This is a genomic window from Dorea ammoniilytica (assembly GCF_025567415.1).
Classification (GTDB): Bacteria; Bacillota; Clostridia; order Lachnospirales; family Lachnospiraceae; genus Claveliimonas; species Claveliimonas ammoniilytica.
In genome coordinates this window covers 1-49,329 of sequence record NZ_JAOQJV010000019.1, presented here as the reverse complement: position 1 = coordinate 49,329, position 49,329 = coordinate 1, and the positions used below count along the sequence as shown (strand labels likewise).

Here is a 49,329-nt window from a genome sequence, read left to right as displayed (position 1 = left end):
ACGACAGCAATACTATGCTTCACTGCAGGGGGCTGCATAAGGTCGAACATTCTTGAGAATAAAGTGTAAACCAATATTGACAATATCAAAATCAAGATATCCGGCATCCGTTTGCCAATCTCATATCCGGAAATAGAGCTGCGGTCTAACCATAATTTCCCCGCCAGCTGACTCTGTGACATGTTATGACACTCCCGCATATACTTCAGATTCTTACCCAACTGTTCCTTCTTCATCATCGACACCTATGTTCTTTCTCAAATTGCGTTTCAGATCCATAACTGTCTGACTGATAATCATAAGTTCCGTTTGGCTACAATCTTCTAACGCTTCCACTATCTCGCCTTTGTATACATCATTGGTATATTTCAGGCTGTCACACAGAAGCTGGTCAGCAGATACATGTAAGGCATTCGACGCCTTAACTAAGAAGTCGACACTGAGAGTGGTTCTTGCATTTTCTACATGTGAAATATGCGGTACAGAATATCCGATTTCGCCCGCGAACTGTTCCTGCGAATAATGCAGTGCTTTGCGTGCCTGTCTGATCCTTTCTCCCAGTTTTTTATAATCCATCGTCCTACCTCCAGCATCTTACCATTATTGTAAAGAATAGCCTTTCATATGACCATTAATTATATGCATAGCATTGCCTTGGTAGTTTAATTTTTATAAAATTTTTCTCAGAGCGACAGATGTATCTCGTCAAGCAGAATCCTTTATATGTAATTTCGTATGCCTCCACAGCTCATAATCTGCTCTGCAATATCCTTAATTCCTTCAAAACCTTGCTCTTCTAACCATTCCCTCTTTTCTATTAACAAATTATAGTTTCACCTAATGTCTTCGTATTATTTATTTTCATTTTTCTTCTCCAACTATGCCATACGGCTAATTTTTTGTTTTTCTTATAATATGTGCCATACGGCTCTGTCAAGCCTAGATAAACCACAACTCCTGTCTCGTCGTGGATATGGCTGTCGCCCCTGCTTTAAGTGCTGTCATGATATCTTCTTTATCATCAATCAGTCCACCCGCAATTACCGGAATATGCTGATGCTGCACGATTCTTTTAATCACCTTCGGCATAATCCCAGGCAGGATCTCGATGCAGTCCGGCTTGCTTGCCGCACTCTGGCGTCTGATATTTTCCAGCGAACGGGAATCCAGCACAAAAAAGCGATGCACTGCATACAATCCCAGTTCCTTCGCACGATTGATCTGTGCGGTCTTGGTGGATATAATACCATCTGCTCTGGTGTTGTGCCTGATAAAATCGACTGCAATCTCCCGTCCGTCAAATCCACTGACCAGATCCAGATGCACCATAGCAATCCGTCCTTCTGTTTTGACGCGCTCTACAATCTCGGATATATTACAGATATCTCCGAATAATATAAATATAATCTGACTGTCCGTCTCAAAGCTCTTTTCCAGACTCTCCATGTCCTTCACAGTAGCGATCACAGGGCAGTCCTCTATAATTTCTCGAAATGCATGATTCATTTATCATTCTCCAATCCGGCGAAAAAGAGTTCATAGAAATCATCCTCACCTAGTAATTTGGGCGAATTTTCTCCTCCGCCATTGGTGCTTCTGCGCATCGATGCATAAAAGTTCTCTCCGGCACAGATCAGATCCATCTCATAGATCTCATATCCAAATTCTCTGCAAATCCTGCAAAATGCGGAAATCGGATCTGCTTCCTCTCTGGACGCAAGAAATCTTGCCTTCCATTCCGGATTATGCGCTGTCTTATGCTGTAATTCATCCAGCATTTCTGCAATATCTGCCATTTATATCACACTCCATTATCATCAGCTATCAACTTTATATTCGACCGCGTTACACTCCGACTTTCTTGCATATATCGGCAAGACAGCATCTGTCACAATGTGGTTTCGTTCTTGCCGTACAGACCTCCCGTCCATGATTTACAAGTCGGTGACAGAAATCACTGCCTTCCTCCGGCGGAATAATCTTCCATAATTCCATTTCCACCTTTTTCGGATCTTTAATACCATCTACCAGTCCCATTCGGTTCGTCAGACGGATGCAATGTGTATCCGTTACGATCGCCGGTTTTCCAAACACATCTCCCATGATCAGGTTCGCACTCTTTCTGCCGACTCCCGGGAGCTTCAATAATTTATCAAAATCGTCCGGCACATTACCGCCATATTCATCACGCAGGATCCGCATACAGGCACTGATGTCTCGCGCCTTGCTTTTCCCTAATCCACACGGCTTCACGATCGCCTCGATCTCTTCCGGCTCCGCTGCTGCCAGCGCATCCACCGTCGGATACTTAGCATATAGATCTTCTACCACAACATTCACTCTGGCATCGGTGCATTGTGCCGCCAGCCGGACACTGACCAGCAGCTTCCATGCCTGATCATAGTCCAGCGTGCAGTCTGCATCCGGATATTCTTCTTTTAAACGCTGTATGATTTCCAGCGCCCGTTCTTTCTTCCTCATTGTCATCCTCCGATTATAAGCTTTTCGCCCATTATAACATTCTTTTATTCATAAAGAAAGATGCGTGCCAACTGAATGACACGCATCGGATATACTCTATTTTTCTTATTAGTGATGGAACAGACGGATGCCTGTAAATGCCATTACCATGTCGTATTTGTTACAGGTCTCGATTACGTTGTCATCTCTGACAGATCCGCCCGGCTGAGCGATATATTTTACGCCACTCTTATGTGCACGCTCGATGTTATCGCCAAATGGAAAGAATGCATCAGATCCAAGTGCTACATCTGTCAGCTTGTCTAACCATGCGCGTTTCTCTTCTCTGGTAAATACTTCCGGCTTCTCTGAGAATGTGTTCGGCCATGCCTCATCGTTCAGCACATCCATGTATTCGTCGCCAATGTACAGATCGATCGCATTATCTCTGTCTGCACGACGGATACCTTCCTTAAATGGAAGATTCAGCACCTTCGGGCACTGTCTCAGCCACCAGTTATCAGCCTTCTGACCAGCCAGTCGTGTACAGTGGATACGTGACTGCTGTCCGGCACCGATACCGATTGCCTGTCCATCTTTCACATAGCATACAGAGTTGGACTGTGTATACTTCAGTGTGATCATCGAAATCGCAAGATCAATCTTAGCCTGCTCAGTCATCTCTTTATTCTCTGTTACGATCTCATCGAAGAAATGCTCGTCAATATTCAGCTCATTTCTTCCCTGTTCAAATGTAATACCAAATACATCCTTGTGTTCCAGTGCAGCCGGTACATAATCCGGATCGATCTGGATCACATTGTAATTGCCGTTCTTTTTCTGTTTCAGAATCTCAAGTGCCTCCGGCTCATATCCCGGTGCGATCACACCGTCCGAAACCTCTCTCTTGATCAGTCTGGCTGTATCTGCATCGCAGACGTCTGACAGAGAAATAAAATCACCGAACGAAGACATACGGTCGGCACCTCTGGCTCTTGCATATGCACTGGCAAGCGGTGACAGTTCACCAAGGTCATCTACCCAATAGATCTTCGCCAGTGTCTCAGAAAGCGGAAGTCCCACTGCAGCACCTGCCGGCGATACATGCTTGAAAGATGTAGCTGCCGGAAGTCCGGTTGCTTTCTTCAGCTCTTTTACAAGCTGCCATCCATTAAATGCATCCAGAAAATTGATATATCCAGGACGTCCACACAGCACCTTGATCGGGAGCTCACTTCCGTCTGCCATATAGATTCTTGATGGTTTCTGATTCGGGTTACATCCGTATTTCAGTTCTAACTCTTTCATCCTTATCCGCTCCTTATTTATTTTTATTTACAATCTTTGACTCATAGTTACCTGTTGCAATATCAATATAACGCACAAACAGAGATACTTTATTGTCCTCATTCAGACTGTTCCATAACAGATCTGTAAATGCATCCATATCATCCGGGATTGCCACAAGCTTCGGTTCTCCCTCAAAGCTTGGCAATGGATTGCCATCATGCATATAAGTATGGATAAAATGTCCTTCTCCTGCTTTTGCATTCTCATATGCAAATGTATAACGGTTACAGCTTGACGGATCACCGTTATTACTCTTGAGGATAGACATTGCGTAGTTATATCTTCCATTCTCAACATGCATAACTCCGGAAATACGAGGTGTGTAATTCGGTCCGTCCGGCTCAAATTCTCTGCTTCTCAGTGACTGTTCAAAAGTCAGCTGCTTGTCCATGCCCTCGTAGATCGTATCTGTCTGATCTCCATTTGTCACGATCGTCTTATTGCCAAGCACACGTACCGGCGCATAGATAATCAGGCTTGGATCTGTCAGCTTGGACTCGTCAAATGCCTGTGTGCGGATGCCTTCTCCGTCTTCTACAAAAATACGGTTACGGCTGTTCTCGCTTCTTCCCATAATAAAGTAAGCTGTTACCGCTTTTGTGCCATCAGCACTCTTTCCAATGATAATTCCTCTTCCAGGATATGCATTTTCCTTCAGTTCCTTCTCAATTGACAACATTTCCATGAATCCTTCTCCTTTTACTGAACAATTAGATACAGTATCATTATATAGAACTATGGCTGTCATTTCCAGTAGCTGACTGTTTATTTATCCTTGGAGCTATTTATAATCACTGCTTATAGAGCATCGCCATTTTCCTGTTCTTCTCCGTAATGTTTGCTCAATGAGAATCCTCGTCCGCGCACTTCTGTAACCCTGCTGACAATCATAAATGCCTCCGGATCAATCTGTCTGATCAGCTTCTCTACCTGCGGAAGTTCACGATTCGACACAATGCTCAGCACGATCTGTGTCTGCTCCTGACGATAACCACCCTCGCCATAAAGCATCGTTACGCCTCGGTCCACCTGCGCCAGAATCGCCTGACGGATCTCTTCCACCTGACTGCTGATGATCTTGACCTCCGTCTTCGTACTTCCCATCATCAGCACTTTATCCAGCACAGTCGTATACACAAGCACAAGAAGGATACCATATAATACTCTCTCCGGTGGATTATAGATTACCTGCATGATCAGTATCAGCATATCAAATGCATTCAGGCTCACAGATACCGGAATCCTGAAATACTTATGCAATACCAGCGGCGGAATGTCCATACCACCCGTAGATGCACCCGTACGGATAACTATGCCAAGTCCGATTCCAATACCAAGTCCGGCAAAAATTGTATTCAGCATGGCATTCTCCGTAATCACATAATTCCCGAAAATTCGGGTAGCTGCTTCCAATGCGATTGGATACGTAAAAGAACTTATCACCGTTGTCAGTGCAAACTTTTTACCAAGAAATGCTACTCCGACTAATAGCATTATAATATTGAACACCAGTACAAATCCGGAAATGGACAATCCTGTAAAATGGTTCACCACCAGACCGATACCAGTCGTGCCTCCTGTCATCAGATTGCCCGGCAGCAAAAAAAGCCTGACCACAAGTGCATAGAATACATTTCCAAAAATCACCGTTGCGACCGTACTTATCCGTTTTAAATATATGTTTTCCATAAAAACCTCCGAATATTTTTGTCAAGATACGTTATAGAACAAAGAATGTGCCTTGGCACATTCTCGCGCCTGCGGCGGTCGCTTGCGACATCTACCTTATCCGCCGCAGTGCGCATCCTCGCGGAGCGTTTTTTACTTTACAGGAAAGCAATTTCCTGTAAAGTAAAAAACACGCCTGTCAGAGAATTTTCCCTAACAGACGTGGATCAAGGCATCGCCTAATACAGTGCTATTATACTTGTATATGTTCAATAATTCAAGAGATCTCTCCTTATTCATCCAATTCTAACTCATGCGGATACAGAATATCTTTTTCTTTGATAATAATGGTTCCGACACCTGCTTTGCTGAAAAATTCCAGAATCAGTGCGTGTGGTATACGTCCATCTACCAGATGTACACGATTTACCCCCTGTTCAACTGCACGGAATCCGCGTTCTACTCTGCTTATCACACCTTCTGTCACTTTTCCCTCATCCAGCAGCTGATGGACTTCATCTACGGTAAGTCTCGGATACACCTTAGTGCGTTCCACATCCTTCCAGATACCTCTGTGGGATGACAGATAGACTAACTTGTCCGCCTTTAAGCCGACTGCTACTTCTAATGATGCATCTTTCGGATCAATCAATTCATATTCATTATCAATGTCATTCGGTACGATAACCGGGATAAAATCATTATCTAATGCCATATGCAGCGTATCCAGATCCATGCCGCAGATACCGATGGCTTTCACACCGCACAGCTCAATCAGCTTGGCAATCCTTTTATTCTCACGAAACTTGTCCGCTCCCATCGGCGTATCATGTACTACAACCGGCCGCATGCCAACCGTCTTGAGCAGTGCAATATCTTTCATCAGTGTCTGCTCATCAATCGGACTTAAATACTTACGGCAGCCATACTCGATTACCACAATTTTGTCACTGAAATCCCGGATATACGGTAATGCCTGTATCAGGAACTCTGCCTTTGGTTCTACCTGATCATATAATTTCTGATCCATAGTGTCTTATTTTCTCCTTTATTCTTTATATCCTAGAATTTACGAATCGTATCTTCTTCGCTTTCTCCTGTTTTATCTATCTTTTTGATCACTACATAATATCCGGCTCCCGGCTGTACTTCGATATACACCCTGTCACCTTCTTTGTGTCCAAGCAGTGCCTTCCCCATCGGTGATTCAATGCTGATGCGTCCATTCAGTGAACTTCCCCTGACCGAGGTTACCAGCTTATATACTTCCGTCTCATCATCATCCTCACAGTAAAGAGTTACCGTATTGTTGATACCCACTTCATTATCCGCAGATGAATCATCGATTACTTCCGCAGTCTTCAGCATACGCTCCAGATAACGGATACGGCTCTCATTCTGATTCTTATCTTTTTTTGCCGCATGGTATTCAAAATTCTCGCTCAGATCACCGTGCGCTCTGGCTTCTTTGACCGCCTCCAGTGCATCCTTTCTGACTACCAGCTTACGGTATTCTATCTCTTCTTCTATCTTCTGTACATCACTTTTGGTCAATTGTTCCCGCATGATAACGCCCTCTCCTTCCATACACTATCCTAATGTTAGCATAGTTTCCGATTGATTAAAAGCTTGAATCCCTTCTGAAATTGCAAAAAGAGCACCTCTTTCGAAGTACTCTTTCGCCTTACAGCTTCTTATTCTACATTTTTCAATGCATCTGTCATCGGAATCCGTTCCACCTTCCGTATCTGGAAAAACGCTACCAGTGCATAGGCTATCACTCCTGCCGCAAACATTTTCACAAAGGTAATCTCTGGTACATAATATGGCAGCCATCCGGAAAACTGAGCAAATGCAGCTTTACATATCTCCTCAATCGTAATATTTGCCAACGGAATTGTAAGGATCAACGACAATACTACTACAATGGTCGTTGCTGTGATATACAAACGGTTAATTTCATGATTCGTGTATCCCAGGATCTTTGCCATGGATATGGACTGGGCATTCTTTTCAATAATGATCTTAGACAACAGGTAAATGATAAGTACAAACATGATCACACCAAATCCCTGAAATAATACCATCATATTTCCCATAGATACTTCCAGCTGTCTGCATGTCTTATCCAGATCGTCTTTGGTAATAACCGTCGATATCATTTCGTCACTGATATCCGTAATCCTCTTATCAGAGAAATATCCGTTAAAGTATCCTTCCTGTTTATTGAATACTTTATTATACTGATCCTGTTCCATAAAGACTGCAATCGATGCCGGATATGTATAAATTCCCGCTATCTTAAATGTATAATCGTTATCATCATACGGCTCATCCAGTGTAACACTGTCACCCACATGTATATTGTGTTTTTCCGCAAATGCATTGGATATATAAATATCATCCGGATTCCGGAATTCAATGTCCACATACACACTGTCCGGACTGACTCCATATACCATAACATCTTCGCTTTTCAGCTTGCCTTCCTGTGTCTTTAATGTAGTTATGCTGTATTTTTCTGCCCCTTTTGTGGACGTAGACAACAGTGAATCTGTATAAAACTTATATAACACATTGGTCATCGTGCCATCCGGTGCATCTGAGAATTCTTCGCTGTCCATATCCTGAAGCACATACTGGTATTTACATAGCATGCTATGTGTTATATCCTGTTCAAAGTGAGCTAAGAGCGGACTGAACATCAAGCCGAATAACAGGATCAGATTGGCAAAGAATACACCGACAACTATCGTAATATAATTCGGTACATTCTGAAAAATGATTCTGAATCGAAATCTTGTAACAAAATAAATCCGACTGCTCAGATGTACAATCTTTTTCTTCTTCCTCCTACTGAGATCTCTTCGCATAAATTTGAGCGGTGACATCGACAGCTTGCTGCGCAATGTCACGTAATTAATCACCATCAGGATCAGGATTGGAACCAATGTTGTTTTGATAAACGCATCTGCACTCCATATCGTCACATAGGTCGGCAGACTGTAGCTGCCGTAATACATGGCAGCCATATAACCTTTCAGCACGGTATAGCCCAGTATATTTCCGACTACTGCCGCAGCTAACATCACGATCACCGGCATCGTCATATAATGACGGATCAGTTCTCTTTTTGTATATCCGGATGCCCGAAGTGTACCGATAACAGTTGCTTCTTTGGATATCGTATTACTGGTAGTAATCGCAAATACGAATGCAATAATTGCTACTACGATATACAAAAAAACAGTAAACATCGCACTGTCTCCTCCCATATCGTCACCCGTAAATATGATTGCCTGATTGACGAATTCCGGAATATAATTCACAATCGTTCCTCTTTTTGCCAGTTTTTTTAGAAAATCTTCTCCCATTGTCTTAGCTTCTGTATCATTTTTCGGCGGATTATTATATTTCCAGGCATAACTATAGTGAATATGTGTGTCGTCTAATGTAGCAAAGCCGTCTTCTGTCATAATTGCTACTCCGAATTTGGTTGCATCAAACATCATATCCGATGTATTGGAAAACAATGCGCTGTAGTCAGACAATGCTACAAGTCCGGTAATTTTTAATGTCTGCTTACCGACTTTCAGGTCATCTCCAACCTTCAATTCGTTATTATCTGCATACATACGGTCAATTGCAATCTCATCTGCCTTCTCCGGCATCTTGCCTTGCATCAGACAAACCTTATCAACATCTGTACGAGGTTTGAAGATTCGAAGCGTACTGTCTACCTCTTTCGTCTCTTCTTCAATATAGTAATTCGGATATACGGTTACGCCATCCTGTTCGATCTTCTGCAGCGTACCATCTGACACTTCTTCATCCAGTTCAAAATTACCATCTTCGATATTATACTTTTCAAAGCTCTGTTCATATGCCTTAAGCATACTTCCATCGGCCACCAGAAATCCAGACACCAACGCGATCATCCCTGCCAAAAAAATAAATAATACAAGGTGTTTACCAAATTCGCTTTTCAATTCTCGCGGAAGTCTTTTATTCAGTGGATTCTTCATCGCTCACCACCTACCATTCCAGATCCATTGCAGGTATCTTATGCTCATTCATATAATTCTTGCGGATCACTCCATCACGAAGTTTTACAACCCGGTCAGCCATATGCTCAATTTCCCCATTATGTGTAACTATCACGACCGTATTACCGTATTTTTTATTCACATCTTCGATCAGCTGTAATATTTCCTTGGATGTATGGTAATCCAGCGCACCCGTAGGCTCATCACACAACAAAATATCCGGATTTTTCACAATTGCTCTTCCAATTGCGGTACGCTGCTGCTGTCCTCCTGATAGCTGATTCGGTAATTTGTTCCGGTGTTCATACAATCCAAGCGTCTTCATCAATTCATCCACATCCAACGGATTGTCACTTAAGTATGCTCCGACCTCTATATTCTCCCGGATGCTCAGATTCGGAATCAGATTATACATCTGAAACACATATCCCAAATGCTTTCTCCGATATAAAGTCAGTTCTTTCTCTGACATATCGCCTGTCCGTTCCCCATCGATAGCAATGTATCCGTCATCTGCCTGATCAATACCACCCAGGATATTCAACAGCGTAGACTTACCCGATCCTGACGGTCCCAGAAGCGCGCATATCTCTCCTTTTTCCATACTCATGTCAATGCCTTTCAGCACATTTACGCGACTTTCTCCATCACCAAAATGCTTTGTAATTCCTTTGATCTCTAAAAACATAATTTTTCCTCTCCACCAATTAGTTACAGCTAACTATATGTTAAAAATCGAGTAGGCCAACACCTACTCGACGTGCAATCAATGTCATCTCGCCTGTCGGCTCGATGAACATTGGTCGCCATATAGAAATTCGTGCAAGCACGATTTCTGCATAGCGACTTATTGCACAAAAAGGTGGTTAGCATTAGCTAACCACCTTTATCATATACAATCTGATACCAAATTGCAAGTCTTTTCATTATGTCCCAGCTTTATTCACATTTTTAAATTCCTATTTCTGCTTTTTCAGGTCAGCATTAAAAATGTCTCTGTCAAGCAGCTTATTCTGGTGTGCTATGATTGTCGTGCACACAGCATCTCCAGTAATATTAACTGCCGTACGGCTCATATCCAGAATACGGTCGATTCCCATGATCAGACCGATTGCTTCTACCGGAAGTCCTACCGATGCAAATACCATCGACAACGTTACCAGACCGACTGACGGCACACCAGCAGTTCCGACTGAAGCAAGTGTCGCTGTCAGGATAACGGTTGCATAATCAGCCGGTTTCAGCACAATTCCATACGCCTGTGCCGCAAATACAACCGCCACGCCCTGCATGATCGCTGTTCCATCCATATTAATAGTTGCTCCTAACGGAATGGTAAAAGAACTTACCTTTCTGGATACTCCAAGCTTCTCGTCCAGTGTCTCAATAGACAACGGAATCGTTGCATTTGATGTTGCTGTTGAAAACGCGAAGCTCATAACCGGAGCAAATTTCTTCAGGAACTTCACTGGATTCAGACCAGTCAGTACCTTCATCAAAATCTGATATACGCCAAAGCATTGGATTGCAAGTGCCAGCAATACTCCGATCATGTATTTTGCGAGTGGCAAAAATGCACTGAACCCAATTCCGGAAAATGTCTTTGCAATAAGGCAGAATACACCGATCGGAGCTGCAAGCATGACCGTGCTTGTCATTTCCATCATCACATCATTAAACTGAGAGAAGAAATTAGCCACCGTATCCACACGTTCTCCAAGCTTTGCGATCAGAATTCCCACGAACAACGCAAATACGATAACCTGCAGCATTTCTCCGTTTGCCAGTGCTGCGATCGGGTTCTCCGGAATGATATTCAGGATTGTATCTGCGGTACTGACTGCCTCTGCCGTCGATGTCTCAACCGCTTCCATTCCTGAAATATCCAGACCAATACCCGGATTGATCAGATGTCCTACAGCAAGGGCCACGCTGATCGCAAGAGCTGTAGTCACCAAATAAAACAGTAACGCCTTCACACCAATCTTTCCAAGACTTTTCGTATCACCCATTGCCATACTTCCGCATACCAATGAACAAAATACCAGTGGAACTACCAACATTTTCATCAAACGGATAAATCCGTTACCAACTACGTAGAATATCCCATTTACAAATACAGTATCTTTCACATAGCCAGACGGTACAACGTAATGCATGAGTACACCACACAGACATCCCAGAATCAATGCTGCAAATATCTGCGTCGTGAGACTGATTTTTTTCTTTTTCTCTTTCACTGTCTTTCTCCTTATCTCATTTCTTTCAAAAATTCCTGCAGGCTCTCTTTCCAGTCTGCCGGCTCTTCCAGTCCGCAGATACGCAGCATCATGTTATCTAAAAGTGAGTACACCGGACGCACATGCTTCTGTCCTGCTGTCTCTTTCACCTCGATATCTTTTCCAGTCAGTTCTTTTAACTTAACTGCATACTCGTAACGGCTGACCGGACCTCCGGTACACACAATATGGAAAATGCCATAATTCGTACCGTCTATCAGATTCATGATCACTTTCGCCAGTTCTTTTGCACTGGTTGGTACTGCGCATTCATCAGAAGCCACTTCAATCCTGCCATCTGCCTCCAGAAATTCATGCACAAAATCCGCGCCTGTTCCATACACCCAGGATGAACGGATAATGATATGTCTGGTACACAGACTACTGACCATCCGCTCGCCTGCAAGCTTGGACTTGCCATAAATTGATCTCGGCACCGGATTATCGAATTCGTTATATGGAACTTCGCTGTCACCATCAAACACATCATCCGTAGACATCTGAACCAGCTTGGCACCCAGACGTTCTGCCGCGGTCGCAAGATTTCTTGCACCAATTGCATTCACCTTATACGCTTCTTCCGGATTTGCTTCACATTCTGACGGATTTGTCAATGCTGCACAGTTGATAATAACCGTCGGGCGATTCATTTCTGCATAGAGACGCACTGCGTCCATATCTGTCACATCGACATCTTCTTTATTCGTACACAGTACATGATATCCGTGTTCCGGAAGCACTTTATGGAGTGCTGTTCCTACATGACCATCTGCTCCCGTAATCCAAATCATATTTTTCGACATAATCTTTCTCCTTTTGCGAACTCAGAAAAGTCCAAACAACACAAATACGATTGATCTCATGTTTTGCTGTCTGGACTTTGATAAATGTTACTATTATTATCTTTTCAGTTAAAAGATCCCAAGTAATTTACTGTATTCCGTGAGTGCTCCATCTGTCTCTTTTGCAAGCACTTTCTTTGCAAGCACCTTACCGAGCTGAACACCTTCCTGATCAAAACTATTGATGTTCCATACAAATCCCTGGAACATTACTTTATTTTCAAAATGTGCAAGAAGTGTTCCCAGTGTCTCCGGGTTCAGCTGATCACCTACGATGATACTTGATGGTCTTCCGCCCTCAAAGTATTTGTTACAGTTCTCATCATCCTTACCGCAGGCAAATGCCATGATCTGAGCTGCTACATTTGCACAGAGTTTCTGCTGGCTCGTACTTCCCTGGATCACAACATCATTGTCCATCTGATTATGCTTAAATCCCACGAATTGAAGCGGAATAATTCCTGTTCCCTGATGCAGAAGCTGGTAGAATGAATGCTGACCATTTGTTCCAGGTTCACCGAAAATTGCCGGTCCTGTCACATAATCAATCTTTTCTCCAAAACGGTTCACACTCTTACCATTAGACTCCATATCCAACTGCTGTAAATGTGCCGGAAAACGGCTTAATCCCTGTGAATAAGGCAGCACTGCTGTAGAACTGTATCCAAGGAAATTACGTTCGTAAACGCCGATCAATGCATCTAACATTGCCGGATTCTTCTTAATGTCTGCATTCTTTGCAAGCTCATCTTCCTCTGCGCATCCCTTCAAAATGCGTCCGAATACTTCCGGTCCGAATGCCAGTGAAAGGATCACGCCACCAACAGCTGATGTAGAGGAATATCTTCCTCCGATAAAGTCATCCATATAGAAAGAATCGAGATAGTCCGCATTGCCCGCGAGTGGTGAAGTCTCACTTGTAACAGCAACCATGTGCTTAGACGGATCGAGCCCTGCACTTGTAAGAGCATTTTTAACAAATGCTTCATTTGTCAACGTCTCAAGGGTTGTTCCTGACTTTGACACAAGTACAAAAATTGAATGAGCAACATCAATCGATGCAAGCACTGCTGATGCATCATCCGGGTCAACATTACTGATGAATCTGGCTTCCATCTTATGTGTACCATTGACCTTTGCCCAGTTCTCAAGGCTTAAGTATAACGCACGAGGGCCAAGGTCACTTCCGCCGATACCAATCTGTACTGCTGTAGTGAATTTCTCACCATTCTCATTCACAATCTCACCGGCATGTACTTTATTAGCAAATTCAGCTGCTCTTGTCTGCTGGGCAATATAGAATTCTCTCTTATTGATACCATCAGCTACAACATCATCACCAAGCTGTCCGCGTGTCAGCTGATGAAGAACCAGTCTCTTTTCACCTGTGTTAATTACAGCACCGTTATACAATGCTTTATATTTATCTGCAAGTTCTGCCTCATCAGCGAGCTCCTGCAAAACTTCAAGTAATTTATCATCAACCTGCTTAGCAGCATAGCAATATGTCATTCCGCTGGCCATCGGTATCTGATATTCTTTTACACGCTTTGCACCATTCTCTCCGGACATAAGTTCTTTTACATTGACAGTTTCTTTCATTGCTTCAAGTTTTTTATAAGACTCAAGCAAGTCAAAATTCTTCCATTCCATCTTAATTATTCCCTTCTTTCAAATGCTCTAAGTTCTTTTATAGTATACTAAAATCTCTAACGTTTTTCAACAAATGGTTAAATATATCCCTGAGGAAACATCACCTCAAAAATTGTCCCTCCGAACGGATTGGCTCTGACCGTAATACTGCCATCATGTACTCTCACGATTTCCCGTACCAGCGCAAGTCCAAGTCCTACACCGCCGAGCTCCCTGCTTCTGGATTTATCCACACGAAAGAACGGTTCAAACACGCGCTCCCTGAGATCTTCAGGAATTCCGCTTCCCGTATCTTCTACTGACAGGTAAATATGCTTTTCCTTCTGGCATGCTGTTACTGTAACCTGTCCTCCTAAATGATTATATTTTATAGCATTTTCAACAAGATTATATACCAGTCTGTATATAAGAATATCACTTCCAACCATCGTTATATCCTTACATTTCCCAATCAGTTTTATATTCTTTTCCTGCGCGAGCGGTTCCAGATCCTCCAATACTTCATCAATAAGAGCGTCAACTATAATTTTTTCATCCCGTCCTACTGTCTGAAGCTCGCTCATATCAAGAAGTGTCTTTACCATTTTGCTGAGTCTGTCGTTCTGTTCCGTAACCATCTTTATCGTCTGTAACGTATCTGCATCCTGATCCGAATGTCGGGTGGAATTGTATAGATCAAGCTGTACCTGCATCAGAGATAATGGGGTTCGAAGCTCATGTGCCGCATTTGCAGTAAATTGTCTCTGTATCTCAAATGCATCTGAGAGGCGTTCAAGCATCTTGTTATATGAAACACTAAGCTGATTCAATTCTTTAATCTTGTTTTCTTCTATTCGTGAATCTGCCAGATTTTGTGCCTGTACCTCTTCGATTTTATCTGAAAACTCATTGATTGGTCTGAGTGCATGCCCACTTATAAAATATGTAGCCACCCCTCCAAGAAGAGCCAGTAAAGCTGAAATAATCAAACTGTTTCTTTTGTAATCTGCCTTATTATTGTACACCTGAACAGAAAAATCATTTGCAAACTCATCCCACTTATCCTCCGGAATGCTGATATATATTTCATCTGAATCACCCTCGTTATCATCTTCCCGGGCATCAACAGCCTCTTGCAGAGAATCCATATAATACACACCATTTTTATAGATAAACATAGTCAGACAGCCACATATGATCGCAATACATAATGTAGTTATACAGGTAAGCCTCCATTGCAGCGACATTCGTTTCATTGATCGGACTCCTCTCGTATTTTATATCCTTCTCCTACCTTGTTCATAATCGGATCATATCCAAGCACTGACTTAAGCTTTCTTCTCAGCGAAGACATATGTACTCTGATAGCTCCGCTAAAACTATCTGCAGATGCATCCCAGACATGCTCCATCAATTCCTCCTGACTTACCGGTCTTCCCAGATTAAGAAGCAAATATTCCAAAATACCTTTTTCTTTTCTCGTCAGAGAAATCATTTTCCCTTTTGCATATGCCTCACGCTTTATCGTATTGAATTCTATCTCGCCGCTTTCCAGGCATACATCCTTCTGCACAAATTTTCTTCTTGTCAGACTTCTGATACGTGCCTCAAGTTCCTGCAGGTGGAATGGTTTTTCCATATAATCATTTGCCCCTGCATCCAGTCCTTCAACCTTATCCGCAATCTGCCCCCTTGCAGATAATATAAGAACCTTTGTCTCCTCATTCATCTGCCGGAGTTCCTTTAGGATCTCCATCCCATCCATGCCGGGCAGATTCAGATCCAGAACAATCAAATCATAATTCTCTGCCAGAATGCATTCAAGAGCATCCTCTCCATCATAACAGGTATCCACCTCGTACCCAATATCATATAATCATTTTGCAACCGTATCACATATTTGTTTCTCATCTTCAACTATTAATAATCTCAAGATTCTTTCACCTGTTTCTTAACAATAATTTTACACCAGCTATTGTATAATACCAATGTCAGCTGGTCAACAAATACAACAAACGAAAGGAGTAATAAAAACTTGAAATGCAAAAAATCATCTCAAATTATTTTGCTCATCACAGGTATAACTATGGTTAGCTATGGTGTAATCAGGGGTGAAGCAGCTGTCGTGCTTGGTAAAGCAATAAAATTATGTCTGGAGTGTGTCGGAATTGGATAAGAAAAAGAATTTACTGTCAAAAAAAGCAGCCGGAATACGCGGATGGATACAGGCAGGTGCCACACTGCTCACCAATATTCATATTCCCAATTTGTTTAAAGCAACCATATATCAGGGCAATGCTAAAACAGTATGTGTACCGGGATTAAACTGTTATTCCTGTCCTGCTGCAACGGGAGCATGCCCGATCGGAGCCTTTCAGGCGGTTGTCGGATCATCCAGCTTTAAATTTTCATACTACATAACCGGTTTTTTTATTTTGCTCGGTGTGACACTTGGAAGATTTATATGTGGTTTTTTGTGCCCGTTTGGATGGTTTCAGGATTTACTTCATAAAATCCCGGGGAAAAAATTTTCTACAGCCCGCCTGAAGCCGCTAAGATACCTGAAATATATCATTCTTATTATTTTCGTTATACTTCTTCCAATGTTTGTAACGAACTCAATAGGAATGGGTGATCCATTCTTCTGTAAATACATTTGTCCGCAAGGCGTTTTGGAAGGAGCTATACCTCTCTCACTTGGAAATGCTGCTATACGGTCTGCACTGGGAACGCTTTTTTCTTTTAAATGCGTTATTCTAATCACAGTTGTTGTGTTAAGTGTTATATTTTACAGACCCTTCTGTAAATGGATTTGTCCTCTTGGAGCAATCTATTCATTGTTTAATAAGGTAAGCTTTCTTTCGATCAAAGTTGAGAACAGCAAATGCGTCGGATGCGGCCAATGTTCAACGGCATGCAAAATGGATGTCGATGTGTGTAAAACTTCAGACCATCCGGAATGCATACGATGCGGAGCCTGTATAAAGGCTTGTCCGAAAGATGCCATCCACTATGAGTTTATGGGTAACCATTCATCTTAATACTATTATTTAAAGGAGCAATTATTCATGAAAACAAAAAGAACATTTATTTCTATTTTTACACTCTGCGTAGCATTATTACTTACAGCATGCAACGGAAACGGAACTTCAGACACTGAAAATTCTCAGAATACCCAGACTGAATCCAGCACAGACTCTTCTGACGATTCCAATACGAAACTGGATGATTTGTATCAGCAGGAAAACCAGCTCTTTGCAGATCATAAAGATGTATGGGATAAAGCATTTGGCATGATGAATAAAAGCGCTGCTGATCCAAACGGAAATTATGCGGATTATCTGGCTGACACAGTTGAATCAAACAAAGATTCTTTTACAGATGACGAACTGAAAATACTTACAGATGATATTGAAACGATACGAAAAATCGAGGAACAGATCGCAGAACTCGAAAAGAAAAATGCCGCATCAGATAGCCAGAAAAACACTTCCGACGATGCATCTCCTTTTAAGAATTTTTCCGGCAAAGATTATGATGGCAATTCTGTTGATGAAAGCCTGTTTTCCAAAAATGCAGTAACTGTCGTTAATTTCTGGTTTACCGTCTGCAAACCTTGTGTTGCTGAGCTGTCTAAGCTTAACGAATTGAACGATGCCATTAAGGAAATGGGAGGCGAAGTAATAGGCATCAACACCGAAACCTTCGACGAAAATAAATCTGCCATTAAAGAAGCAGCATCCATTCTCGAAAGTCAGGGTGCCAAATATCGCAATCTCTCCATTGACTCTACTTCAGATGCAGGCAAATACGCCTCCGGTATTATGGCATTTCCTACAACAATACTAGTTGACAGAAACGGTAATATTGTGGGTGATCCTATGCTCGGTGGAATTGATAACCAGGATAACTATGATACTTTGATGAAACAGATTCAATCTGTAATTGATGCAGATAATACGAATAAATAATAGAGAAAAAGGAGCTGTCGTGATGATATGCTCCCTTCTAGGTAGACAAGTGAAATAATAAAAACTTGTCACTTAGGAGGGAGCATATTTTATGTCTAAAAGAAAAGTATCTGTTGAGGATAAGATATATGCTGTAAATCTATATCTGGAGGGAAAAGAAAGCCAACGGCGAATTGCCGATATGTTTGCTGTAAGTCTCGCATCTGTCCAACAATGGATTCAAAACTATGAATCTATTCTCTACAATGGACAGTCCGTTTTCAATGCAGATGGTATCACTTAATCGGCGAACCGCCTTGGTGCTGCCCCAAAAGTTTCGGAATTTCCGGTCATATTCTAAGCTGACCGATGACCAGATAATGTGATTATGAATGTGCGACTTGTCTATGTGAGTACAGACCACAAAGGCATGATTGCCTTTGGTAAATCGCTTGGCAAATTCCACACCCAGCCGGTTAGCTTCTTCCGGAGTAATCTCGCCGGGGCGGAAGAAACTCTGCATCCGCAGTCCGGCTGTCACACGCATAGCTGGTAATGAGCTTGCCGTTATCTGTTTTCTGTGAGTTTGCTACATAGTCGATGATGTCACTGATCGCCCGACTTTCTGTGCGGCCTTTGCCGACATGAAGCGGTATGATTCTTGTAGTTGCCATAAAAAGCCATCCTCTCAAAATATTTTCTATGAACTCTTTGTGCCTATCGTTGAAATAAACTCTCCTTATGGGTATAATATAAAGAAACTACCAATACCTCAAAGGAGGGATTTTATGATAGAACAGCTAATTGCTGAAGCAACCGAATGTGATTTCAAAGTTGCACTTGAAATAAAGAAACCCAAAAGCTGGTTAAAAAGTGTCAGTTCCTTTTCTAATGGAATCGGCGGAACTCTGTTTTTCGGAATCTCTGATGACCGGAAACCTATTGGCTTGTCCGATGTTCAAAAGGATGCTGAGGCGATCAGCCGCTTAATCAAAGAACGAATCACACCATTACCTCAGTTTATCTTAAAACCATTACAGGAAGATGGTAAAAATCTATTAGCTCTGGAGGTTTCTCCCGGCCGCAGCACCCCATATTATTACAAGGCAGACGGCGTGATGGAAGCATATATCCGTGTTGGAAATGAAAGCGTAATTGCCCCTGATTACATTGTGAATGAACTGATCTTAAAGGGAACCAATCAGTCCTTTGATACCCTAACAACAGACGCGGTAAAAAAGGATTACAGCTTTACACTTCTGGAAGCAACCTATCTGGAACGGACCGGTCTCCGCTTTGAGCCATTCGATTATGTTTCCTTTGGTTTGACTGATAAAAATGGACTCCTGACCAATGCCGGAAAACTCATGACCGATCAGCACACGGTTTATAACTCCCGTATGTTCTGTACCCGGTGGAATGGCTTGGAAAAAGGCTCTATCTTTGATGATGCGCTGGACGATAAAGAATATGAGGGAAATTTGATTTATTTACTGAACAGCGGCAGTGAATTTATTCGCAATAATTCCAAAGTCCGTTTTGTCAAAAAGGCACAGTATCGTGTAGACAAGCCGGATTATGCTGAACGAGCTGTGACAGAGGCTCTTGTCAATGCGCTTATCCATCGTGATTATATTGTGCTTGGCAGCGAAATCCATATTGATATGTTTGATGATCGGGTGGAAATCACATCTCCGGGCGGTATGTTTGGCGGCGGCTCAATTCAGGAATACGATATTTACAGTATCCGTTCCATGCGACGAAACCCTGTGATTGCTGACCTGTTCCACCGCATGAAGTACATGGAACGCCGTGGAAGTGGCCTACGCAAAATCGTCAGTGAAACCGAAAAGCTACCTGGATATACAGCGACATATAAGCCTGAATTTACCTCAACAGCAACAGATTTCAGAGTCATCTTGAAAAATGTAAACTACAACATGTGCGGTGCTTCCGTACATGATGCCGCACATGATACAGCACATGATACATCTGTGATCAGCAAGCAAAACTTGCTATTGGAATTTTGTGCAGATCCTAAAAGTCGAGATGAAATGCAAGCATATATTGATGTTTCCAGCCGTTCTCACTTCAGCAAATATTACCTCAAGCCTTTATTATCTTCTGGTAAACTTGAAATGATGTTTCCAGACAAACCCAAAAGCAAAAAACAGAAATACACTACCGTTCATTCCAAATAACCAAGAAGCAGGGCATTGGGTCTCATTTCCCATTGTCCTGCTTCTTTTCATTCCAGATTATATTCGCATCATTTACCCATACATCCAATCCTGTATCGCAAATTTCAAACTCTGCACCTTTCCCAGCAGCCAGATCGCAGCCAGCGGCAGCCCCATCGGACTAATCAAAAATGCCATCAACAACAAAATAAACCCGTTCTGCGGAGAATATATAATCAACACTGCCACACCTAACAAAGCAAGAATCATGCTGATAAGCCCCAGAACCAGACCGGATACATAAACCAGGCCAAGACATATCCAGACAAAAAGTGCTTCTGGAAATAGAAAAAGCACCCAGTTATTTATTACTGAGTGCCTGCATTAGAATCATATTTAATTGTTCAGATTTGGTCAGATTATGCCAAACCCTCTAGCAAAAAATCCGGTGTCTGAGAGTGCCAAAATCACCTTCAAAAATACCCCCGAAATTGCTCTCTGGTTGTCCTATTTTTTAACCACTAAGGCCGTTTTTTGACCCCATTTTTGCCGGTTGTCCTATATTTAACCACTAAAAATTGGGTGAAAACGGCTCTCGTTTGGTCAAACTATATCAGCTCGTTTAGGTATAAGAAAACCCCGGAAAACCTTGATTTTCCGGGGTTTTTGAACCATTTTGATATAGTCTGAGCAGTCGATTATCGTTTGCATAATTCCGACCCTTGAAAAATAAGGCTTTTCAAGGATTTTGTCAGTTACCCGTGTGTTACTCAAACTCCTCGGAGAGTTCTCCCGTTGTTTTATTATAACACACCCGTCCGGAACTTACACCTCAATGATGCGAACATGCTCCGGCTGACCGGACAGGAAAATTCCGTCGATAGTCTCAAGCATTTTCTTTCCCTCTACTGTGTGAATTGCCTTGATATAATACGACTGTCCTCTCACTGCACGTCCGCAGATGCTTTCATTGCCCCATGATGCAGAACGACGGAGATTCAGAGCACCATCACAATCAACGATCGCTCTTGTAGTCTTTTCCGGATAGATTGTGTCAGAATCGGACACCTGTTCCTCTGTTTTTCTTTCATCGTCTCCGGATGTCTCCTGCCCTGCTGCATCGTCTCCATCACCGGAGGTCTGCTGTCCGTTCTCCTGCTCGCTATTTGCCCCATTCTGCCCGTTTTCCGGTTCTACTGGTGTATTTCCTCCAGTGCCTCCGTTTTCGTCGTCTGTGGACGCTCCTGCGTTGCCCTGCTGCCCCTCTGCATCCTTTTCATCGGTGAGGGTTGTTGCTGCTTTGAGTTCCTCTGCGGTCATCGTGCCGACCTTGTTCCCGTCTGCATTGTAGGTGTTCACGCTACCGTCGGGATTTGTCTCCAGTGCTCCCTCCGGAACATTGTCCGTGAGTGAGCCGATGACGTTTCCGTTTTCATCCCACACAACCAGTTCCTCGTTTTTTGCTGCCGCTTTCAACGCTCCCTCGATTGTCTTGTATTCCTTGCAGTCCTCTTTTTTGAACTCCGTTCCTTTGCCTAAATAGTATAACATGTTTTCGCCCTCCTCTGCTACTTTTTGAGATATTTGCTCGACGCAAATCCCACCACGTTTTTATATGCTACATACAACCACTTCACTCCGGACACATCCGTGTAATATCCATAACACTGACACGTCTCTCCGCTCTGCATTGTCGTCAAGACTTTCTTGTCTTTTCCTGTTCCTGCCCCCGACCGTAGATTCAACGCTCCTGCTCCCGTTACCTTGTACGTTCCTGCAAGGCTCTTGTTGAACCCTTTTGCGGTCTCCAGTTTCATGTTGCTATTGATTGGAACTGTCTGCGATGCACCTCCTCCGGATGCCTTTGCTCCATTGGTGAGGTTCGTCGCCACATGAGCACCATCGTTCAACAGAATGTCGCCCTCAAGCAAATACGCATCTGATGTCAGATATTTTTTATCTGTCAGCACCTCGAATCCTGCTGCCTTGAGTGCTGCCCGCAGGTTTCCGGTATAACATGCAGTGCTCACATTTTTCAGTTTCTCATTTTTCAGTCTATATCCTGCACCTTTTACGATTGCAGCAACACCGGACGAACAGTCAGCCTCGCACGGAACTGTGATTTGAGCAGGGTCGAAATTTGAATCCGCAAGGTTCGTCCAAAATGTTCCCCTGTGCGACTGACAATATCCGACCATATTGTTGACTGCTGCTGCCTTTGCCATCTGTGCAATGAGTTTTCTCGTTGCTGCATCCGGATGACGGAGAACGCATTTCCACGGTCTGTTATACCAGTTTATAACCTGCCACTCTGTTCCCGTCTGATCTCCGGCTTTTCCTCCGGAATATTTTCCTCTCTCGTCGTGTCCGCAATTTGAAATCATTTCTTTTCCTCCTTTTGTTTCTTATCTCCGGAATCATCTATCACTGACATAATGAATATAAAAGCCAGTATGAACGGAACTCCTATCCATATCACCGCCACCAATACCGACAAAATGAAAAATGTCAGTTTGACCATGATTCTGTCCTGTTTCGTTTCCTGTTCCTCGTAGTATTCCGGAAACAACTCTTTTTCCCGCTCCTCTTTTTCGGACTGCCTTTCAAGCATCCAAAAAATAACAAACGTCAAAACGAATGTAACTGCTGCCCCGATGATGTACACCGTCACCATCGTGCTCCAGTGCTGTGACATGAAAATCTCAATTTCACTCACTGCCCTCACCTGCCTCGTTCGCAATGAGTTTCTGCACCGCCTCATTGCTGTCAAGCATCGTTCTCATTTGCTCAAGAGCCTCATCCACCATCATGCTGAACATGTCGAATGTGATGACCTTTGCAAGCCACTCAAACCTTGCCACAAACATGTCGTACACATACCGGAGTTTGAGTTTTCCTGTTCCTGCTCCCAGTTCCTTTTCTGCTTTTGTCACCGCATACAAGAGCCACTCTCTGACCTTGTTCAACTGCTTATCAGATGGCATTTTCACAAAAGAATAAATTGCGTACCCGATAGAGCCTCCCACTGCTGCTATTGCCACGATAACAAACCAATTTTCAACGATGAATTTCATCCCTGCACCTCCTCATTATTGTCTGCATTGATGTCATCCGGTTCGTTCTCGTGCTGTTTTCCTGTATCTTTCTTTGTAACCGTCTTTACTGACTTAATGAGTGCCATCGCACCGCCCTCCACTGACAGGAATCGAAATACATTCTCTGTCAATGTTGATGGTTCAGCACCCACTCTCACAAACACTATAATCGCCACAACTGTGTAGATAAATGCTGCAAGAATCATACAGATAACAACACGATTCATGAACTGACCGGAGACTTTGTTTTTCCGCTTTGCTGCCCGCTGTTCTATCCGGTACAATTTTCTTTTATGCCGGAAATACATGCGACGCTCTGCGTTCGTCATCCTGCTTTTGTTCACTTGTTGCCTCCTTTATGTGGTTGATTCTTGCCTGTTCCCGCCCTCCTGTTATTGGTCGGTCTTAATGTTCAAATTCATCCCGTCCAGTCTCTTGTGATACGATTTCAATGACTGCTCAACTATGAGAACCCTGTCGTGTAAATCCTGCACCTCTGCCCGTGTCTCTTTGTAGTCACGTTTGATGTCTTTGACATCGTCGGCAATGTTCTCCAGTTTTGTCATCATGAGTGTGTTCGCTGTCGCACGTTCCTCCGTCTCCTGCTCTGCATCCTTTTTGTCATTCCGCTTTTTATTGGAAATCCCGAAAAAGATTGCAAATGCGACGGAAATCCCGCTCAACAACAATGAGAGTTCAATCGTCACTCGGCTGCTCCTTTCCGAACGCTCCCACGTCGTCGGTGTCGCAGTATCGTCTCATGTGGTACTCAAGGACATCCAGTTTCCCGTCTGCCTCATTGACCATGTTCCGGAGTTCCTCTTTGACCCCCTCCTCCACTTTTGAGCGTTCAATCATTTCTTGCTGCTTTTTCACGATTCCGGACAACTCCTCCGTTATCTCGCACAACCGTGATATTATTTCAAGCGGTGTCATTTTGCCTCACCACCGGAATATTTTTCTCCCGTGATGTATTCATATTCCTCCGCTGAAATACTTCCTTTTGTGACACGCTCTGCGATCTGTTCCTCGGTGAGAGTGCCTTTCTTGTACATTCTTTTCAGACTTTCGACAAGCATTTTCATATTAAATCAACCCCTCCTCAATCAACTGTTGTGTGTATTCGTCGATGACTGCATCTTTCTGAAACTGTGTCACGGATTCAACGATTCCTGTTGTGTTGGATGCAACAACCTCCTGCATGAGCGTCAATCTGTCATATTCCTCCCGTGACATTTCACGCTCCTCTCGCTGCCATCCGGTGATTTTCTTTCCGTCTGCATCCTCTTTCGTTGCTTTCTTGATATTGCGTCTCTGATATACCGTTGTCGGTGACGCTGTTGTGTCGAACTCCTCCGGCTGTTCTGCCTCCGTTCCGAACACTTCTCTCCATTCTTTCATGTTTTTCTCGCTCCTTTCGCTTTGAATGTTTGCTAACTATTTTCTTTAATTTCTTAACATTCACATAAGGCTTGACCCTTTGCAGGTACATGTCGTATGTGTCTGTATTGCTCAAGTAACCCATGTATGACAGAATTGCGGTTGCATCGTACCATGTGATTTTCTCTTTCTTTGCGACACGGTTGACTTTCCGTGTGCAACTCAACATGATGCTTTCCCGCAGAATCGTCTTGTCGTGATAGAACTGGAATCCCATGAAATCGAGTGGTCTCCCTTTTCTCTTTCCGGTCTTTTTCTCTGTGTAATCGAACCGGAACACCTGCCAGTTTCCTTTCATCTGCAAGTTGAACTTTTCTCTCAAGAATCTCTCAATCTCCTGCTGCAGCCTGTGGAGTTCCTTTTTGTTCTTTCCGAACACCACCATATCATCCATATACCGGATATAATGCACCGCTTTCAACTGTTCTTTGATGAAATGGTCGAGAGGCTGCAACATGAAATTTGACAACCACTGCGATGTGTAAAACCCTAAAGGCAACCCGACCTCGCTCCCGTCAATTATCAGTTCGAGGATGTACAACATTCTCTCGTCTCTGATTTTCTTCTTGAGCCACGCTTTCAAGACATCATGGTCAACACTCTCGAAAAAGTGTCGAATATCCATCTTGAGAACATATTTGCAGTTCTTTTTGTCTCGCTGAATCCACCTCTCGATGTGCTTTTTCCCATAATGAGCACCCCTGTTCGGTACGCTCCCACACGAGAACTCATACATCCCTTTCATGAAAATGTCATAACACGCAGAGACGACAATGTGGTGAATCACCTGCTCATAATTGTATCGAGGTTTCTCAATCATTCTCACTTTTCTGCTCGTTCCCTCGTTGATGCAGACTTTCCCGTGTCTTGATGGTTTCCATGCCTTTTCCGGATGCGGTACGTCGTACCCCTCCGGTGCAGTGTTCTCAAGTTGCTCGACGACGTTCTTGACATGTCTCTGAATGTTGGTCGGCTCTAATATCACCGCAACGTCCGGACGCTCTGTCTTGCCCTTTGCTGCTTTATGAAATTTTTGCTCAACATTGCTATGTTCTAACATAGGCTTGTACAGGTTATTGACGGATTTCTTTCCCATCTTTCTTATCACCTCAAGGTCTTTCTGATATTCTTACTCGACCCTGCCTGCATCGGTATCATTTCCACTGGTTAGGTGTATTTCAACACCCTGCGGTGTAGGAAAAAGGTGTGCTTTTGGTTAAATGCTCCATAATTTGATAAGATTGGCTCGCCACGATGCCCGTGGACACGTGCGTCGCAGGGGTGATCACATGCCAGCACGACAAACCGCACTTCGACCCGTTGCCACGGTTGCCACCGAACAGGGCAAGGACGCACACCGATTCCCCTGTCATGTCAAGGTCATCTTTTTGTCATGTCGGAGATTCTATCACAATTTTTTCTGTTTGTGTCGGATGTGCCTCCCGTTTCCATCATCGTGGAAAATCCTTGTCATACCGGACACCTCGGAGGGTAAACCCTCCGAACCTCCCTTTTTATTGCGGGGGAGTATCTCCCCCGTTCCCCCTCGCTGCTTACGCAGCAGCAACAGGCGGTTTACAAGAAAGGCTCGCCACGAAGCCCGTGGACACGCGCGTCGCAGGGGTGTTCACATCCCAGTACGACAAACCGCACCTCGACCCGCCGCCACGGTAGCCACCGAACAGGGCAACTGCAACGATCGTATTGTTGAACCATAACCCATCACATTCGTATGTGGTCTCACTTCCGGATGCAACGGTCGGGATTCTTCCGATGTCGGATGCCATTTCCATTCTTGAACAGTAGCCTCCGGATGTTCCGGACGGTGTCAGTCCTGTGTTTGTGTACCCCGCACCTGTTGAGTTGTACGGAGGAACTGCTTTCACATGATACACTCCGTTGATAAGCAGCAGACCTCTCAAACGTTTCCAGTAGTTCGCAAAGAAGTTCTCGCAGTAAAATACTTTGACTGCCTGTGTGGTCGATGTATAACCGAAAAACTGTCCTTTTCCGTTGAGTGTTCCGGTCTGCAAGAAATTGTCGGACTGACTGTTTCCGTTTCCAAACTTGCCTTGTGAGTTGGTGCTGCATGTAATCATCGTACACATTTCATACATGAGGTTGATTTCAGAAAATGACTGTTTATCCCATCTGTCACCGTTCTGCTTTGCTGCTGTCGTCTCCTGCTCGTCTGTCATGGACGCTGTCGGTGTGAGACCGGAGAGTGAACGCATCCTGTTGTTGACAACCGAACCCTCGTACATCGGGAAATATGTCACAGGCAGGACATTTCCGTCTGCGTCGGTGTGTGCGTATGCTTTGTATGTGTCATCGTACTGCTCCTCACAGAACACAACAAAATGATAATTGTTCTGTGTCCATCTCTTGACCCAAATCAGAGGAATCTCGGACATTGCATTTCCACCGTATGATGTTTTTGTGATGTCCGATGCTCCTCCGTTCAGCTTGAGAGCATGGTTTTCATGATTCAGTTCATAGTCAACCGTTCCGTCAGTTCTTACCATGACCGGACGGTTTTTCTTTACGAACCAAATATCTCCCCAGTCTCCATAATCGAACCCGCCTCCTGCGAAATTCATTCCTGCGGGTGTCATTCCAACCGCATCATAAAGATATTTGACACGGGTTGCCGGATTGCTGTCGAGGAGGTTGATTCTCATTCCGTATCTTTTCGGTTTTGCTTTTGCGTCCTCGATAATTTTCTTTGTGTTGGAAAGAATCTCCTGCGACGTGGATTCTTTCGCCATGAATATTCTGTCTCCTGCTGCCATTATTCACTTGCCTCCTTTGTGATTTCCTCAAAATACAACGTACCGTTTGAGATACCCATTCGATACTTGATTTGTGTCGCATCGTCCTCCAGTTCGACAGTCGTTGCCAGTGCTTTCATTTCTGCAAGCAACTCCGTTCCCTTTTTGACCATGTCGTCATAGTACGTTTTTGCATCTTTGTCCATTCCGGTCTTGATTTCTCTGACCTCCTCGATGTCAAATGCGACAGGGAGGCTCATGAACTCGGTCGAACCGTTACCGATTCGGATGATTCTGTGACCGCTTGTCGTGGTTTCGAGACCCAGTTCTCCATCATCGAGAACCCTCTTGCTCTCCGTCCACTCTGCGGTCGTTCCCTTTTTCAGAGTGATTGTTGCTGTTGCCATTCTTTTTCACCTCTTTCTCAAATTGTGTGTGACGTTCCTGCGATATACTTGTCATAATCGGTCGTGAACGGTGTTCCTCCCTTGACAAGCAGGAGGTCGGTTGATTTTGGTGTTCCTCCATCCACATTGATGTTGATGTCCGTCTCAAGTTCTCTGATGCGTTCATAATAGTCTTTGACTGCTGCCAGTATCGCATCAAGACCGGACTGACTGATGATGATTTTGTTTGCCTCCTCGGTCGCTGTCAGACATTTCTTTGTCTGCTCGATTGCTGCCTCCATCGCCTCGACGCATTTTGCGATCGCCTTTGCGGTGTCATCCTCTCTCCGGCTCTCTTTGATTTCTCTTGCCTTTTCAGCAGCCTCTCTCAACCGCTCCTGTGCCTGTCTGACCGCCTCTGCTGCATCAATGGTGTTCTGTGTGTCCTGTGCGATTTGCAGAGCCTCTCTCGCTGCTGCAATGGTGTTCTCCAGTCTTGTGTATTCTCCGGAGTGAATGATTTCCGATTCATCCCGCTGTGACGGAAAAATCTCCATCTCAAACGTCGCACTCGTCAGCAATGCACCATTTTGATACAACTGCACCTCACACAATGCTGTTCCGTGAACCTGCAACATGCCTCTTGTGAGAGGAATGAGAGCCTCATTTCCGGACTTTTCTCCATCGTTGTGAACGTGTGTCTTGTCCGGTTTGGTCATGTTGATAATGACCTCCACATTGTCCGGTATCTCATACACGACACCGTCCTCCATGAGCGTCACTCCGATGTACCGTGTTCCCATATCCATCTGTTTCGCTGCAACTGCAAAATGCTGTGTGTCTCCATACAAATCCACTTTGATGTGTCTAATGATTTCCAATTTTCTCACCTCCTCATGACAATTCTTGCTCGGTTCTCTGAACCTCCTCGAATGACAGTCTTGTGTTTGCCAGTTCGACCTTGTTCTTTTCTTTCGTCAACGGGTATTCATAGAATTTCACAATCCTGTGGCTCTCACGGATTCCCGTTGACTTGGAGATCAGCAGCACCGTGTCTCCCAGTGCTATACTGAACACCTCTTTGTACTGTTCTTTTTTCTCCTCGTCCTGCACTGCCTCAACAAGATTGATGATTTCTGCTGTGTACGACCTGTATGGTTTGGAAAGTTCGTCCAGTTTCGCCTCCGCATCCTCTTTCAGTGATTCCGCATCCGTGTATCTTTCATCTTTCCACGTCATCGTTTTCACTTTCTTTGAATACTGGTGATTCTCAACATAATTTTTCCCGTCGATATTCAGCATCAATCCATCTTTCCCTATCGGAATGAGCCTTGTTGCAAAGTCGTATGAGTTTGACTGCACCTGCAACCGCTTGAGATTCAGACGTTCAATGAAATATGCTCCTCTGTCCTCTCCGCATTTCTCATATACCGAAATTCCCTTGTTCAGAGAATCGAACACCATCTCGCATCTATACGTTGTGATTGCCTGTTGAGCGACATCCCATGCAGAACAGTTCTGCTCTATCCGGATTGTTCTCTTTTTGGAAACATCGCACCGGATGACTTTCCATCCAGTTCCGTCGATTGCCTCTGTCAGACATTCATCGACCGTCTTTTCCACAGTCTCAAATCCCTGCGGATATTGTTTGCCCTCCAGTTCCTCGACGTTCAATGTTCCGGTGCATTTGTACCATTCCCCGCTCGGCTCGACCTGCTTGATAACAAATTCGTCCGTGTCGGTTCTGATATATCCCTCCTCTTTGATGTCCGCTGCATACCTGTTTGTCTTTCGGAACTCGAATGTGATTTCCTTATCTCCGGTCTTGAGAGTGCTTGTGATGCACGTTTCTTTTATTCCGGATAAAATACACACCTTTTCGTGTGAATCATTGTACAAATCCATCAGACTGCCTCCTATAACCACATAGGTTTATACTGCAATGTGACAAGTGCGTTATTGTCAGAGAAAATGAGATGATGTTCCTTTTCCTGCCCTGTTGTGAGATACGGAAATTCCATCAATGACACATCCTTGAACTTGTTCTCTCCGTCCATCGTTGCGAATCCTGTTTCTCCGTCAATGATGACGGTTGCTCCTCTCGGAATCGTGTCGATAATAATTTCACCGCAGGAAAGACCGTTGATTCTTAACTGCTCAATGTACTCCGTTGCTGTGATTGTCAGTCTGCACGGTGTCGCCCTGTTTCCCTGTGCCTCAAATATTGCCTCATACGCTCCCTGCCAGTTCAAACTCACTTCGTCGCTGAACCAATACCCCGTGAATTTGAACTCTGCTGTGTACCGTGTTTTCGTTATTGTCTTGCTCAACGAGTTCCCCGTCATATATGCCTTAAAATGGCGACTGTACCCGTCCAGTGTAAGGACAACACCTTTCTGCAACTCTGCATTGAAATCACTGACATGTTTTTGAACCTCGTCTCTGTCTTTTCCTCTGAACAGGACTGTCACTGTCAGTCCGGACAATGGTGTGTATGTTTCGGATTCCGACGGTATCAATGCCCCGTCGAACATCTCCACCGTCACCCCCGTCTGTGGAGGCTCGAAATCAACTGTCAACTGCTTTGCATCGAATGACCGAATGTCTATGCTGTCAATTTTCATGTCCTCACCTCCGTTTTTTTGTTGCTATTGCAAGATTATCACTGACCTTTTCGGTCGTTCTGCTTGCCACTTCGTCTCCGTCAATATAGTTGTGAACCTCGATAAAAGCGTTCACATTCTGATTGATCGCTTTCAGCTTTCGGTCAAGCATTGAGTTCAATTCTGTGTAGAACTCTGCAAGTGGCAAGATTGCCTCTGCTCCTGCCTCTCCTCCGACCATGAGCCTCGTTCCATTCATTCCGAACACTGTCGGACTTGTCATGATTCCTCCTGTTTTGTACCATTCAACACCGAATGACGGTACAGATGGAGGGTTCAGACTGAACGAACCGGATATACTAAAATGTGGCATTTTCAAATGTGGCAATGACCACTCAAAATTGAAAAATCCCTTGATTCTGTCGATAGCATTTGAGACCGCTGTCTTTGCGGATTCCATCTTTTCGCTGAATTTTGCTCGTATGCTCTCCATGACTGAACCGACCGTTGAAAGAGCACCGTTCAATTTTGTCGAGAAAGATGACTTAATGCTGTCGAGTTTTCCACCTGTCAACGTGTTCGCTGTGGACATGAGTGAGTTCATCGTGTCCTTGATGCCCGTGAATGTAGCCGACACAATTCCTTTCATGCCCCCGCCTTTTTCGTTATAGGCAGATTTCATATTTTCCAGTTTTGTGGAAACATTGGTCTTTGCGGTCTCCATGAGATTCGTCGCTGTGTCCTTGATGTTTGTAAACCTCGTTGACCATCCCTGTTTTACGCTCTCGACCTTGTTTGTAAAATCGTTCTTGAGTGACAGGAGTTTGTTGCTCGCATCTGTGTTCCACTGCTGCATCGTCGTTGAAATCGTCGATTTCATGTGAGACCATCCGGTTGACACATAGGACTGTATTCCGGAAATCTTCGTCGTGAAATCGGTTCTGATTTCCGTCAGTTTATTTGATGCGTTTGTTTTCCACTCGGTCATCTTGGATGTGACCGTCGTTTTCATATTCTCCCAACCCTCGGAGACTTTCGTCTTGATTTCCGATGTCTTTTCAGAGAATTTTGTCTTGATTTCTGTCAGTTTTCCTCCCGACAGATTATCAACGAACGTGAATCCGGCTGTGTAATAGCCTTTGATTCCCTCCCATCCTGCTGCAACTACTCCTTTAATACCGCCCCCGTTTTCCTCATAGGCGGTTTTCATGTTCCCCAGTTTCTCCTTTGCGGTGTCAACTGCTGCCCCCATGAACTTTGTGACAGTATTTTTCACCGCTGAAAACGTCTTTGTCGCTGCTTGTCCGACTGCACTATTCGCAACCGAATCTTTTATCTCGTTCACCTTATTCGTGACCGCCTCTTTTGCTTTCGAGAACGCTCCCGTTATGGTTTCCTTGATTGCGTTGAATTTCTCCTTGACGTTACTCCACAACTCGGATAATTTTTCTTTGACCTTATCCCAGTTTTTATATAAAGCGATTCCTGCTGCGATCAGTCCTGCAATCAGTGTCACAATTAAAATAATCGGACACAGATTCATGACTGCATTGAGGGCGGTCTGTGCCACCGTCATTCCTCCAGTCACTCCTGTCGCTGTCGCTGTTGCTGCGGTATGTGCTGCCTCCGCTGCTGCCCCTGCTGTGTCTGCTGCTGTTCCTGCTGCGGTTGCTGCTGTCTTGGCTGTTATCTTTGCGATGATTCCTCCGACAAACGATGCAAACTGTTGACCTGTTTTCACCGTCGTCGATATTCCCTGTGCTACTTTTCCGAATCCGATTGCTAAAGGACCCACCGCAGCCACCACAAGACCGACCTTGATGATTGTCTGCTGTTGCCCCTCGTCAAGAGAGGTGAACCACTTTGTCAGTTCTTGAATCTTTGTCGTCACCTTTTCGATGACTGGTGCTGCTGCGGTCTGTGCTGTTGTCGCCAGTGTTGACAATGCCAGTTTTGCATTGTTCATCGCTATTGTTGCATTATCAATCGGGTCGAGTGTTCCGTTGTATGTGTCCTCGACCGTCGTTCCATATTCCGACATTGAGGATGACAGGCTTGTGAGGTCAATTCTGTTCTCTCGGATTGCTGTCGCCATTTCAGCAGCACCCTTTTTTCCGAACAGTTCTGTCGCAATCTGTAAAGCCTCTGTGTCCGTCTTTGCGTTCTTAATGCTGCCGATTGTCTCCTCCAGTGCGACATCCATCGACTTTCCCTCGGCTGTTGCGTTCTGCAATGCCTTTTTCAGTCCTGCCAGTGCTGTCGTAGAATCAACACCGTTCGCATCGAATTGAGCCATCAAATTGATTGCTTGTGGTAATGACAACCCCATCTCTTTGAACGCTGAATTGTTATCCAGTACATAACTTTCGAGTTTGTCAACGGAAATTCCTGTCTCCTGTGCTTTTGATGTCAGCAATCCCAACAGATTCCCCGTCTGTGATGTGTCTATGTTCCACGCTTTCATGATTTTGTCCACTTGGTCAACAGACTGTGTCACATTCGTTCCGTTTATGCTCGAAAACTGAATGAATTGCGTTGACAGGCTCTCCAGTTCCTCTCCTGTCGAATGAAATCTCGTGTTTACTTCACCGATAGCCTCTCCGACCGTTGACATGTCCTCCGGCATACTTCCGAAAACATTGTCCGCAGATGCGGTCAATCCCTCCAGTGCCTCTCCGGTCGCTCCGGTCTTTGTCACTATCGTGTCATATCCCTCGTCGAGTTCCTTGAACGCTGCGATTGATGCTGCTCCTATTGCAGCAATTCCCGCAGAAACGACGGACATTTTCTTTCCGAAACTCTCCATCTTTTGTCCTGCTTTGTCACAACCGCTTGCAAATTCATTCAGTTTATGATTTTTCAGTTCCTTGTTTACTTTTTCGAGTTCAGATTCCATCTCGACGAGTGATGCTTTTGATGCGTTCGTCTTTGTGGTCTGATTTGCAAGAGCAGTCTCCGTCTTTCCGATTGCTGTCTCGTTTGCCTTAAATTCCTGCTCCAGTTTGTCGAGTTCCTCTTTCAGTGCCTTTGACTGCTCTGAATTTGCTCCGGTCGCCTTTGTTGAATCCTCATAGGCTTTCTTTGCTGCCTCGACCTTTGTTTTCAATTCCTCCTGCTTTGTCTTTTGGTCTGAAAGTTTCTGTGTGAGTTTTGCTTGTTGCTCACTGTTTAATTGAACGATATTCTTTTGCAGAGTGATTTTTTGAGTGAGGCTCTCGGCTTTCGCCTTGAGTTGGTCTGCTGCCGAACCGAACGCTTTTGCTTGCGTCTGTGCCAGTTTGAACTCACTGGATAACACTTTCATCTGTGACGCAGCGGATTTCATTTGTGACTGATAATCAGACGAATTTGCTGAAATCTTCACGCTTGTATGTGCCATCGGTTCTCCTCCTCTCTGTGTTATGTGTTCTCGTTCACCGTTTCAAGTTCAAATTTCAGATATTTCAGCAGTTCAATGATATTTTCTTTCATGCACTGCCCGTATGATTCCCGCATGAGCCGAATCGCAATTTTTGTCACACGGTCAACGATTTCTCCGCATATCTTCCATGTGTTCTGTTCTTCCTGCTCCTCGTCCTCATACCCATTCTCACGGTCATATTCGTCGAACGCAGATGTCTCTCTTTCGATTGGCTCTGTCTCGACAATGTTCAGCAACGCATCGGAAACAATATCCTGCATGATGAAATGAATCCCCTTTGATGCTGTCAGAAATTCAATGACATCCACCTCACCCAGTTCATCGAGAGACATCCTGTTTCCGAATATCTCTTGAATAATTCTTTTGTTGAAAAACAGTGCATCCGTTATTTTGTCCGAACCGTTTTTCTCCATGAGTGCAGCATATTTCTTGTACTGCTCAACCGTTATGTTATTGATGAATACTTTTCCTGTGCTGCAAGTGATTGTTATTTCCGGAATCACTTGCCACTCTGAAAATTTTTCATCATCTTGTCCATTCTCTTGTTCATTTCCTCTGCGATTCCCATGTCAATCATGTTGAACTCGATGACGATTCCTGCTGCATCCAGTCCGCTCTCTGCGTCCTTTAACTCGTCAACCGTGAACTGATTTCCGTATGCTTTGCAGATGAACAACATCATCGCCTCAATTTCCTGTCGTGAGTATCTTTTTGACGCTCTCTCGGATGTCGCAGCGTCAATCTGTTCTGCAAGTTCGAGATATTCCATGTATGTGTCCGCAGACATTTTCTCCATTTTGAACTCTTTATGATTCACGATAATTTTTCTATTCATTGAATTATCCTCCTGTTATATCCTCTCTTGTTTTACGCTGCTGCGTCCGGTGCTTCCTGCACTTTTGAGAACCAGTCTTTGATTGCTGTTGCTGCATCCGTGTCCTCTGCTACAAGGTTGGATTCATCAACAGATACCTCATACAGATTGTCGATGCTACGCTCGTAGAAACTGCCCTTGATGCTCTTGGTTGTAGGTGACAGTTTTCCCTCTTTAGTGCTTGCCTCCTCGCTGATACCCTCTGCAAACTTTCCGACATAAAGCCACTTGAACTCATATTTCCCGTTGAGTTTTCTTTCTCTCCATCCGACAGCGACCTCCGGTGCTCTGTCGTCAGATGACTTTCTCAAGAATCCTTTCTCGTACAACTGCCCGAACAGAATCACTCTGTCCTGCGGTGCAAGAGCATTGATCTCCAGTTCGACATCTGTTCCCTCGTATGAGGTGATGACCTCCTCGGTGTTATCGTCGGAGTAGATTTTCTCACTTGTCCACTTTTCATCAATTTTCGCTTTGATTGCCCTCGCTAATTTCACCGGAGTTCCGGCTGTGTATGCTGTTGCAGTATTGCTCTGCACCAGTGCGATGTAGAAATCTTTCAGACCGCAAGTTCTACTCCTTACAATCTGCTGTGTGGTTTCATTTACCTGTGTTACTGTTTCGCTCATGATTTTTCCTCGCTTTCATAATATTTTGTGAATCGCTGTGCTTTCATATAGATTCCATCTTCCGGTTTTGAATCGTCTCCGTTTCTCCCCTCGAATGAGAACCCATTCTCTTTCATGAGAGACTTGATTTCCCTTGCCAGTTCCACCTCGTCCTCCTTTGAGAAAATGGTGATTTGCAAGGAAAGTGTCACTCCCTCCGCATCATCATCCGAAAAATTGTCATCGGTTTCGCCCAAATCCCACAATGTCACATGACATTTGTTGAGGTCTTTGTCATACCACCCCTGCATCACGGTGATTCCTCTGTCCTCTATCGGCTTGAGTGCGTCTGATGCGTCTTTTATAATGTCCGGACTGCTGTCCATGCTTATCACCCCACTGTCCTGTCTAAATACGCTTGATATTCCTGTTCTGCTATCTTTTGCAGTTCTGCATCTGCCTCCCTGCCTGTTGCATATATGAACTCTTGTGGCGGTCTGTAAATCGTTCCCCAGTTAATAAAACGGACGTAGAAATGACCGCCCTCGTCCTGTGTGTTCTTTTCCCATCCGACATCTGCTGTCGCTCCCGTACCGTTCACCTTTACTTTCCCGATAGGGATTTCATCTGCTGCATGTGCGGACACGGATGATTTTGAACCGAACCCTCGCCCACTTTTTTTGATGTCCTTTGACTTTGGGATTTTTCCGGACATGATTCTCTGTACAACTGGTTCACCTTTTTCAGCGATCGTTTTATTTACCTGTGCAATATCTTCATCCGATGCAGCACTTTCAAACGCTTTCACCAGTTCCTCCAGTCCTTTGAACTCCATGTCAATTTTCATGTCCTCACCTCCGTGTCAGAATGTGACACCTATGCAACCGCACGACATTTCACAAGCACCCATCCGTTATCTGTGAACATCGGTGATGCGTCATAGATGTCGAATCGTGTTCCGTCATACTCTGCATAGAACTCTTTCATTTTCTTTCTGACCTCTTTCATCCGCTTGCAATTCCGAACCTTGAAAACAATGGTGTTCTCAAGACCTGCTTGCAGTGCTGTGTATTTCTCATTTGTTCCCAAACTCTGAACATCGCACCAACACTCATAAAACACCTCTGTTGTCGGTTCTTTCCTGCCCGCCTTGATTTCTGTGGTCACTCTGATTATTTTCACCCGTCCGGTCATTCACTGCTCCCTCCATACTTTTCATTGAGTAGCATGGTTGAGACCGCATTTGTGAGTTGCTGTGTACCGTTCTGATACTTCTCCCTGTGGTCGTACAATTCCTTGACGAAAGAATATACAAGCAATCTCTGACGGGCGGTCAAATTGTATGGGTCGAAATTCGGAATCAGTTCCATCAACTCCTCTGATGCAATCGCCTCAACCATAGTCTCGACAATGTCCTTGTCGTCGTCATAGTCGATGTGATTGTATTTCATGCAGTCCTCAACCAGTTTGTCTCTATACTCTTTCTTTTCCTCGTCCGTCATTTCATTCACCTGCTTTCAATCACAGGGCGGGTGTTCCCGCCCTGCTGCATTTCTTATCCCTGCACAACTTCCGTGATGTTGCCTTTGATGATTGCTCCATCATCAACAGGCTGCACGTCAAAACGGTCACGAACCTTGATTCCGGTCATGTCTTTCTCCCACAAACCTGCTGCCTTGTCGTTCATGTCGATGGTGATGACATTTCTGTCAAATAATGTGATAGCCTCTTTTAAGTCGCCCATATACACAGGATGCTTGTATGCGGACACCTTTGCATCGACTGTCGTTTCCTGCTCCTGTCCTTTGCAAGTTACAACATACTTTCCTTTCACGACTTTCCATGCTGTCACGCCGGACGTTGCGGATGCGTCGATTGCTGTGGTTGTTCCGTCGATTGCTAATTTGCTGCCGGAGATTGTGAACGCAGGTGAGTACACAGGTTCAGATTTCACAGTCCTGTTTGACACCTTGACAATCGGATATTTACCGAACAACATCATCTGTGTCGGCTGTGTAGGATTCGGCTGCAAAATATACTTTCCGTCCTTATCCTTTAACTTGTCGAGGTAGTTGTACCCGTTCTGATTTGCGATGACCATTGCTCCTGTTGTAATAGCAGGGTCGAGACCCACGTTGAACACGTCCTTGAGACTGTCGATTGTGGAAATCACAACCTCTTTCCCCTTTGTCATCTCGTCCGCAACCTTGAGAATCATCGCATTTCTCGTCGCCTTTGTTTTCTTGGCAATCCACTTGTTGATGTATGCCATGACATTGGCTGCGGTGTCCTCAAACAGTTCTGCGGTGATTTTTAAGATGCCACCCTTTTTCTTGATTGCATACACAATCTTTTTGAACTTCGGCTCATCCATGTCGGGGAAATCTGCCTCCTCGTCCACATTATCAAACGGGGTGGAATCTGCATCGACCTCAATGTTTCTCGAACCGCTCTTTGTGGTTACTCCCTCAACATTGACATACTGCTCCAGATTATCCTCTGAACGTCTTAACTCGATGATGTCTGTTCTGATGTCCTCCGGAACGGTGACACCGATACCCATTTCATCATCGTCTCCCTTTGTGGTGTCTGTGCTTAACGCATCCTTGTACACCTTGACATCTCCCTCGTCCGGTTCTCTCTTTAAGAATCCACACTTGACGATATTGACGAACGCTTTCACGAGGTTTTTCTTGTCCGCTTTTCCCCCGATGGTCTTTGCTGCTCCCGTCGCCACCTTGCCCTCGATCTCCTCATGTTCCTCCTCGTCCAAATCAAACAGGAGGTCAAACTTTTCCTGTAACTCTTTGAGTTCATCTTTTGCCTCTCTTGCCTTGTCGAGTTTTCCATCTTTCACAAGGCTCTTGACCTCATTCTTTTTGTCGTTGATTGCTTTCAACAGTTTCTGCATTTCCTTGTTCATGAATCATGTCCTCTCTTTCTTAAATTCCATACATGTCGAGGTCTGCAAGAATATCCTGCTTTTCTGCCTCGATTCTCTGTTTCTCTGCCTCTGCTGCTGCGTTGTTCCTGTTCTCCAGTTCTGCAAGCACCGCATTGACAATGTCCTTTGTGTCCGTTCCTTTGATGTTCTCCGGAACGTGACTGTATTTTTCAAAATAGTCGGATGCACATGCTGCGACTGCTGCCTTGTCATCAATCTCAACGTCGAAATACTCTGCCAGTTCCGCACCGCTGAACCACTTTTCTTTCGCCATGAAAGACTTGATTTTGTCTCTTGTCACACCCTCTTTCATGTGTTCCTCGTAGACATCAAGAATTGAATCTTCGCATAAATCAAGTTGTTTGATGACCTCTTTGAAATCATCTGCGTTTCCCCATGCCATACATAAAGGCTTGTGAATCATTGCTTGTGCTCCTGTTGCAAAATGCAATTCATCACATGCGAACATGATGACTGATGCGATAGATGCTGCCATTCCGTCAACATATCCGACCTTGTGTCCGGAGTATCGTTTCAACTGGTTATAGATTGCCAGTCCTGCGAATACATCCCCGCCACCGGAATTGAAATAGATGTCAATGTCCTCGTAGCCATCTAACTGATTGAGAAAATCTGCAATGTCCTGCGGACATCTGTCCTCCTCGTACCACATGGATTCCCATGTCGCTGATACAATGTCACCGTAGAAATACAAGGAACATCTGCTCTGTTCCTCGTCCTGCTCTAAATCTAAATAGCCGACATTTTCAACTTTTCCGCTGCGTTTATTTTTCTTTGTGAAATCAAAACGTCTTTTCTTTGCCATGATTATTCACCTCCCTCCTGTTCATCCTCGTCCTCTGCCTCGTCGGTTTCGTCCGGTTGGTCTGTGTCCGGCTGCTCTGTGTCCGGCTCTGTTTCTTCCGGTTGCTCCGGTTTCTCGGTTTCATCCGGTTCGGATGCACCTTTCAAATATGCTGCTCCCGCCATTGTTAGCGGAACGATACTGCCATTCGCAAGTAATGTGTCGCCACCCTCTCCATCGGGCAGGTCAAGTTTACGTCGTGCCTCATTCGGTTTCATAATTGAGCCACTGACACCATTTTTCAGATATTCCATTTGTGTCTTTGAATCCGTTCGGAAAAGAACTTTTTCGTTATATTTGTAATAAAAACCGTCATCCTGTTCCTCGTCTGTCAGCATTTTGTAGTTGATTTCCTCCTCGTACTGCTTTATAACAAACAACTCGGTGTCAACATAAAATGACAACTGCTGCAATTCGCTGTTCGCATAGGATGACTTTGAATAGTCGTTGATTTGATTCGGTTTCACACCGAACGCTGCTGCGATCTGCAATGCAGTGTATTTTTTTAACTCAAAAAATTGTGAATCCGACAGCTTGATGTCAAGAGGTGTCAATTTCATCCCTAAAGGTACGGGGATGATTTTTCCTGTGTTTCTCGCTCCGCTGCCGAAATCCTCAAACGATTTCACGAGTGCCTCTTTTGCTTTATCATTCAACTCTCCCGTGTATTCAAGCGTCGCTTTCGCTGTCAATCCGCTTTCATACAAGCTGTTCATGTACCTCTGTGATGCCGATGCTCCGGAGATTGTGTCACGGAGAATCTGCTGCACTGGTAAACCTGTCACACCGTCAAAACTGAATGATGTTTTGAAGTGCATGACCTCACTCGTGTCAAATACATACTGACTTCCGGATGTCGGGTCTGTGTAGACATACCACAAGCGTCCTTTTCCTGCGAATATGCCTGCATCATCCACAACAATCTGAACACAATTCGACTGCATCACCCACAGGTCAAGAATTTTGACCTCTCCTCCGTATTTCTTCCGGATGAATTTCTTTCTCATGTACACATAAGCGTTCCCGTAGTGATTGCGGTTGATTTCCACTGTGTTCCAAAATACCGTCGGTGTCATGAACGGGTTCGGTCTCTTGGTCAGCAGTCTCGACGTGTCCGTCTGTTCTGCCTCAATGATTCCTTTGTCCGTTCTCTGATAATATTTGATAGGCATTTTCGCAAGAGTTTCCGACAGCATCTTGAGACATGTGAAATATGTCACCTCTGATGTTGTCTTTCTCCTCCTGCTCAAACCCATACTCTCAAGGAATGACGGTGAGTTGAGCGTCATCACCCCGCCTGTCAGTTCCGTTGAATCACTGACCTCCGGTGCAGTTTCACCTTTCCACCAGTTCATCAAACTGTTTGCTATTTTTCTAAATGGGTTCATTCTTTCTCACCGCCTTTCCCCATGTATTTCTCATACATTTCAAGCCATTCATTCACAACCTCATTTGTGTCCGGCTTATACTCCTCTTTCATTGCTGCTTTCCATGCGTCAATGATTGCGTCAATCGGGTCGATTCTGTCCTCGTCGAGTGCCTTGTCGATTTTGATTTCACCGTAACTGTTCGAGATAGTCTTTGCGTTTGCAATCGACCACGTCAGCAGTTCATCGAACGGAACAACCTTTCCTTTTCCGACTTCTGTTCCCTCAATCACGACGTTTCCTGCTTTTATCTCCAGTCTGAAATCAACTGTTGCGTCATTGAGTTCCTTTGCTGTCTGTGTAATTGCCACAGAATCGAATCCCAGTGCCTCAAGGTCTGACAGGAACGCAGATGCGTTGTGTGGGTCATAACACACAAGTTGAGGTTTCAAATCATTCTGTTTGATTAAATCCTCAAGGTACTTGATGATGTACTTGTAATCTGTCTTTATTCCTCCCAGTGTCTCCGTGACTGTCACGAGACCTTTTGAAATCCATACATCATACGGAACTTTGTCCGTCTTGATATGCTCGTCCACTCTGCTCGCAGGTATGAATGAGTGAGTATGCACAAAATACTTTTTCACACCGTCAACCATGTACGGGATGACGATTGCGATGGATGTCAAGTCGCCTCCGGACGACAGGTCAACTCCGACATAGCATTTTGAGCCTCTGAAATCCTTGAGCGTTCGCAATGCTGCACATCGTTTCCAGTCTTTAATGTCCTTGATGTACAGTGCGTTTGACCACTGCATCCACATGTTTAACTGCTTAACGAGGAAATCTCGCAAATCCTCCCCGCCCATATCACGGGCAGTATTCGCAACCGGAACGAGATTCTCCAGTGCATCCTCGTCATATTCGAGAATCGGGTTTGCTTTTATCCAGTTCTCCTTTTTGTATAGGTCATCCGCTGTGTCCAACTGTGCTATATACACGAACTGACTGTCGTTCTCAAACACACCTTTCAGCAGATTGCAGCAATACTCATATAACTTGTAGCAAGGCGATTTCAAATCGAACCCCGCTGTCGTTATGACGGAGATCAGTGCGGATTTTAATTTCTTGATACCTCCCTCAAGCAGTTTGTACATCTGATTTGTCTTGTGAGCGTGGTATTCGTCAACGATTCCCAAATATGCACGGTGTCCGTCCAGTGACTTGGTATCTCCGGATAATGCCTTGATTTCCGAATGGGTACAGAGACAATCTATCGTGTGATTATGCTCATGCACCTTGAACCACTCCGACAAATCCTCGTCGGAATTGATGAATTTTACAATTTCATCAAAAACAATGTTCGCTTGGTCTTGTTTTGTCGCAGTACAAAAGATTTTTCCGTATTTGTACCCGTCAAAATTGCCATAGTAACACGCTAAAATACCATTGATGAACGACTTTCCGTTCTGTCTGCCTAACTGTACATAGGACGTTCTGAACCGTCTGTGACCCTTTTCTTTTGTCCTCCACCCATTCAGAGACCCTAAAATGAAACACTGGAACGGGTACGCTGTCACATTTTCCTGTTCGTCACCCTCTGCGATTGTCAATTCTTCCGCAAAATTGATGATTTCCTCGGACTTTTCAACGTCGAAATAATATTTGTATGGTGCTGCTTTCGCTTTTTCGAGGTCGTCAAGATGCCTTTGACATGCCAGTCTGACATATTCACCTGCAATGATGACACCTGCAACGACATCAAGAGCGTATTGTGTGCAACGGTCGGTCACTGTTGCCCCTGCTGCCATTTATGAACTCGCATACTTGGCGAATTTGTTCTCCGGTTTTGTTTCCTTTGCTTTCGGAACTACCAACCGACACCGACTGCTGACCGTCATTCCGAAATCCGATGCCCCCTGCCGACATTGTTTCATGCAGCGGTCTTGTATAATCATGAGACGCTCCCTCTCACCGTTCACAACCTCCCGTGTTCCGACCTGTACACGTTCCTGTTCTCCTGTGTCCGGATTCTCTCGCATCTCATAGACCGGAACATCGACCATCAACGGAGTTTCTCTGATTTTGTCCGTTATCTCGATGTATTGGTCTTGTGCAATCAGTAATCTCGCCAGTGCATCACAATCCACATTCGCAATGAGTTTGATTGCAAGCAGTTCTTTTGACAATTTCCGGAATTTCTTCTTTTGTTCCGGTGTCAAATATGCCGGAGGCTTGACTTTGTCGTTTGGGGCGACCACCTCCGCATTTTTTCTCGCCTCAATCTCTGCTTTTGTGAGGTGTTTTTTTCCTTTCATGACCACCAAATCGGTCGGTTGTCTCTGTCCTGCCATGCAGCATCAACCCCCTTTCCGTCCAGTGTTCACGAGTTTCGTGTCACATTCTGACACCTTTTCGTCACTCCCCTGTGTCCTGATTTTCTCGTGGGGAGTTTTCTCCAAAGAAAAGAGGGGGTGCGACTAAGAAACGGTCACATAAAACTTTTTCATATCCCCCTGCCTCTTTGAAATGGTAATCAATCAGCGACCTCAACTGTGTCTGTGTTGCTTTCATGCTTGCATTGCTCTGTTTATATAGTGCTGTGATTGTGTTGTGTGTCCGATGGCTCAAGGGTATCAAGTTCAATGGGTTCAACCTCTGCTCCCAGTCCTCCTCAAGTTCTATGATGTGGTGGATGGGGTCTGAATCTTGCAGTGTTATCAACTGATGTTCAACATACAGAGCATATATATCCACATACTCATACACACTCATGATGACAGGTCTCAACTCCCGCCATTCCTTTGACAGATAGAACTCTGCTGCTCGTGGGTCTCTGCGTGTATTGTTATATGTCACATGCCTTGACTGCTGCCTTGCCTCGCACTGCTCACACATGGTCAATGCCTGTGGGATAAGGCGACCGCATCCCTTACATGCTTTCAATAACACACTGCTCACTCCTCTCTGTCCATCGGTCTCCTGCTGCCTCTCATGCCTTTCAAGAGGCGGGCATACATCGCACATGATAGTGTCCTGCTGCCCGCATATAACAGGAGGGCAAACAGGCAAGAAAAAAGCGACTGCATCTCTGCAATCGCTCACTCAACTGTTCACGTTATCATATTAGCACGTTTATATTTGCTTTTGTTCACCCACTTTTTACCCCCGAAATCACCCTCATTTCACCCCGTTTTCACTCTCATTTCACTCCGATTTTGTCATTTTCGATTGCTTTTGCACCGAATAATTTGATTGAGAGACGTTCTGTCATTGATCTGCACCACTTTTTCGGTGAGTTCTTTCCGCATCCTGTCTCCCTCACAATATCCTCGTATGACTTGCCTTTGATATATACTGCCTCAAGTGCGTCGTACTTGTACCCCTCACCTGCTGCCTCTGCATCCTCTTTCAGCGATGCAAGAGCCTTTTTCATGTGCTCGAACAGAATGACCGTCTCTGCCTTACACTCTCTGATGGACTGGAGGAACGCTTTCTCTGCCGAAATGTTATATCTTGATACATCGTCAATCTGTGATACTTCCGAAATTGCATCCTTGATATATCGCTCTATTTCCCGATAATTCTCAAGATATACCTGTGTTTTCTGAATTGCTGTCATTTCTTTTTCTGTCTCCACGTCGTTTTCCTCCTTTTGACCTTTTCAGAGGCAATCCATGATATTTCCTCCAATTATTCGACTTTTCCTGCCTCCTCAGTCTGTATATGCTCTCAAATGCGGTCAATGCCTCTTTTGCACTGATTCTCACTTTCAAAAGAGCATCTTGCAGGTTTTCTCCTCCTGCTGCCTTGATTTTCTCCGGATGCTCCGGAGATTCCGTCTTTTTCAAGACCGTTGCTGCCTCTGCTGCCTGTTCGATGATTTCAGACACCTCTTTCTCTGTCTTTCCCGCTGCCCGCAGTTTTGAAATGACGTTTTTCACCTTTTCCACGAATCCCATGTTTCCATCCTCCTCCGCACCTAATTGAAAGGGAGTTCTTCGTCGATTCCGTCCGGAATATTCATAAAACCGTCACCTGCATCCGAATACCCTCCGTTGTTCCCATCCTGCTGCCCTGCTGCTTTCTTACTCTCCGCAAATTCCTGTTCCTCGACAATCACGTCTGTGGTATAGACCTTTTGACCGTCTCTGTTCGTATATGACCCCGTCTGAATCCGTCCAGTGACAACCACTTTCGTTCCCTGCTTGAGATATTTTTCTGCGAACTCTCCATCTCGTCCAAACGCAACACAGGAAATGAAATCCGCTGACTGCTGCCCGTCTTTTGCTCCTCTGCGGTCAACCGCAAGTGTGTATCGTGCGATCGCCATTTCCTCCTGTGAATTATTCCTCGGTGAATATCTGACATTCGGGTCTCTCGTGAGACGACCCATCAAAATGACCTTGTTCATCCGTTTTCCCTCTCTTTCTGCAAAATATACTCATTCTGTGCTTTCTGCAATTCCGTGATGCCCTTTTTGAACTGTGCATCATCTCCATTCATGCAGATTTCAAACAATTCCTCGTATCTGTCAATATTCTCGGTGATGAACGCTGCCTCTGTCTTTGAGCGTCTCTGCGTGAGGAACATTCCTTTGATTGTCTCTCTCATGGTCTCGCAGTTCTGTCTCTCCTCCTCCGTTTCCGGAGGAGTTTCTTTCAGCATCTTATCAACAACCCTGTCCACCGCATCCGCAATCTGTTCTTTCCATCCGGATGACGCTTTTTCATCAATGAGTTGTGACTGGATGTCCTCGAACGATGCTCCCGCTGCTGCTCCCGTGATTCTGATGTCCTTTTTCCCTTTTGCTGCAATCAGAATCAAATCATCGTCATACGCTGCCATGTAATAGTCGAATTTTGCATTGAAATTCTCTTTCGGATTGATGATGACCTCCGGTTCACTGCTACCCTCTGTCTGAATCATTACACCGATATATTTCTGACCTGTTCCCTTTGCCTCGATGAATAATGCTTTTAATTGTCCTTTTTTCAATTTCCTGTTCCTCCCATAGTCAGCAGCCTCTCAAATAACTGCTCATATAGTGCCTTGAATGTGTCACGCTCGGTCTGAACTTTGATGATGTCCTCTGACTGTCTGCTTGCATCAACTTTCCTGTTCTCCTCGACATACACTGCTGCATCCTGTTCAATTTCTGCGATTCTGTCATCACATTCCTGCTGTAACATCTCAATTTCCCTTTTTAGGCTGTCGATTTCCTCCTGCTGCCTCTGTATCGTCTCATTGTACTGCTTTGATGATTTCCCGCCATTATCCAACTGCAAGGAAATCATGAGAGCGATGTCAATGTTTTTCATTTCCTGCTCTGATACCTGCCCGATATAGTTATTCACACGCTCGGTCGATACCGACGACACCTGTTCGCACAAAACTGTGGATATTCTTCCGGTGCTGCGGATAGTCACATGTGTCGGGAGGTCTGTTTTTGGCTGTGTCGTCATGTACACAACCTCAATCACTCCGGAGTGTTTGTTGTTCTCGTCATTACTGACCACGACTGCGGGTCTGTCTGCAAACTGCTCACTCCCGTTCGTCGCCCCCCCTCGTGCGATATAGAATATCTCTCCCCGTCTGATGTCATCCATTGTCTTTTCCTCCTTATTTCACCGTCATCATTCAGCATCCTCTTTCATGAGTGATGTTGCCATGATGCAATATCCGTCCTCAAGACCTGCAAACTCCTCAAGGATATATGTCACAAGCACTCTCACGGTGCGTCCTGTGTTCTTTCCGTCCTTGAACTCCATCATCTCAAGGATGTCGCCTTTTTTATAGTCTCTGTCATTCTTCCGGAGTTCAAATGTCTTTTCTCCGGATGCAACCTCCTCAAAAAATGTCGCTCCCAGTTTAATGTGATGCACTTTCTGACCGTTCTCCTGTGTGTCTGACGGGAGGTTGTTCATCTTCTGCTCCTCTGCCTGTTCACGGAGTTTCTTTTTTGTCTCACGGTCGATTGCATCCTGCTCCTCGTTATATCTCTGCTCCTCGGTCTTGTAAGCCTCTGCACGGTTCTTGTACTGGTCGCATGAGGTACATGTTCCGGTCTTTACGTTGCAAGTCTCGTATTCGGTGCAGGAATAGCAGATTGATGTGATTCCCTCCGGATGCGGTGTCTCATAATCGTCGCCCGCTCTCACTTCCGATGGGTTCATGCCGATTTCTGTCTCTGTGTCGGATTCTGACACCTGCTGCCCTGCTGCCTTTTCTGCTTTCATGTCTTTCACATCTTTGTGTGTGAGTTCTCCGGTCTCCGTGAATTTCCCCAGTGCCTCCCGCTGCTCGTCTGCTGTCATTCCGCTCAATTCATAAGCTGCGGAAAATGTGAGGCGTTCTCCCTTGAGTTCCTCTTTCCATTCCGGAATCAGATTGTTGTTGACTGCCTCAATTTGTGCAATCTTTGTTTTGCTCACATGCAGCATTGAGGAAATCACATCCCTCAATCGTCCGGATTGCAGGTCATATCCTTTGATTTTCTTTCCCGCTGCTTTCATGCGTTCAAGAGATGTCTTGAGGCGTGTTTCCTCCTCAATCATGTCGGAGGTTGTCTTTGTACGGTATGCGTTCGCAATTATGATTTCAACCTGCTCCTCGTCGTTATCCTGTGGCGTTGTCAATTTACTGGTTGCAAGTTCAAATTCTTTATATCCCTTTGATACAAGGTACTTGAGAGCCTCCCACCGTCTTTCACCTGCGACGATTCTGTATTCGCCTTTTTCGCACGGTGCATATACAAGTTCGAGGTTCTGTTTCAAACCGGACAGGAGGATGTCTCCTGCCAGTTCTTCGATGTCTGCAACACTATAAAAATTCATGTCGTTGCGGTACATCTTGAAAATCGAAATGTCCTTTGTGCGGAATCTCGCTCTCGGAGATTCGTCAATCCCTGCTTTGCTGTTCTTGTTGAGTGCGTCTTTCACGCTGAATCCTGCTGCCATCTGTTCACCCTCCTGTCATTACTCTGTGAGTTTCTGTTTTTTTGTCTCGGTACGTTCGACGTTGATTTCGCCCTTGCTGTTCTGCGAAATAGAGGCTTTCACGCCTCCGCGGAGGTTCAACGTGACCTTTGCCAGTCCTCCGGTGTAAATTTTCTCAACTGCTGCCTTGAGAATCTTCACAATTCCCTCTCCGCATCTCTTGTCCGGTGTTGCTGCCTCCCCGAACAGTGCAGCGACGTTCTGCATTGCCTTTTCTTTCCTCTGTTTCTCTTTCTGATACTCGACCGCATCTGTGCAGTTACATGTCATTGTTGCCTGTTCCTCTGCCTGTGCTGCTGTCAGTTCTTCGTCTGCCTCAATCTGCGTCATTTGACCGCAGAATCTGCATTTTGCCGTTTTCACGATGTTTCCCATGTGCTTTCCTCCTTTTTACTCGACAAATTGTTCGGCTTTGAATCTGTCTCCCATATCCATGAAATAATTGTATAAAAAATCTTTCTGATGTTTTGTCAGTGCTTTCATGTTTGTCACTATATATCCGGCATATCCGGACGGATTGTGAATCAGACAATATCCTTTGACCTCTGAAAGAAAATCACGCATGAGGTGTCCGATTTCATTGTCTCCGGATTCTTTCACCCATTTCCAATACTCATCCGTGAACCCTTTTCTTTCGCATATCTGTTCCGCTGATTCTTCATGCGTTCCGAACGGTGATTCCGTGAAAACGCCTGTCGGAGACAACCACCCGAACTCTTTCGTCTCGGTTTTCTGCTGTTCCTGCTCTTTTTGTGTTTGATTTGGCATTATTCCATTTTCAAAATCATTGAGGTGTTTTCTGAACTTTTCCATGTTCAACTCTCTCGCTGTGATTCCCTCATGCATCCCATACAATGTGAAAATAATATGCAAAACCTTTTTCAAAGGACTTGCATTTTCCCGAACCGTCAAGCATGATGCAGGTATCACACCCACCTCCGCTTATGTGGTGTTTGCAGGAGGCGTTGTTGCAGGTGATTTTCCTCTTTCCCACATTTACCCCTCCATTTCCTTGAGTAACTCATGCACAACGCATCTGTAATCTTGAGACACGATTCCACGCTTTGAAAATTTCGGGAGTGGCATCATTGCCGTTGTTGATTTTTCCGCAACGATGGAACGGCGAACCGGAGTGACAAACATGTCAAATCCGGAATCTGCTTTCAACCACTCCTCAACCTCAAGAGAGGTCTTGTTTTTCTGTCGCATGGTCATGAGTGCCTTGATTCTCAAATCCGGATTGATGTCTCTCAAGTCCTCAATCTGCTCCTCAAGGTTCTGCAATGCCTCGATTTCATATCCTCCAACTTTCACGGGTGCAATGATTAACTCTGCCGATATGAGGATATTTATGACCACCATGTCAAGCAGTCGACCACAATCACAAATGCAATAATCGTATGCGTCTGCTACCTCCTCCAACGCCTCACGCAATCGTGTGACTTGATTGTCCTCTGATATTGTCAATATTGGTTTACACTTTATTCTCAAGAATGTTCGACCTTATGCAGCCCCCTGCAGTGAAGCATAGTATTGCTGTCGTTTAACCA

Annotated in this window: 61 protein-coding genes and 1 pseudogene; 5 read left to right on the top strand and 57 right to left on the bottom strand. The window is 44.6% G+C overall.

What is annotated here, in order from left to right; translation table 11 throughout:
- From OCV65_RS11735 to OCV65_RS11655, 17 genes are all read right to left on the bottom strand, one after another.
- The coding region (locus OCV65_RS11735) for a helix-turn-helix domain-containing protein (protein ID WP_262582206.1) at nt 1-182 on the bottom strand (182 nt) is incomplete at its 3' end.
- Nucleotides 183-213: 31 nt separating this feature from the next.
- A complete protein-coding gene (locus tag OCV65_RS11730) occupies nt 214-576 on the bottom strand; it encodes a helix-turn-helix domain-containing protein (RefSeq protein ID WP_158574282.1) in 363 nt (120 codons plus the stop codon).
- A 363-nt stretch (nt 577-939) separates the two neighbouring features.
- Nucleotides 940-1,506: a glycerol-3-phosphate responsive antiterminator gene (locus tag OCV65_RS11725; protein ID WP_118382578.1), complete on the bottom strand. Its 567-nt coding sequence runs from the start codon at nt 1,504-1,506 to the stop codon at nt 940-942.
- A complete protein-coding gene (locus OCV65_RS11720) occupies nt 1,503-1,796 on the bottom strand; it encodes a hypothetical protein (RefSeq protein WP_262582205.1) in 294 nt (97 codons plus the stop codon). Before OCV65_RS11720 ends, OCV65_RS11725 begins: the two co-directional genes overlap by 4 nt.
- A 49-nt stretch (nt 1,797-1,845) precedes the next feature.
- Entirely contained in the window at nt 1,846-2,481 is a 636-nt protein-coding gene (locus OCV65_RS11715; RefSeq protein ID WP_118382576.1) for an endonuclease III domain-containing protein, read from the bottom strand.
- 108 nt (nt 2,482-2,589) lie between these two features.
- Nucleotides 2,590-3,768, bottom strand: coding sequence for a phosphoribosylaminoimidazolecarboxamide formyltransferase (locus OCV65_RS11710; RefSeq protein WP_262582204.1), 1,179 nt, complete (start codon nt 3,766-3,768; stop codon nt 2,590-2,592).
- Between the two features lie 13 nt (nt 3,769-3,781).
- Complete coding sequence (locus OCV65_RS11705) at nt 3,782-4,495, bottom strand: IMP cyclohydrolase (RefSeq protein ID WP_262582203.1); 714 nt, start codon at nt 4,493-4,495, stop codon at nt 3,782-3,784.
- A 113-nt stretch (nt 4,496-4,608) separates the two neighbouring features.
- Nucleotides 4,609-5,499 (bottom strand): YitT family protein, encoded by an 891-nt coding sequence (locus tag OCV65_RS11700; protein ID WP_262582202.1) that lies wholly within the window; start codon nt 5,497-5,499, stop codon nt 4,609-4,611.
- 271 nt (nt 5,500-5,770) lie between these two features.
- On the bottom strand, nt 5,771-6,508 hold the full coding sequence (locus OCV65_RS11695; RefSeq protein WP_118382566.1) for an amino acid kinase family protein: 738 nt from the start codon (nt 6,506-6,508) through the stop codon (nt 5,771-5,773).
- 32 nt (nt 6,509-6,540) lie between these two features.
- Nucleotides 6,541-7,044, bottom strand: a complete 504-nt coding sequence (greA, locus tag OCV65_RS11690; RefSeq protein ID WP_262582201.1) for a transcription elongation factor GreA — start codon at nt 7,042-7,044, stop codon at nt 6,541-6,543.
- A gap of 128 nt (nt 7,045-7,172) precedes the next feature.
- On the bottom strand, nt 7,173-9,503 hold the full coding sequence (locus OCV65_RS11685; RefSeq protein WP_262582200.1) for an ABC transporter permease: 2,331 nt from the start codon (nt 9,501-9,503) through the stop codon (nt 7,173-7,175).
- A gap of 10 nt (nt 9,504-9,513) precedes the next feature.
- Nucleotides 9,514-10,212 (bottom strand): ABC transporter ATP-binding protein, encoded by a 699-nt coding sequence (locus tag OCV65_RS11680; protein ID WP_262582199.1) that lies wholly within the window; start codon nt 10,210-10,212, stop codon nt 9,514-9,516.
- Between the two features lie 271 nt (nt 10,213-10,483).
- On the bottom strand, nt 10,484-11,764 hold the full coding sequence (locus OCV65_RS11675; RefSeq protein WP_262582198.1) for a dicarboxylate/amino acid:cation symporter: 1,281 nt from the start codon (nt 11,762-11,764) through the stop codon (nt 10,484-10,486).
- Between the two features lie 11 nt (nt 11,765-11,775).
- The gene (gene rfbD, locus OCV65_RS11670; protein WP_262582197.1) at nt 11,776-12,606 is read right to left on the bottom strand and encodes a dTDP-4-dehydrorhamnose reductase; all 831 of its coding nucleotides are present in this window, start codon (nt 12,604-12,606) and stop codon (nt 11,776-11,778) included.
- Between the two features lie 108 nt (nt 12,607-12,714).
- Nucleotides 12,715-14,298, bottom strand: a complete 1,584-nt coding sequence (locus tag OCV65_RS11665) for a glucose-6-phosphate isomerase (RefSeq protein WP_262582196.1) — start codon at nt 14,296-14,298, stop codon at nt 12,715-12,717.
- A gap of 77 nt (nt 14,299-14,375) precedes the next feature.
- Nucleotides 14,376-15,533, bottom strand: a complete 1,158-nt coding sequence (locus OCV65_RS11660) for a sensor histidine kinase (protein WP_262582195.1) — start codon at nt 15,531-15,533, stop codon at nt 14,376-14,378.
- A complete protein-coding gene (locus tag OCV65_RS11655) occupies nt 15,530-16,144 on the bottom strand; it encodes a response regulator transcription factor (protein WP_262582208.1) in 615 nt (204 codons plus the stop codon). Before OCV65_RS11655 ends, OCV65_RS11660 begins: the two co-directional genes overlap by 4 nt.
- A gap of 168 nt (nt 16,145-16,312) precedes the next feature.
- Here OCV65_RS11655 and OCV65_RS13465 point away from each other — a divergent pair, with 168 nt between their 5' ends.
- The 4 genes from OCV65_RS13465 (at nt 16,313) to OCV65_RS11635 (ending at nt 18,531) form a co-directional block, all read left to right on the top strand.
- Nucleotides 16,313-16,453 (top strand): CD1871A family CXXC motif-containing protein, encoded by a 141-nt coding sequence (locus OCV65_RS13465; RefSeq protein ID WP_262582194.1) that lies wholly within the window; start codon nt 16,313-16,315, stop codon nt 16,451-16,453.
- Entirely contained in the window at nt 16,446-17,318 is an 873-nt protein-coding gene (locus tag OCV65_RS11645) for a 4Fe-4S binding protein (RefSeq protein ID WP_262582193.1), read from the top strand. Before OCV65_RS13465 ends, OCV65_RS11645 begins: the two co-directional genes overlap by 8 nt.
- Before the next feature lie 27 nt (nt 17,319-17,345).
- Nucleotides 17,346-18,248, top strand: coding sequence for a TlpA disulfide reductase family protein (locus tag OCV65_RS11640; RefSeq protein WP_262582192.1), 903 nt, complete (start codon nt 17,346-17,348; stop codon nt 18,246-18,248).
- Nucleotides 18,249-18,339: 91 nt separating this feature from the next.
- Nucleotides 18,340-18,531: a helix-turn-helix domain-containing protein gene (locus tag OCV65_RS11635; protein ID WP_262582191.1), complete on the top strand. Its 192-nt coding sequence runs from the start codon at nt 18,340-18,342 to the stop codon at nt 18,529-18,531.
- Here OCV65_RS11635 and OCV65_RS11630 read toward each other — a convergent pair.
- Nucleotides 18,484-18,901, bottom strand: a pseudogene (locus tag OCV65_RS11630) (relaxase/mobilization nuclease domain-containing protein); the annotation flags it as partial. The gene OCV65_RS11635 and the pseudogene OCV65_RS11630 sit on opposite strands and share 48 nt — an antisense overlap.
- 114 nt (nt 18,902-19,015) lie before the next feature.
- Between OCV65_RS11630 and OCV65_RS11625 the strand changes: the two are divergent.
- Nucleotides 19,016-20,428: an ATP-binding protein gene (locus tag OCV65_RS11625; RefSeq protein WP_262582190.1), complete on the top strand. Its 1,413-nt coding sequence runs from the start codon at nt 19,016-19,018 to the stop codon at nt 20,426-20,428.
- 72 nt (nt 20,429-20,500) lie between these two features.
- Here the strand turns inward: OCV65_RS11625 and OCV65_RS11620 are convergent, their stop codons facing one another.
- From OCV65_RS11620 to OCV65_RS11430, 39 genes are all read right to left on the bottom strand, one after another.
- The gene (locus OCV65_RS11620) at nt 20,501-20,776 is read right to left on the bottom strand and encodes a CD1845 family protein (RefSeq protein WP_262582207.1); all 276 of its coding nucleotides are present in this window, start codon (nt 20,774-20,776) and stop codon (nt 20,501-20,503) included.
- Nucleotides 20,777-21,232: 456 nt separating this feature from the next.
- Nucleotides 21,233-21,958 carry a hypothetical protein gene (locus OCV65_RS11615; protein ID WP_237998875.1) on the bottom strand — a complete coding sequence of 242 codons (726 nt, stop codon included), beginning with the start codon at nt 21,956-21,958 and terminating at the stop codon, nt 21,233-21,235.
- Between the two features lie 17 nt (nt 21,959-21,975).
- Nucleotides 21,976-22,791: an endolysin-like domain-containing protein gene (locus tag OCV65_RS11610; RefSeq protein WP_262582189.1), complete on the bottom strand. Its 816-nt coding sequence runs from the start codon at nt 22,789-22,791 to the stop codon at nt 21,976-21,978.
- Complete coding sequence (locus tag OCV65_RS11605) at nt 22,788-23,123, bottom strand: hypothetical protein (protein WP_055062292.1); 336 nt, start codon at nt 23,121-23,123, stop codon at nt 22,788-22,790. The genes OCV65_RS11610 and OCV65_RS11605 overlap by 4 nt, the downstream gene beginning before the upstream one ends.
- Nucleotides 23,116-23,481: a hypothetical protein gene (locus OCV65_RS11600; RefSeq protein ID WP_004605283.1), complete on the bottom strand. Its 366-nt coding sequence runs from the start codon at nt 23,479-23,481 to the stop codon at nt 23,116-23,118. Before OCV65_RS11600 ends, OCV65_RS11605 begins: the two co-directional genes overlap by 8 nt.
- Nucleotides 23,478-23,846: a hypothetical protein gene (locus OCV65_RS11595; protein ID WP_003506207.1), complete on the bottom strand. Its 369-nt coding sequence runs from the start codon at nt 23,844-23,846 to the stop codon at nt 23,478-23,480. The genes OCV65_RS11600 and OCV65_RS11595 overlap by 4 nt, the downstream gene beginning before the upstream one ends.
- A gap of 48 nt (nt 23,847-23,894) precedes the next feature.
- Complete coding sequence (locus OCV65_RS11590) at nt 23,895-24,209, bottom strand: hypothetical protein (RefSeq protein ID WP_004605281.1); 315 nt, start codon at nt 24,207-24,209, stop codon at nt 23,895-23,897.
- The gene (locus OCV65_RS11585) at nt 24,199-24,438 is read right to left on the bottom strand and encodes a hypothetical protein (protein WP_003506202.1); all 240 of its coding nucleotides are present in this window, start codon (nt 24,436-24,438) and stop codon (nt 24,199-24,201) included. The genes OCV65_RS11590 and OCV65_RS11585 overlap by 11 nt, the downstream gene beginning before the upstream one ends.
- Entirely contained in the window at nt 24,435-24,587 is a 153-nt protein-coding gene (locus OCV65_RS11580; protein WP_003506201.1) for an XkdX family protein, read from the bottom strand. Before OCV65_RS11580 ends, OCV65_RS11585 begins: the two co-directional genes overlap by 4 nt.
- 1 nt (nt 24,588) lies before the next feature.
- The gene (locus OCV65_RS11575) at nt 24,589-24,738 is read right to left on the bottom strand and encodes a hypothetical protein (RefSeq protein WP_004605279.1); all 150 of its coding nucleotides are present in this window, start codon (nt 24,736-24,738) and stop codon (nt 24,589-24,591) included.
- 1 nt (nt 24,739) lies between these two features.
- Nucleotides 24,740-26,038: an RNA-directed DNA polymerase gene (locus OCV65_RS11570; RefSeq protein WP_262582188.1), complete on the bottom strand. Its 1,299-nt coding sequence runs from the start codon at nt 26,036-26,038 to the stop codon at nt 24,740-24,742.
- 457 nt (nt 26,039-26,495) lie between these two features.
- The gene (locus tag OCV65_RS11565; protein WP_262582187.1) at nt 26,496-27,734 is read right to left on the bottom strand and encodes a hypothetical protein; all 1,239 of its coding nucleotides are present in this window, start codon (nt 27,732-27,734) and stop codon (nt 26,496-26,498) included.
- Complete coding sequence (locus OCV65_RS11560) at nt 27,734-28,120, bottom strand: hypothetical protein (protein ID WP_003506196.1); 387 nt, start codon at nt 28,118-28,120, stop codon at nt 27,734-27,736. The genes OCV65_RS11565 and OCV65_RS11560 overlap by 1 nt, the downstream gene beginning before the upstream one ends.
- A 17-nt stretch (nt 28,121-28,137) precedes the next feature.
- Nucleotides 28,138-28,989: a BppU family phage baseplate upper protein gene (locus OCV65_RS11555; protein ID WP_055062297.1), complete on the bottom strand. Its 852-nt coding sequence runs from the start codon at nt 28,987-28,989 to the stop codon at nt 28,138-28,140.
- 4 nt (nt 28,990-28,993) lie between these two features.
- On the bottom strand, nt 28,994-30,004 hold the full coding sequence (locus tag OCV65_RS11550) for a phage tail protein (protein ID WP_227065925.1): 1,011 nt from the start codon (nt 30,002-30,004) through the stop codon (nt 28,994-28,996).
- An 11-nt stretch (nt 30,005-30,015) separates the two neighbouring features.
- Nucleotides 30,016-30,723, bottom strand: a complete 708-nt coding sequence (locus OCV65_RS11545) for a phage distal tail protein (protein WP_055062298.1) — start codon at nt 30,721-30,723, stop codon at nt 30,016-30,018.
- A gap of 4 nt (nt 30,724-30,727) precedes the next feature.
- Nucleotides 30,728-34,081, bottom strand: coding sequence for a phage tail tape measure protein (locus OCV65_RS11540; protein WP_226970630.1), 3,354 nt, complete (start codon nt 34,079-34,081; stop codon nt 30,728-30,730).
- 20 nt (nt 34,082-34,101) lie between these two features.
- Nucleotides 34,102-34,455 (bottom strand): hypothetical protein, encoded by a 354-nt coding sequence (locus tag OCV65_RS11535; RefSeq protein ID WP_262582185.1) that lies wholly within the window; start codon nt 34,453-34,455, stop codon nt 34,102-34,104.
- 167 nt (nt 34,456-34,622) lie between these two features.
- Nucleotides 34,623-34,958 (bottom strand): phage tail assembly chaperone G, encoded by a 336-nt coding sequence (gene gpG / locus OCV65_RS11530; RefSeq protein WP_055062300.1) that lies wholly within the window; start codon nt 34,956-34,958, stop codon nt 34,623-34,625.
- A gap of 32 nt (nt 34,959-34,990) precedes the next feature.
- The gene (locus OCV65_RS11525; protein WP_003506181.1) at nt 34,991-35,626 is read right to left on the bottom strand and encodes a major tail protein; all 636 of its coding nucleotides are present in this window, start codon (nt 35,624-35,626) and stop codon (nt 34,991-34,993) included.
- Nucleotides 35,623-35,991, bottom strand: coding sequence for a hypothetical protein (locus tag OCV65_RS11520; protein ID WP_226970632.1), 369 nt, complete (start codon nt 35,989-35,991; stop codon nt 35,623-35,625). Before OCV65_RS11520 ends, OCV65_RS11525 begins: the two co-directional genes overlap by 4 nt.
- Before the next feature lie 5 nt (nt 35,992-35,996).
- On the bottom strand, nt 35,997-36,452 hold the full coding sequence (locus OCV65_RS11515; RefSeq protein WP_003506178.1) for an HK97-gp10 family putative phage morphogenesis protein: 456 nt from the start codon (nt 36,450-36,452) through the stop codon (nt 35,997-35,999).
- Between the two features lie 29 nt (nt 36,453-36,481).
- Nucleotides 36,482-36,799, bottom strand: a complete 318-nt coding sequence (locus OCV65_RS11510) for a phage head closure protein (protein WP_004605268.1) — start codon at nt 36,797-36,799, stop codon at nt 36,482-36,484.
- Entirely contained in the window at nt 36,796-37,107 is a 312-nt protein-coding gene (locus tag OCV65_RS11505; protein WP_003506174.1) for a head-tail connector protein, read from the bottom strand. Before OCV65_RS11505 ends, OCV65_RS11510 begins: the two co-directional genes overlap by 4 nt.
- Before the next feature lie 53 nt (nt 37,108-37,160).
- Nucleotides 37,161-38,528 carry a phage major capsid protein gene (locus OCV65_RS11500; protein WP_262582184.1) on the bottom strand — a complete coding sequence of 456 codons (1,368 nt, stop codon included), beginning with the start codon at nt 38,526-38,528 and terminating at the stop codon, nt 37,161-37,163.
- Nucleotides 38,529-38,547: 19 nt separating this feature from the next.
- The gene (locus tag OCV65_RS11495) at nt 38,548-39,375 is read right to left on the bottom strand and encodes a head maturation protease, ClpP-related (RefSeq protein WP_262582183.1); all 828 of its coding nucleotides are present in this window, start codon (nt 39,373-39,375) and stop codon (nt 38,548-38,550) included.
- A gap of 2 nt (nt 39,376-39,377) precedes the next feature.
- The gene (locus tag OCV65_RS11490) at nt 39,378-40,802 is read right to left on the bottom strand and encodes a phage portal protein (protein ID WP_262582182.1); all 1,425 of its coding nucleotides are present in this window, start codon (nt 40,800-40,802) and stop codon (nt 39,378-39,380) included.
- Nucleotides 40,799-42,592: a terminase large subunit gene (locus OCV65_RS11485; RefSeq protein ID WP_044910793.1), complete on the bottom strand. Its 1,794-nt coding sequence runs from the start codon at nt 42,590-42,592 to the stop codon at nt 40,799-40,801. Before OCV65_RS11485 ends, OCV65_RS11490 begins: the two co-directional genes overlap by 4 nt.
- On the bottom strand, nt 42,593-43,135 hold the full coding sequence (locus OCV65_RS11480; RefSeq protein ID WP_003506163.1) for a phage terminase small subunit P27 family: 543 nt from the start codon (nt 43,133-43,135) through the stop codon (nt 42,593-42,595).
- Between the two features lie 64 nt (nt 43,136-43,199).
- Nucleotides 43,200-43,808: a hypothetical protein gene (locus OCV65_RS11475; protein WP_262582181.1), complete on the bottom strand. Its 609-nt coding sequence runs from the start codon at nt 43,806-43,808 to the stop codon at nt 43,200-43,202.
- Nucleotides 43,809-43,983: 175 nt separating this feature from the next.
- Nucleotides 43,984-44,421 (bottom strand): hypothetical protein, encoded by a 438-nt coding sequence (locus tag OCV65_RS11470; protein WP_003506159.1) that lies wholly within the window; start codon nt 44,419-44,421, stop codon nt 43,984-43,986.
- Nucleotides 44,369-44,743: a hypothetical protein gene (locus tag OCV65_RS11465; protein ID WP_262582180.1), complete on the bottom strand. Its 375-nt coding sequence runs from the start codon at nt 44,741-44,743 to the stop codon at nt 44,369-44,371. Before OCV65_RS11465 ends, OCV65_RS11470 begins: the two co-directional genes overlap by 53 nt.
- Nucleotides 44,744-44,763: 20 nt before the next feature.
- Nucleotides 44,764-45,195 carry a single-stranded DNA-binding protein gene (locus OCV65_RS11460; protein ID WP_003506157.1) on the bottom strand — a complete coding sequence of 144 codons (432 nt, stop codon included), beginning with the start codon at nt 45,193-45,195 and terminating at the stop codon, nt 44,764-44,766.
- The gene (locus tag OCV65_RS11455) at nt 45,192-45,779 is read right to left on the bottom strand and encodes a hypothetical protein (protein ID WP_003506156.1); all 588 of its coding nucleotides are present in this window, start codon (nt 45,777-45,779) and stop codon (nt 45,192-45,194) included. The genes OCV65_RS11460 and OCV65_RS11455 overlap by 4 nt, the downstream gene beginning before the upstream one ends.
- Nucleotides 45,776-46,390 carry a type II toxin-antitoxin system PemK/MazF family toxin gene (locus tag OCV65_RS11450; RefSeq protein ID WP_147567634.1) on the bottom strand — a complete coding sequence of 205 codons (615 nt, stop codon included), beginning with the start codon at nt 46,388-46,390 and terminating at the stop codon, nt 45,776-45,778. Before OCV65_RS11450 ends, OCV65_RS11455 begins: the two co-directional genes overlap by 4 nt.
- 27 nt (nt 46,391-46,417) lie before the next feature.
- Nucleotides 46,418-47,740 carry a ParB/RepB/Spo0J family partition protein gene (locus OCV65_RS11445; RefSeq protein ID WP_262582179.1) on the bottom strand — a complete coding sequence of 441 codons (1,323 nt, stop codon included), beginning with the start codon at nt 47,738-47,740 and terminating at the stop codon, nt 46,418-46,420.
- 18 nt (nt 47,741-47,758) lie between these two features.
- Nucleotides 47,759-48,154, bottom strand: coding sequence for a hypothetical protein (locus tag OCV65_RS11440; RefSeq protein WP_262582178.1), 396 nt, complete (start codon nt 48,152-48,154; stop codon nt 47,759-47,761).
- Between the two features lie 15 nt (nt 48,155-48,169).
- On the bottom strand, nt 48,170-48,592 hold the full coding sequence (locus OCV65_RS11435) for a hypothetical protein (RefSeq protein WP_262582177.1): 423 nt from the start codon (nt 48,590-48,592) through the stop codon (nt 48,170-48,172).
- A 183-nt stretch (nt 48,593-48,775) separates the two neighbouring features.
- A complete protein-coding gene (locus OCV65_RS11430) occupies nt 48,776-49,246 on the bottom strand; it encodes a ParA family protein (protein ID WP_262582176.1) in 471 nt (156 codons plus the stop codon).
- Nucleotides 49,247-49,329 lie beyond the last annotated feature (83 nt).

Excerpts from the sequence above, each read along its gene's own strand:
- OCV65_RS11730 (WP_158574282.1), bottom strand. The coding sequence starts at position 576 with ATGGATTATAAAAAACTGGGAGAAAGGATCAGACAGGCACGCAAAGCA.
- OCV65_RS11725 (WP_118382578.1), bottom strand. The coding sequence starts at position 1,506 with ATGAATCATGCATTTCGAGAAATTATAGAGGACTGCCCTGTGATCGCT.
- OCV65_RS11720 (WP_262582205.1), bottom strand. The coding sequence starts at position 1,796 with ATGGCAGATATTGCAGAAATGCTGGATGAATTACAGCATAAGACAGCG.
- OCV65_RS11715 (WP_118382576.1), bottom strand. The coding sequence starts at position 2,481 with ATGAGGAAGAAAGAACGGGCGCTGGAAATCATACAGCGTTTAAAAGAA.
- OCV65_RS11710 (WP_262582204.1), bottom strand. The coding sequence starts at position 3,768 with ATGAAAGAGTTAGAACTGAAATACGGATGTAACCCGAATCAGAAACCA.
- OCV65_RS11705 (WP_262582203.1), bottom strand. The coding sequence starts at position 4,495 with ATGGAAATGTTGTCAATTGAGAAGGAACTGAAGGAAAATGCATATCCT.
- OCV65_RS11700 (WP_262582202.1), bottom strand. The coding sequence starts at position 5,499 with ATGGAAAACATATATTTAAAACGGATAAGTACGGTCGCAACGGTGATT.
- OCV65_RS11695 (WP_118382566.1), bottom strand. The coding sequence starts at position 6,508 with ATGGATCAGAAATTATATGATCAGGTAGAACCAAAGGCAGAGTTCCTG.
- greA (WP_262582201.1), bottom strand. The coding sequence starts at position 7,044 with ATGCGGGAACAATTGACCAAAAGTGATGTACAGAAGATAGAAGAAGAG.
- OCV65_RS11685 (WP_262582200.1), bottom strand. The coding sequence starts at position 9,503 with ATGAAGAATCCACTGAATAAAAGACTTCCGCGAGAATTGAAAAGCGAA.
- OCV65_RS11680 (WP_262582199.1), bottom strand. The coding sequence starts at position 10,212 with ATGTTTTTAGAGATCAAAGGAATTACAAAGCATTTTGGTGATGGAGAA.
- rfbD (WP_262582197.1), bottom strand. The coding sequence starts at position 12,606 with ATGTCGAAAAATATGATTTGGATTACGGGAGCAGATGGTCATGTAGGA.
- OCV65_RS11665 (WP_262582196.1), bottom strand. The coding sequence starts at position 14,298 with ATGGAATGGAAGAATTTTGACTTGCTTGAGTCTTATAAAAAACTTGAA.
- OCV65_RS11660 (WP_262582195.1), bottom strand. The coding sequence starts at position 15,533 with ATGAAACGAATGTCGCTGCAATGGAGGCTTACCTGTATAACTACATTA.
- OCV65_RS11640 (WP_262582192.1), top strand. The coding sequence starts at position 17,346 with ATGAAAACAAAAAGAACATTTATTTCTATTTTTACACTCTGCGTAGCA.
- OCV65_RS11635 (WP_262582191.1), top strand. The coding sequence starts at position 18,340 with ATGTCTAAAAGAAAAGTATCTGTTGAGGATAAGATATATGCTGTAAAT.
- OCV65_RS11625 (WP_262582190.1), top strand. The coding sequence starts at position 19,016 with ATGATAGAACAGCTAATTGCTGAAGCAACCGAATGTGATTTCAAAGTT.
- OCV65_RS11615 (WP_237998875.1), bottom strand. The coding sequence starts at position 21,958 with ATGTTATACTATTTAGGCAAAGGAACGGAGTTCAAAAAAGAGGACTGC.
- OCV65_RS11610 (WP_262582189.1), bottom strand. The coding sequence starts at position 22,791 with ATGATTTCAAATTGCGGACACGACGAGAGAGGAAAATATTCCGGAGGA.
- OCV65_RS11600 (WP_004605283.1), bottom strand. The coding sequence starts at position 23,481 with ATGAAATTCATCGTTGAAAATTGGTTTGTTATCGTGGCAATAGCAGCA.
- OCV65_RS11585 (WP_003506202.1), bottom strand. The coding sequence starts at position 24,438 with ATGACACCGCTTGAAATAATATCACGGTTGTGCGAGATAACGGAGGAG.
- OCV65_RS11580 (WP_003506201.1), bottom strand. The coding sequence starts at position 24,587 with ATGAAAATGCTTGTCGAAAGTCTGAAAAGAATGTACAAGAAAGGCACT.
- OCV65_RS11575 (WP_004605279.1), bottom strand. The coding sequence starts at position 24,738 with ATGTCACGGGAGGAATATGACAGATTGACGCTCATGCAGGAGGTTGTT.
- OCV65_RS11570 (WP_262582188.1), bottom strand. The coding sequence starts at position 26,038 with ATGGGAAAGAAATCCGTCAATAACCTGTACAAGCCTATGTTAGAACAT.
- OCV65_RS11565 (WP_262582187.1), bottom strand. The coding sequence starts at position 27,734 with ATGGCAGCAGGAGACAGAATATTCATGGCGAAAGAATCCACGTCGCAG.
- OCV65_RS11560 (WP_003506196.1), bottom strand. The coding sequence starts at position 28,120 with ATGGCAACAGCAACAATCACTCTGAAAAAGGGAACGACCGCAGAGTGG.
- OCV65_RS11550 (WP_227065925.1), bottom strand. The coding sequence starts at position 30,004 with ATGGATTTGTACAATGATTCACACGAAAAGGTGTGTATTTTATCCGGA.
- OCV65_RS11545 (WP_055062298.1), bottom strand. The coding sequence starts at position 30,723 with ATGAAAATTGACAGCATAGACATTCGGTCATTCGATGCAAAGCAGTTG.
- OCV65_RS11540 (WP_226970630.1), bottom strand. The coding sequence starts at position 34,081 with ATGGCACATACAAGCGTGAAGATTTCAGCAAATTCGTCTGATTATCAG.
- OCV65_RS11535 (WP_262582185.1), bottom strand. The coding sequence starts at position 34,455 with ATGTCTCTCGATGAACTGGGTGAGGTGGATGTCATTGAATTTCTGACA.
- gpG (WP_055062300.1), bottom strand. The coding sequence starts at position 34,958 with ATGAATAGAAAAATTATCGTGAATCATAAAGAGTTCAAAATGGAGAAA.
- OCV65_RS11525 (WP_003506181.1), bottom strand. The coding sequence starts at position 35,626 with ATGAGCGAAACAGTAACACAGGTAAATGAAACCACACAGCAGATTGTA.
- OCV65_RS11520 (WP_226970632.1), bottom strand. The coding sequence starts at position 35,991 with ATGGACAGCAGTCCGGACATTATAAAAGACGCATCAGACGCACTCAAG.
- OCV65_RS11515 (WP_003506178.1), bottom strand. The coding sequence starts at position 36,452 with ATGAAAATTGACATGGAGTTCAAAGGACTGGAGGAACTGGTGAAAGCG.
- OCV65_RS11510 (WP_004605268.1), bottom strand. The coding sequence starts at position 36,799 with ATGACCGGACGGGTGAAAATAATCAGAGTGACCACAGAAATCAAGGCG.
- OCV65_RS11505 (WP_003506174.1), bottom strand. The coding sequence starts at position 37,107 with ATGACGGACGAGGAAAAGAAAGAGTATAGAGACAAACTGGTTGAGGAC.
- OCV65_RS11500 (WP_262582184.1), bottom strand. The coding sequence starts at position 38,528 with ATGAACAAGGAAATGCAGAAACTGTTGAAAGCAATCAACGACAAAAAG.
- OCV65_RS11495 (WP_262582183.1), bottom strand. The coding sequence starts at position 39,375 with ATGGCAAAGAAAAGACGTTTTGATTTCACAAAGAAAAATAAACGCAGC.
- OCV65_RS11490 (WP_262582182.1), bottom strand. The coding sequence starts at position 40,802 with ATGAACCCATTTAGAAAAATAGCAAACAGTTTGATGAACTGGTGGAAA.
- OCV65_RS11485 (WP_044910793.1), bottom strand. The coding sequence starts at position 42,592 with ATGGCAGCAGGGGCAACAGTGACCGACCGTTGCACACAATACGCTCTT.
- OCV65_RS11480 (WP_003506163.1), bottom strand. The coding sequence starts at position 43,135 with ATGGCAGGACAGAGACAACCGACCGATTTGGTGGTCATGAAAGGAAAA.
- OCV65_RS11475 (WP_262582181.1), bottom strand. The coding sequence starts at position 43,808 with ATGTGCGATGTATGCCCGCCTCTTGAAAGGCATGAGAGGCAGCAGGAG.
- OCV65_RS11465 (WP_262582180.1), bottom strand. The coding sequence starts at position 44,743 with ATGGGATTCGTGGAAAAGGTGAAAAACGTCATTTCAAAACTGCGGGCA.
- OCV65_RS11460 (WP_003506157.1), bottom strand. The coding sequence starts at position 45,195 with ATGAACAAGGTCATTTTGATGGGTCGTCTCACGAGAGACCCGAATGTC.
- OCV65_RS11450 (WP_147567634.1), bottom strand. The coding sequence starts at position 46,390 with ATGGATGACATCAGACGGGGAGAGATATTCTATATCGCACGAGGGGGG.
- OCV65_RS11445 (WP_262582179.1), bottom strand. The coding sequence starts at position 47,740 with ATGGCAGCAGGATTCAGCGTGAAAGACGCACTCAACAAGAACAGCAAA.
- OCV65_RS11440 (WP_262582178.1), bottom strand. The coding sequence starts at position 48,154 with ATGGGAAACATCGTGAAAACGGCAAAATGCAGATTCTGCGGTCAAATG.
- OCV65_RS11435 (WP_262582177.1), bottom strand. The coding sequence starts at position 48,592 with ATGGAAAAGTTCAGAAAACACCTCAATGATTTTGAAAATGGAATAATG.